This window comes from Flavobacterium sp. NLM, from assembly GCF_002210235.1.
Taxonomy (GTDB): domain Bacteria; phylum Bacteroidota; class Bacteroidia; order Flavobacteriales; family Flavobacteriaceae; genus Flavobacterium; species Flavobacterium panici.
In genome coordinates, this window is the sequence record NZ_LIAC01000006.1 from 1 (window position 1) to 57,671 (window position 57,671).

At 33.0% G+C, this 57,671-nt stretch carries 50 protein-coding genes (1 of these 50 running past the window's edge); 29 read left to right on the forward strand and 21 right to left on the reverse strand.

Features of this window, described 5'->3' with window-relative positions:
• Positions 1–130: 130 nt before the first annotated feature.
• The 8 genes from APR43_RS08695 to APR43_RS08730 all read right to left on the reverse strand — a co-directional run bounded on the left by APR43_RS08695 (position 131) and on the right by APR43_RS08730 (position 9,578).
• Positions 131–877, reverse strand: a complete 747-nt coding sequence (locus tag APR43_RS08695) for a tetratricopeptide repeat protein (RefSeq protein WP_053473375.1) — start codon at positions 875–877, stop codon at positions 131–133.
• 61 nt (positions 878–938) lie between these two features.
• Entirely contained in the window at positions 939–2,693 is a 1,755-nt protein-coding gene (locus APR43_RS08700) for a BatD family protein (RefSeq protein ID WP_053473374.1), read from the reverse strand.
• 123 nt (positions 2,694–2,816) lie between these two features.
• A complete protein-coding gene (locus APR43_RS08705) occupies positions 2,817–3,590 on the reverse strand; it encodes a tetratricopeptide repeat protein (RefSeq protein WP_053473373.1) in 774 nt (257 codons plus the stop codon).
• 95 nt (positions 3,591–3,685) lie between these two features.
• On the reverse strand, positions 3,686–4,714 hold the full coding sequence (locus APR43_RS08710) for a VWA domain-containing protein (protein ID WP_053473372.1): 1,029 nt from the start codon (positions 4,712–4,714) through the stop codon (positions 3,686–3,688).
• Positions 4,715–4,838: 124 nt separating this feature from the next.
• A complete protein-coding gene (locus tag APR43_RS08715) occupies positions 4,839–5,843 on the reverse strand; it encodes a vWA domain-containing protein (RefSeq protein WP_053473371.1) in 1,005 nt (334 codons plus the stop codon).
• On the reverse strand, positions 5,843–7,474 hold the full coding sequence (locus APR43_RS08720; RefSeq protein WP_053473370.1) for a hypothetical protein: 1,632 nt from the start codon (positions 7,472–7,474) through the stop codon (positions 5,843–5,845). Before APR43_RS08720 ends, APR43_RS08715 begins: the two co-directional genes overlap by 1 nt.
• Before the next feature lie 142 nt (positions 7,475–7,616).
• Complete coding sequence (locus APR43_RS08725) at positions 7,617–8,480, reverse strand: DUF58 domain-containing protein (RefSeq protein ID WP_053473369.1); 864 nt, start codon at positions 8,478–8,480, stop codon at positions 7,617–7,619.
• A 93-nt stretch (positions 8,481–8,573) separates the two neighbouring features.
• On the reverse strand, positions 8,574–9,578 hold the full coding sequence (locus tag APR43_RS08730; protein ID WP_053473368.1) for an AAA family ATPase: 1,005 nt from the start codon (positions 9,576–9,578) through the stop codon (positions 8,574–8,576).
• 212 nt (positions 9,579–9,790) lie between these two features.
• Between APR43_RS08730 and APR43_RS08735 the strand changes: the two genes are divergently transcribed.
• From APR43_RS08735 to APR43_RS08745, 3 genes are all read left to right on the forward strand, one after another.
• Entirely contained in the window at positions 9,791–10,663 is an 873-nt protein-coding gene (locus APR43_RS08735; RefSeq protein ID WP_053473367.1) for an aldo/keto reductase family oxidoreductase, read from the forward strand.
• A 96-nt stretch (positions 10,664–10,759) separates the two neighbouring features.
• Positions 10,760–11,515 (forward strand): SDR family NAD(P)-dependent oxidoreductase, encoded by a 756-nt coding sequence (locus APR43_RS08740; RefSeq protein WP_053473366.1) that lies wholly within the window; start codon positions 10,760–10,762, stop codon positions 11,513–11,515.
• A gap of 130 nt (positions 11,516–11,645) precedes the next feature.
• Positions 11,646–12,791 (forward strand): ATP-binding protein, encoded by a 1,146-nt coding sequence (locus APR43_RS08745; protein WP_053473365.1) that lies wholly within the window; start codon positions 11,646–11,648, stop codon positions 12,789–12,791.
• Positions 12,792–12,796: 5 nt separating this feature from the next.
• On the opposite strand, the gene APR43_RS08750 is transcribed toward APR43_RS08745, so the two are convergent.
• From APR43_RS08750 to APR43_RS08760, 3 genes are all read right to left on the reverse strand, one after another.
• Positions 12,797–13,105, reverse strand: coding sequence for a hypothetical protein (locus APR43_RS08750; RefSeq protein WP_053473364.1), 309 nt, complete (start codon positions 13,103–13,105; stop codon positions 12,797–12,799).
• Positions 13,106–13,116: 11 nt separating this feature from the next.
• A complete protein-coding gene (locus tag APR43_RS08755) occupies positions 13,117–13,593 on the reverse strand; it encodes a DUF6932 family protein (protein WP_053473363.1) in 477 nt (158 codons plus the stop codon).
• Positions 13,594–13,658: 65 nt separating this feature from the next.
• Positions 13,659–14,402: a DUF3298 and DUF4163 domain-containing protein gene (locus tag APR43_RS08760; RefSeq protein ID WP_053473362.1), complete on the reverse strand. Its 744-nt coding sequence runs from the start codon at positions 14,400–14,402 to the stop codon at positions 13,659–13,661.
• Positions 14,403–14,506: 104 nt separating this feature from the next.
• Between APR43_RS08760 and APR43_RS08765 the strand changes: the two genes are divergently transcribed.
• Positions 14,507–15,649: a cystathionine gamma-synthase gene (locus APR43_RS08765; RefSeq protein ID WP_053473361.1), complete on the forward strand. Its 1,143-nt coding sequence runs from the start codon at positions 14,507–14,509 to the stop codon at positions 15,647–15,649.
• Positions 15,650–15,732: 83 nt separating this feature from the next.
• Here the strand turns inward: APR43_RS08765 and APR43_RS08770 are convergent, their stop codons facing one another.
• Positions 15,733–16,527: a THC0290_0291 family protein gene (locus tag APR43_RS08770; protein ID WP_053473360.1), complete on the reverse strand. Its 795-nt coding sequence runs from the start codon at positions 16,525–16,527 to the stop codon at positions 15,733–15,735.
• Between the two features lie 323 nt (positions 16,528–16,850).
• Between APR43_RS08770 and gdhA the strand changes: the two genes are divergently transcribed.
• The 7 genes from gdhA to APR43_RS08805 all read left to right on the forward strand — a co-directional run bounded on the left by gdhA (position 16,851) and on the right by APR43_RS08805 (position 29,393).
• On the forward strand, positions 16,851–18,194 hold the full coding sequence (gene gdhA, locus APR43_RS08775) for an NADP-specific glutamate dehydrogenase (RefSeq protein ID WP_053473359.1): 1,344 nt from the start codon (positions 16,851–16,853) through the stop codon (positions 18,192–18,194).
• A gap of 133 nt (positions 18,195–18,327) precedes the next feature.
• Entirely contained in the window at positions 18,328–20,610 is a 2,283-nt protein-coding gene (locus APR43_RS08780; RefSeq protein ID WP_053473358.1) for a T9SS type A sorting domain-containing protein, read from the forward strand.
• A gap of 79 nt (positions 20,611–20,689) precedes the next feature.
• Positions 20,690–21,403, forward strand: a complete 714-nt coding sequence (gene recO, locus APR43_RS08785; protein WP_053473357.1) for a DNA repair protein RecO — start codon at positions 20,690–20,692, stop codon at positions 21,401–21,403.
• A gap of 129 nt (positions 21,404–21,532) precedes the next feature.
• The gene (locus APR43_RS08790) at positions 21,533–23,422 is read left to right on the forward strand and encodes a PQQ-binding-like beta-propeller repeat protein (protein WP_053473356.1); all 1,890 of its coding nucleotides are present in this window, start codon (positions 21,533–21,535) and stop codon (positions 23,420–23,422) included.
• Between the two features lie 56 nt (positions 23,423–23,478).
• Positions 23,479–25,398 (forward strand): hypothetical protein, encoded by a 1,920-nt coding sequence (locus tag APR43_RS08795; RefSeq protein ID WP_053473355.1) that lies wholly within the window; start codon positions 23,479–23,481, stop codon positions 25,396–25,398.
• 202 nt (positions 25,399–25,600) lie between these two features.
• Positions 25,601–29,002 (forward strand): isoleucine--tRNA ligase, encoded by a 3,402-nt coding sequence (gene ileS / locus APR43_RS08800; RefSeq protein WP_053473354.1) that lies wholly within the window; start codon positions 25,601–25,603, stop codon positions 29,000–29,002.
• A gap of 10 nt (positions 29,003–29,012) precedes the next feature.
• Positions 29,013–29,393: a TraR/DksA family transcriptional regulator gene (locus tag APR43_RS08805; RefSeq protein WP_017497677.1), complete on the forward strand. Its 381-nt coding sequence runs from the start codon at positions 29,013–29,015 to the stop codon at positions 29,391–29,393.
• A 239-nt stretch (positions 29,394–29,632) separates the two neighbouring features.
• Here APR43_RS08805 and APR43_RS08810 read toward each other — a convergent pair whose 3' ends face one another.
• Both APR43_RS08810 and APR43_RS08815 read right to left on the reverse strand, forming a co-directional pair.
• On the reverse strand, positions 29,633–30,013 hold the full coding sequence (locus tag APR43_RS08810) for a hypothetical protein (protein WP_053473353.1): 381 nt from the start codon (positions 30,011–30,013) through the stop codon (positions 29,633–29,635).
• A gap of 33 nt (positions 30,014–30,046) precedes the next feature.
• Complete coding sequence (locus APR43_RS08815; protein WP_053473352.1) at positions 30,047–30,403, reverse strand: roadblock/LC7 domain-containing protein; 357 nt, start codon at positions 30,401–30,403, stop codon at positions 30,047–30,049.
• A gap of 180 nt (positions 30,404–30,583) precedes the next feature.
• On the opposite strand from APR43_RS08815, the gene APR43_RS08820 reads away from it, so the two are divergent.
• The 6 genes from APR43_RS08820 (at position 30,584) to APR43_RS08845 (ending at position 40,518) form a co-directional block, all read left to right on the forward strand.
• Positions 30,584–30,790, forward strand: a complete 207-nt coding sequence (locus tag APR43_RS08820) for a hypothetical protein (RefSeq protein ID WP_053473351.1) — start codon at positions 30,584–30,586, stop codon at positions 30,788–30,790.
• Between the two features lie 121 nt (positions 30,791–30,911).
• Entirely contained in the window at positions 30,912–31,508 is a 597-nt protein-coding gene (locus tag APR43_RS08825; RefSeq protein WP_053473350.1) for a lipoprotein signal peptidase, read from the forward strand.
• A gap of 169 nt (positions 31,509–31,677) precedes the next feature.
• Positions 31,678–34,836 carry a UvrD-helicase domain-containing protein gene (locus tag APR43_RS08830; protein ID WP_053473349.1) on the forward strand — a complete coding sequence of 1,053 codons (3,159 nt, stop codon included), beginning with the start codon at positions 31,678–31,680 and terminating at the stop codon, positions 34,834–34,836.
• Positions 34,837–34,917: 81 nt separating this feature from the next.
• Positions 34,918–36,111, forward strand: a complete 1,194-nt coding sequence (kbl, locus tag APR43_RS08835) for a glycine C-acetyltransferase (protein WP_053473348.1) — start codon at positions 34,918–34,920, stop codon at positions 36,109–36,111.
• Positions 36,112–36,224: 113 nt separating this feature from the next.
• Positions 36,225–37,691, forward strand: a complete 1,467-nt coding sequence (locus tag APR43_RS08840; protein WP_053473347.1) for an OmpA family protein — start codon at positions 36,225–36,227, stop codon at positions 37,689–37,691.
• Positions 37,692–37,755: 64 nt separating this feature from the next.
• Complete coding sequence (locus tag APR43_RS08845) at positions 37,756–40,518, forward strand: PD-(D/E)XK nuclease family protein (RefSeq protein ID WP_053473450.1); 2,763 nt, start codon at positions 37,756–37,758, stop codon at positions 40,516–40,518.
• A 438-nt stretch (positions 40,519–40,956) separates the two neighbouring features.
• On the opposite strand, the gene APR43_RS24430 is transcribed toward APR43_RS08845, so the two are convergent.
• Complete coding sequence (locus tag APR43_RS24430) at positions 40,957–41,100, reverse strand: hypothetical protein (RefSeq protein ID WP_165590703.1); 144 nt, start codon at positions 41,098–41,100, stop codon at positions 40,957–40,959.
• Between the two features lie 281 nt (positions 41,101–41,381).
• On the opposite strand from APR43_RS24430, the gene APR43_RS08850 reads away from it, so the two are divergent.
• Both APR43_RS08850 and APR43_RS08855 read left to right on the forward strand, forming a co-directional pair.
• Positions 41,382–41,702 (forward strand): roadblock/LC7 domain-containing protein, encoded by a 321-nt coding sequence (locus APR43_RS08850; RefSeq protein ID WP_053473346.1) that lies wholly within the window; start codon positions 41,382–41,384, stop codon positions 41,700–41,702.
• A 22-nt stretch (positions 41,703–41,724) separates the two neighbouring features.
• A complete protein-coding gene (locus APR43_RS08855) occupies positions 41,725–42,099 on the forward strand; it encodes a hypothetical protein (protein ID WP_053473345.1) in 375 nt (124 codons plus the stop codon).
• Between the two features lie 75 nt (positions 42,100–42,174).
• On the opposite strand, the gene APR43_RS08860 is transcribed toward APR43_RS08855, so the two are convergent.
• Positions 42,175–42,951: an alpha/beta fold hydrolase gene (locus tag APR43_RS08860; protein WP_053473344.1), complete on the reverse strand. Its 777-nt coding sequence runs from the start codon at positions 42,949–42,951 to the stop codon at positions 42,175–42,177.
• Between the two features lie 342 nt (positions 42,952–43,293).
• On the opposite strand from APR43_RS08860, the gene APR43_RS08870 reads away from it, so the two are divergent.
• Positions 43,294–43,650, forward strand: coding sequence for a hypothetical protein (locus APR43_RS08870; RefSeq protein ID WP_035653111.1), 357 nt, complete (start codon positions 43,294–43,296; stop codon positions 43,648–43,650).
• Positions 43,651–43,740: 90 nt separating this feature from the next.
• Positions 43,741–44,259, forward strand: coding sequence for a ferritin (locus tag APR43_RS08875; protein ID WP_053473342.1), 519 nt, complete (start codon positions 43,741–43,743; stop codon positions 44,257–44,259).
• Positions 44,260–44,311: 52 nt separating this feature from the next.
• Here APR43_RS08875 and APR43_RS08880 read toward each other — a convergent pair whose 3' ends face one another.
• The 3 genes from APR43_RS08880 to APR43_RS08890 are packed head-to-tail and all read right to left on the reverse strand — an operon-like array spanning position 44,312 to position 46,511.
• Positions 44,312–44,800, reverse strand: coding sequence for an alpha/beta fold hydrolase (locus APR43_RS08880; protein ID WP_123924584.1), 489 nt, complete (start codon positions 44,798–44,800; stop codon positions 44,312–44,314).
• A gap of 10 nt (positions 44,801–44,810) precedes the next feature.
• On the reverse strand, positions 44,811–45,212 hold the full coding sequence (locus APR43_RS08885) for an alpha/beta fold hydrolase (protein WP_053473340.1): 402 nt from the start codon (positions 45,210–45,212) through the stop codon (positions 44,811–44,813).
• A 6-nt stretch (positions 45,213–45,218) separates the two neighbouring features.
• Positions 45,219–46,511 (reverse strand): aminopeptidase P family protein, encoded by a 1,293-nt coding sequence (locus APR43_RS08890; protein WP_053473339.1) that lies wholly within the window; start codon positions 46,509–46,511, stop codon positions 45,219–45,221.
• A gap of 670 nt (positions 46,512–47,181) precedes the next feature.
• Here APR43_RS08890 and APR43_RS08895 point away from each other — a divergent pair.
• Positions 47,182–48,123 (forward strand): DUF4238 domain-containing protein, encoded by a 942-nt coding sequence (locus tag APR43_RS08895; protein WP_165590702.1) that lies wholly within the window; start codon positions 47,182–47,184, stop codon positions 48,121–48,123.
• An 89-nt stretch (positions 48,124–48,212) separates the two neighbouring features.
• On the opposite strand, the gene APR43_RS08900 is transcribed toward APR43_RS08895, so the two are convergent.
• Positions 48,213–48,617 (reverse strand): helix-turn-helix domain-containing protein, encoded by a 405-nt coding sequence (locus APR43_RS08900; protein ID WP_053473337.1) that lies wholly within the window; start codon positions 48,615–48,617, stop codon positions 48,213–48,215.
• Between the two features lie 121 nt (positions 48,618–48,738).
• Between APR43_RS08900 and APR43_RS08905 the strand changes: the two genes are divergently transcribed.
• Genes APR43_RS08905 through APR43_RS08915 form a run of 3 tightly spaced genes read left to right on the forward strand, consistent with a single transcriptional unit; the run spans position 48,739 to position 51,197 of the window.
• Positions 48,739–50,136, forward strand: a complete 1,398-nt coding sequence (locus tag APR43_RS08905; RefSeq protein ID WP_240514942.1) for a polymer-forming cytoskeletal protein — start codon at positions 48,739–48,741, stop codon at positions 50,134–50,136.
• Positions 50,133–50,738: a hypothetical protein gene (locus APR43_RS08910; RefSeq protein ID WP_053473336.1), complete on the forward strand. Its 606-nt coding sequence runs from the start codon at positions 50,133–50,135 to the stop codon at positions 50,736–50,738. The genes APR43_RS08905 and APR43_RS08910 overlap by 4 nt, the downstream gene beginning before the upstream one ends.
• Positions 50,739–50,759: 21 nt before the next feature.
• The gene (locus tag APR43_RS08915; protein ID WP_053473335.1) at positions 50,760–51,197 is read left to right on the forward strand and encodes a GNAT family N-acetyltransferase; all 438 of its coding nucleotides are present in this window, start codon (positions 50,760–50,762) and stop codon (positions 51,195–51,197) included.
• Positions 51,198–51,590: 393 nt separating this feature from the next.
• Here APR43_RS08915 and APR43_RS08920 read toward each other — a convergent pair whose 3' ends face one another.
• Positions 51,591–52,952, reverse strand: a complete 1,362-nt coding sequence (locus APR43_RS08920; RefSeq protein WP_053473334.1) for a hydroxymethylglutaryl-CoA synthase family protein — start codon at positions 52,950–52,952, stop codon at positions 51,591–51,593.
• A gap of 356 nt (positions 52,953–53,308) precedes the next feature.
• Between APR43_RS08920 and APR43_RS08925 the strand changes: the two genes are divergently transcribed.
• From APR43_RS08925 to APR43_RS08940, 4 genes are all read left to right on the forward strand, one after another.
• Positions 53,309–53,974, forward strand: a complete 666-nt coding sequence (locus APR43_RS08925) for a succinate dehydrogenase cytochrome b subunit (protein ID WP_053473333.1) — start codon at positions 53,309–53,311, stop codon at positions 53,972–53,974.
• Between the two features lie 11 nt (positions 53,975–53,985).
• The gene (locus tag APR43_RS08930) at positions 53,986–55,986 is read left to right on the forward strand and encodes a fumarate reductase/succinate dehydrogenase flavoprotein subunit (RefSeq protein WP_053473332.1); all 2,001 of its coding nucleotides are present in this window, start codon (positions 53,986–53,988) and stop codon (positions 55,984–55,986) included.
• A gap of 94 nt (positions 55,987–56,080) precedes the next feature.
• Complete coding sequence (locus APR43_RS08935) at positions 56,081–56,827, forward strand: succinate dehydrogenase/fumarate reductase iron-sulfur subunit (RefSeq protein WP_053473331.1); 747 nt, start codon at positions 56,081–56,083, stop codon at positions 56,825–56,827.
• A gap of 102 nt (positions 56,828–56,929) precedes the next feature.
• Positions 56,930–57,671, forward strand: partial view of a hypothetical protein gene (locus APR43_RS08940; RefSeq protein ID WP_088636399.1) — the 5' portion only. Its footprint extends 275 nt past the window's final position; the window shows 742 of its 1,017 coding nt (coding positions 1–742); the start codon lies at positions 56,930–56,932; its stop codon lies off the right edge, out of view.

Below are 57,671 nucleotides of genomic sequence, written 5' to 3' on the forward strand. Positions count from 1 at the left end.
GTAGAGACGCACAGCAGTGCGTCTACCCAAAGTTTATCGACATAGATAAATCAAATTCCAAAAAAGTAAAAATCCCAAATTCCAACATAACATTGGAATTTGGGATTTTTTATTTGAAATTTTTGAAACCTTATTTTACTTCTTTAATTGTTGTGGCATCGATCCAGCCTTCAGTTCCGTCTGTTAATTCGATTTTTTTCCATTTTCCAACCGTTTCCATAACATAAACTTTTGCTCCTTCATGAAGCAGGATAATAGCAGAACCTGCTTTTTGAGGTTCGCTTCTAACTTCGCTTAATTCAGCAAAAACAATTGCCGGACGATCGTTGTCAAAATGGTCTTTTTCAGACATTCCAGCAAAAACACTTAAAATCAAAGCAACTAAAAGAATAAACATTCCAATGAAATAAATTCTTTTTGTAATGGTAAGCTGTGAAAAATAGTAACCAATAAAACTCAGCAAAAATACAAAACCAAAGGCAACAGAAATCTTTGCCCATTGATTATAATCGAAAATGCCCGTAAAGTTCTGGATTAGTTTAGCAAAACCAACTTTCGGAACTTCTTTGATTTCATCAATTGTTAGCTTTTTGGCAAATTTTAAGTTATTTAAAGTCTCAGGATCATTTGGTTTTAATACCAAAGCTTTTTCGTAATTGTAAATAGAAGGCGCAACTTTATTCAGTTTATAATAACTGTTTGCCAAATTAAAATACAACTCTGCCGACTGCTGTTTGTTTTCTTTAATAATATCTTCATAAACCTGAACAGCTTCCTGATATTCTCCCTTTTGGTACAAAGCATTTCCTTTTTCAAAGCTGCTTTGAGCAAAGAAAACCTGTGAGATTAGTAAAAAGAGATATAATATATTTTTCATTATTAATTTTTTAAACCCGACAGGTTTTTAAAACCTGACGGGTTTGAATTTAAGTTAAAAATTAAACGATTTGTTTTTCTAATTCTGAAATAATCAGAACAGCTTTATCATAATCCTGCTGAATCGAAGCACTTGATGCCGGAGCATAACGTGCAAATTCACAGTTTTCGGTCAGATTAATGAAATTCTGAACCGTTTCAGGATTTGAATTTCTTGATAAAAGCAGTTCCTGAATATTGTCTTTACTCATTTCTGAAGTCTCAATGTGCAGTTTTGCTTTTAAGAAATTGTGCATCGCTTTTTCCAGAGCAATATAAAACACCTCTTTATTATTAAGCTGTTTTTTAGCCTGCGATAAATATTTCTTCGCAAGTTTATTGTTCATTCTAATTCTGTTTCCGGTTACATCGCTGTCAATCGCTTCTTTTTTCTTTCTAACCAAAATTATAATTGGAATAATGGCAAAAGGGAAAAACAATAAAGCATAATACAAATCTGAACCGTAAAAATCATCTTTAGCAATTGATGCTAAAGTTGTTTTTGACTTAATATATTTAAATTGTTCTGTTTTAGTAATTACGTTTTTAGCTGCTGTCGAAGGATTCGCTTCCGCTAAAGTCGGACCGTCTAAAACATCCACCATAATTTCAGGAGAAGTTATCGTTTTATAAGAGCCTGTACTCAAATCAAAGTAAGAGAACGTCATTGGCTTGATCGCATATTTTCCTTTGTACTGCGGAATAATAGTGTATTTGTCGGATATTTTTCCAGACATTCCAGACAATGAAGTAGTTACTTTTTCATCGTGAACAGGATCATACATTTCTAATGCATTTGGTACAACAGGTTTTGGCAAAGTAAACAATTTCATGTTTCCTGTACCTGAAGCGCTCACAAGCAAATCTAAACCTTCACCGCTTTTTAGCGTTGTTCTGGACGGTGTAACTTTAAAACTAAAGTTACCAACTGCTCCGGTAAATCCTTCTGGTTTTCCTGATTCAGGAAGTGGTCTTACACTTATTGTTCTGGCTCCGGTAGTTACCACTTTATTATCTTCAGCAATAATCATCTGGCCAAACATATCACGGCGATTTGTTGGCAATTGCACGCCAATATCTAATGAAAATGGTGCAATTGTTAATCTGCCTGATTTTTGCGGATATAAAATAGCTTTCTTTAATATTACATAATGACATCTCTGGCCCTGGTAACTTCCTTCTTCCATTACCAATCGTGTGATGTCAATATTCTGATTCCAGAAATCATTGTATTTTGGTTTAGCAATTTCTCTAAATCCAGTAACACCAATTTCATTAAAATACAGTTTGTAAACAACTGTTATTGGTTCATTTACATAAGGAGTTGTTTTAGAAACCTCTGCAACTAATTGTAATAATTCGTTTCCAGAGCCTCCGCCTTGCTGTCTTGGATCATTCGGATCTCTTTCCTGCGCAACAGCATTGGTTACAGTAACTTTTATTGGAGCCGTTTTGTAAACCTGTCCGTTATATTCTATGGCAGCCTGTTTAATAATAACAGTCCCTTTTTTTTCAGGCTGAAGAATATAAGAATATATTTTTTGAAAAGAGCTTCGGCCGTTTACCCAAGACTGGCTTATTTGCTGGCTTGGTCCGGCTACAAGTTTAAATCCTTCAAATGCAGGCTGGTCAAAATTATCGCCATCGACATTCATAATGAAATCAATGCGGAGTCTTTCGTTAAGTCCAAGCGTGTTTTTGCTTACTCTGGCTTCAAATTGAACTTGAGCCATAAGCCCTTGAAAAGTGAGCAGTAATAGAATTAAATATCTTTTCATTAATTGTTAGTCAGTTTTTGTTTAACTGTTTAATTGTTAATTTGTTTAATCGTTTTTTTTACTGTTTTATTGTTACAGTTTTGCCGAATAACAGATTAAAAAATAAACGATTAACCTAAAATCCTACCAGTCTTTTTCTGGTTTTTTAGGATTTCCTTTTATTTTTTGAGCGTTTACTTTGTCTTGAATTTTCTTTTCTTCGTTGTTTACAGCATCTAATAAATTCTGAACACGTTCTTTTGAAATTCCTCCGGGCTGCGGTTTAGGTTCTCCTTTATTGTCAGACTTGTCATCTTTCTTCGGATCATTTTTACCGTCATTTTTATCTTTGTCCTTATCGCCTTTGTCGTCTTTTTTATCCTTGTTCTTATCCTGGTTTTTATCCTTGTTCTTGTCTTTATCTTTGTTTTTATCCTTGTCTTTGTCCTTATCCTTATTTTTGTCTTTGTTCTTATCGTTATTTTTAGGAGGATTTTCTTTTAGCTTTTGTTTCGCGTAAGCATAGTTGTAACGCGTTTCGTCATCGGTAGGATCATTTCGTAAAGCTTCTTTATATGCTTCAACAGCCTGCGTATAATCTTTCTCTTTCATAAAAACGTTACCAAGATTATGAAAAGCTTTGTGTTTTTCAGGTCTTGTTTTGGCAATCTTTATGGCATTCGCGTAAGCGTATTTTGCTTCAGAAGCCTGATTTTGTCTGTAAATAGAGTTTCCTAAATTATAAGAGCCAGCTGCACGTTTTGAAAATTTTGAAGCCGAAATCCTGTAATTAGCTTCAGCATCAGTAAATTTATTCTGCTTATATTCTTCATTGGCATCAGGCAATGTCTTGTCTTTTTCCTGAGCAGAAACTGCAAAAGGAAGCGTTAGTAAAATATAAAGAAGTAAATTTTTCATTCTAATTTTTTATGTTTTTTATTTTGCCACGAATTGCACGAATTATCACTAATTATTTTTTCGTGTAAATTCCTGTAATTAGTGGCTAAACATTATTATTTCTTTTCGTTGAATAAATTCAACTCTTTAATCCAGTTTGTTTTTCTTTCTAAAAGGAAAATGTCTACAAATAGCAGTAAGAGCCCAAAACCAATAAACCATTGAAACTGCGATTGAAAATCGGCCATTTGTGTCGATTCAAATTCCGTTTTCTGAATCTTGTTTAATTCGTTTTTGATGAATTCCAAAACCTCTTTCGTATTTCCGCCGTAAACATACTTTCCTTTGGTTGCAAGGGTTTTTAATCCTTCCTGATTTAGTTTTGTAATAACAGTTTGTCCGTTTTGATCTTTCTGGTAATTTTTAACGATACCATTTTCTCTTAACGGAATTGTTCCTCCTCTTTCTGTTCCAACACCAATCGTAATGATTTTGATTCCTAGTTTACTAGCTTCTTCTGCAGCCGCCGAAGCACCTTCAGAATGATCTTCACCATCAGAAATTAAAATTATAAGTTTGCTTGTTTTGCTTTTTTCGTCAAAATATTTAGCTGATAATCTAATTGCTTCATCAAGAGAAGTCCCTTGTGATGAAACCATATCAGGATTCATGCTTTGCAGGAACATTTTAGCAACACTATAATCAGATGTAATTGGCAAAACCGGGAATGCACTTCCTGCATAAGCCACGATACCAATTCTGTCACTTCCTAAAGAGTTTATAATCTGCGAAACCAATTGTTTACTTTTCTCTAAACGACTTGGTGCCACATCTTCGGCAAGCATACTTTTAGAAACGTCGACAGCAAAAACGATATCAATTCCCTCGCGTTTTACAGTTTCCATTTTTGTTCCAATCTTCGGATTTACTAAACCGATAATTAAACACGCTAATGCCAAAAGCAAAATCGATAATTTTAAAACAGGTTTGAAAACAGATCGGTCCGGACTCAGTTTTTTAACCATGTCTAAATCTCCAAATTCACGTTGTTTTTTTCTTTTCCAATACATATTGAAAAGGAAAATACACACCACAATTGGAAGTAATAGTAAGAGATATAAATATTTTTTTTCGTCTAATTCCATAAATTTTTTAAAATTCCAATCCCATTATTGCCGGGATAAATTCCAAATTCCAAACTTGTTTTAAATTCTAATTTTATAAATTCCAAATTCCAATTTGTTATTTGGAATTTTTTGATTTTTCAAATCAAATGAAGCTTCTGTAAACTGTATTTCTTAAACCAACTTCAAGTAGTAATAAAAATGCTGCGATTAAAACAAAAAATCTGTATTTTTCGTCGTAATCGTAAAATTTTAATTCCTGAATTTCAGTTGTTTCTAATTTGTTAATTGAACTGTATATTTCAGCTAATCTATCGTTGCTTGTTGCTCTAAAGTATGTTCCGTCTGTTTTGCGGGCGATATTTTTCATTAACTGCTCATCAATTTCAACTTTCTGCATTTTGAATAAAAAACCGCCGTTTGGTGCATAAGCGTATGGAGATTCTGCCATTCCGTTTGTACCCAGACCAATTGTATATACTTTTATTCCATATTGTTTTGCAATATCAGCGGCAGTTTCCGGCTCAATAAATCCGGCATTATTAACACCGTCTGTCATTAAAATAACAACCCTGCTTTTTGCTTTACTGTCTTTCAAACGATTTACTGCCGTTGCCAATCCCATTCCAATTCCGGTACCATCTTGTAAAACGGTATCATATTTAATTCCTTTTATAGCTTCAAGAATAATTGGTTTATCGCTTGTAACAGGAGTTTTTGTATAAGCTTCAGAAGCGTATAAAACTAAACCAACCCTGTCATTTGGTCTTTCTTCAACGAAATCAGCAGCAACTCTTTTTAAAGCTTCCATACGGTTTGGCTTTAAATCTTTTGCGAGCATACTTCCAGAAACGTCAATTGCTATTACAATATCAATTCCTTTTTTCGTTTTAGTCTGATTGCTGATGTCGACTGTTCTTGGTCTTGCTAAAGCAATAATCAGCGAACTTAAAGCAATAATCCTGAAAACATATAAACTAGGCTTTAATTTGGTCAACAACGATTCGCTGTTTTTAAAACCCGCCGTCGAACTCATTTTTAATGTAGCCGACTGCTGATTTCTTTTCCAAAAAAACCAGCCAATAGCGATTGGAATTAACAGAAACAACCAAAAGAATTCCGGATTTAAAAAAGTGATCTGATTATTCATTAGTTACTTGCTTTTTTAAGTTCAACAGAATTTAGAATTCGGGTTGTAATGTCGTTTGCATACGTATCGCCTTCTTCATGGAAAATGATTATTTGCTGTAATCCCTGATCTTGTTTAAAAAGCAGGATTTCATAATAACCTTTTATACTTGTTTTATTTGCCGGATTTAAAACAGTCATTGTTCCGTAACCTTTTATTCCCTGAATACCTTGATTAGTTTGAAAATCTTCTTGCTTAACGATGATATTTTGACCTCCTTGCAGCTCGATTACTTTTAAAGCGCCTTCTAAAGCCTTAGATAAATCAATATCAGTAGGAGTTTTAAATTTGGTAGTTGAAACTGCCACATAAAAATTATCAATCATACTTCCGTATGCAAAAAGCTGCATTTCCTTAATCAACGCCATTGTTTCTTTTGGAAGTGCTTTTTGTACATCCATTCGTTTTAAAACTTTTGGAGTTTCAATGATAACGCCCGGATTTCCGTATTCACTTTTCACCCATTCTCCTTCTAATAATTCTTTAGTAGGATGTCCGATAATATTGTCTTTTACATAAGTAAAACCTTTTGTTGCAATAAAGAAAGTTGTAGTTGCTAATAATAAAAACAAAACAGAACCTACTGTAATGGCAATTCGTTTGTTTCTTTGTTTTTTTAACTGCAGCTGAATTTGTTTTTGTCTTTGCGCTTCGTTTAGCAATTGATCTTCTTCTTCAGCCGGAACTTCTGTTGGGATTGCATTGTCAAGCGTTAAAATTACTTTCTGAATTTTATTTCTGTCATCCGTAATTTCAAATTCAAGCGGTTTTGATTTCGCAAATTTTACTAAATCGGCCTGACGTAAAACACGTTCCAGATTCTCCACCGTTTCTGGCGTTAAAGTCATTTTCTTTTTAGTAGAAGCTGTTCTAATGGCCTCAATTAATTCAGAAGTCGTACTTTCCATTGCTGGAATGTGAATCGCTTCTTCAATATAGTTACGCGCAATATCCGTTAGTTCACTATAATATTCTTTAATTTCTCCTTTTTGAACAAGTTCTTTTGACTCTAAATTGTTTAATAAGCTTGTCGCTTTTTCAATAGGAGTTTTATAAACTTCTTCTTCGATTTTTTTCTTCTGATGTTTTTTAACGTACCAATAAATTCCGGCTCCAATTGCTAAAATAATAACCAGTGCCAAAACGTATTTCCACCAATCGCCAATTCCGCCATCTGCAGCGGTAATGTCTTTGATATCATACATTTTTTGCTGTAATGTATCGACTTTTACATTAGCAACTTCAACTCGAATAGAATCTGAGAAATAAGGTTTTTTATCAATTAAAATTTGAACACTCGGAATCACGTATCTTCCTGAATCAAATTGAGTTAATCCATATTTTTTGATTAATTCGTAAGTATCGTTTTTCTTTACAGTATCAACCGGATAAGATTGAATAACCTCTAAAGGACCAAATCTTTTTAGTTTAGGGAAAACAACTTTCGAATTAGCATTTACAACCGTTTTCAGCGTTAGCTTAAATTCAGCGCCAATTTTATTTTTGGTGGTATCAATGCTGGTTTCGACTTGTTTTTGAGCAAAAACAGCCGTAGAAAGCAAAAATAAAAATATGTAAAACTTTAATTTCATTTGATTTGTGATTTCAGATTTTAGTCTAAAATGAATGCTTAAAATTGGAACACGAATGACACAGATTTAAGCGGATTTTTTATTTGAATAATTAGAGCAGATAAAAATTCTAAAATTTAAAATCTACAATCTAAAATTATATTTATCGTGACTTGAAATAGCCTAACAGCTTAGTAACATAATTTTCATCAACTCTTGTGTTTACTACACCAGCGCCAGATTTACTGAAAATATCTTTGAAATAATTTACGCGTTCCTGATAATGTTTTTCGTAATTCATTCTCACTGTTTTTGAGCCTGTATTTACCAATTGAATTTTTCCCGTTTCGGCGTCAAGCATGGTTACCATTCCTAAATTTGGGATTTTTTCTTCACGCATATCATATACGCGAACACCTGTAATATCGTGTTTCTTAGAAGCAATTTTTAAAGTCTGTTCGTAATTCTCAGACATGAAATCAGAAATCACGAAAACAATCGCTTTCTTTTTCTGAGTTCCCGATAAAAATTTCAAGGCTTGTGAAATATCTGTTTTGTGGCTTTTTGGTTCAAATTCGATTAATTCACGAATGATTCTCAAAACGTGTGAACGGCCTTTTTTTGGCGGAATGTATAATTCGACATTATCAGAAAATAAGATCAATCCAATCTTATCATTATTTTGTGTAGCCGAAAAAGCCATCGTTGCAGCAATTTCTGTTACGATGTCTTTTTTAAACTGACTTTTTGAACCAAAACCTTCAGAACCCGAAATATCAACCATTAAAACCATGGTTAATTCTCTTTCTTCTTCAAAAACTTTTACGTGGGCTTCGTTGTAGCGTGCGGTTACATTCCAATCGATGTTACGAATATCATCGCCATATTGGTATTGGCGCACCTCGCTGAAAGTCATCCCGCGCCCTTTAAATGAAGAATGGTATTCACCCGAAAAGATATGATTACTCAGTCTTTTGGTTTTGATCTCTATTTTCCGTACTTTTTTTAAAAGCTCTTTTGTATCCATTTTTCGGATTGCAGATTTTAGATATTAGATTTTAGATTATTTTTAGATTGCAGATTTAAATCTAAATTCTGCAATCTAAAATCTAAAATTTTTTTAAGGTACTTCAATCTCGTTTACGATTTTGTTGATAATGTCTACAGAAGTAATGTTTTCAGCTTCAGCCTCATATGTGATTCCAACTCTGTGACGTAATACATCATGCACAACAGCACGAACATCTTCTGGAATTACATAACCACGACGTTTGATGAAAGCGTAACATTTAGCAGCATTTGCTAAGTTGATACTTCCACGTGGAGATGCTCCAAAACTGATAAGTGGTTTTAAGTCGGCTAATTTATATTTCTCTGGGTAACGAGTAGCAAAAATGATATCCAGAATATATTTTTCAATTTTTTCATCCATATAAACTTCACGAACTGCTTCTTGCGCACGTAAAATTTGTTCTACAGAAACTACGGCATTTACTTTTTCGTAGCTTCCTTTTAAGTTTTGACGAATTACAAAACGTTCTTCATCAATTTTTGGATAATCAATTACGGTTTTCAACATGAAACGGTCAACCTGTGCTTCAGGAAGCTGGTATGTTCCTTCTTGTTCAACCGGGTTTTGAGTTGCTAAAACTAAAAAAGGACGATCTAGTTTGAAAGTGGTATCACCAATTGTAACTTGTTTTTCCTGCATCGCCTCTAAAAGCGCAGACTGAACCTTTGCCGGAGCACGGTTTATCTCATCGGCAAGTACGAAGTTGGCAAAAATTGGCCCTTTTTTAATAGAGAATTCGTTTGCTTTAATGTTGTAAATCATGGTTCCGATAACATCGGCAGGAAGTAAATCCGGCGTAAACTGGATACGGCTGAAAGAACCCTGAACCGCTTGTGACAAAGTGTTAATGGCCAAAGTTTTTGCTAAACCAGGAACTCCTTCAAGTAAAATATGTCCCTGACCCAAAAGACCAATTAACAGGCGCTCGACCATATGTTTCTGGCCCACAATAACTTTGTTCATTTCCATTGTAAGAAGGTCTATAAAAGCACTTTCTCTCTCAATTTTTTCATTTATCGCTCTAATGTCTAAAGTCGTTGTATTTTCTTCCATATAAATATTTTTAAAACCTTGATTTTTACGCCTAATTTTTGAGAGTGCAAATTGAATATTTTTTAAGAAGTAAGATGTTAAAGAATGGTTAAAACTTCGACCAATCACCTAATTTTAAGGACGAATTGTGAATCTATTTTTATATTTTTAAGAACTTTGGTGATTATGTTTTATAAAAGCATATTTATTAGCAAAAATAACTCAATATAACCATGAGCAAAACAGCATTATCGCCTATAATTTCGGGCACTATGAATTGGGGTGTTTGGGATAAAAACCTTTCACCAAAAGAAATGGAAAACATGATACAGATTTGTATCGAAAACAAAATCACAACTTTTGATCACGCCGATATTTACGGAGATTATACCACCGAAGCCGATTTTGGAAAAGCATTCAAAGCTAGTAAAATTTCGCGCGAAAAATTACAATTAATTACAAAGTGCGGAATTCAGCTTGTAACAGAAAGCCGTAATAACAAAATCAAACATTACGATTATTCTAAAGAGTATATCATTTGGTCTGTTGAAGAATCTTTAAAGAAACTGAAAACAGATTACGTTGATGTATTTTTACTGCACAGGCCAAGTCCATTAATGCAGGCAGATGAAATTGCAGAAGCAATTGAAAAATTAAAATCGGAAGGGAAAATTTTAGATTTCGGACTTTCGAATTTTACAAGCTCACAAACCGAGCTAATTCGCCAGAAAACAGAAGTAAGCTATAATCAGGTACAATTTTCTGCAACTCATTTTGAACCAATGGTTGACGGAAGTCTGGATTATATGCAGACACACGGAATTCGTCCATTGTCATGGAATCCGCTTGGAACTGTTTTTAGAGAAGACACCAAAAAAACACGTCGTTTGAAAAAGTTATTTTCAACGTTGCTTGAAAAATACCACCTTGGTGCAGATACGCTTTTATTGGCGTGGATTTTAAAACATCCAGCTGCAGTTATTCCAATTGCTGGAACAGTTAACGTTGCCAGAATTCAATCTTTAGCAAAAGCGGTTGAATTAGAAATGGATAAAGAAGACTGGTTTGCGATCTGGACTGAAAGTATGGGTGACGATGTAGCTTAAATAAAAATATTAGCCCACGGATTTTACAGATTTAAAAAATTACAGTGTAAATCTGTTTGATCTGTAAAATCCGTGGGCAAAAAACAAACACTTAGAATGAAAAAAACAGTTTTAATTACTGGCGCTACAAGCGGAATAGGAAAAGCTACGGCTCAGATTCTAGCTAAAAATAACTATAAAATTATTCTTTGCGGAAGACGTAAAGATCGTTTAGAAGAATTGGAAAAAGAACTTTCTGTTTTTACAGAAGTTCATTCGCTTTCTTTTGATGTTCGTGATAAAAATGATGTTTTGGAAAAAATTAGTGCTTTGCCAGATGCATTTTCAGATATTGATGTTTTAATCAATAATGCCGGAAATGCGCATGGTTTAGATCCAATTCAAACAGGAGATTTAGACGATTGGGACGCGATGATTGATATTAACGTAAAAGGACTTTTATATGTTTCAAAAGCGGTGATTCCGAAAATGACAGCTAAAAATTCCGGACATATTATTAATATTGGTTCAACTGCGGCTAAAGAAGTTTATCCAAACGGGAATGTTTACTGCGGAACCAAACATGCTGTTGATGCCATTACAGCCGGAATGCGAATCGATTTAAATCCATTCGGAATTAGAGTTGGAGCAATTCATCCCGGAATGGTAGCAACAGAATTCAGTGAAGTACGTTTTAAAGGAGATACAGAAAGAGCTTCAAATGTATATAAAGGATTTGATCCGCTGCAGGCAGAAGATATTGCAGATATTATTCATTTTGTGGTTTCAAGACCGTATCACGTTAATATTGCCGATTTAGTTGTGATGAGCACGGCGCAGGCATCTTCGACAATTGTCAAGAAAAATATTTGATAAAATTTTATTGTAAAGACGCACGGCAGTGCGTCTTTTTTACGTTTTAAAGTAATAGAATTGAAAGTAAAGTGATTACAAGTTTTAATTAGTGTAAATTAGTGCAATTAGTGGCAAAAAAACTTAGACTATGATTAATAAACGCCTTTTAATAAAGAATTTACTTGCTCACAATGACGAGAGCAGTTTTTATGACAAAAAAAGGCAGTTGAATCTACATTCGCGAGAAGGAAAAGGAAAGTTTTTAAAACACATTTGCGCACTTTCCAATTCAAATCCGGCGAATAACTCTTATATCGTTGTTGGAGTAGAAGATCAGGATAACGAAATTGTAGGCGACGATTTCTTCGATGACAGCCGAATTCAGAATCTCGTAAACGCATTTCTGGAAAATCCTCCAAAAATTCAATACGAAAACGTGCCATTTCCAAATCTTCCAAAAGATAAAGTAATTGGTTTGGTTACGATAAAGCCAAAAAGTAAAATTTCCTATTTTAAAAAAGGAATTCATACCATTCTTGCCAATAGTGTTTTTATAAGACGCGGCAGTAATTCCATTCCTGTGGAAGAACATGAAGAAGTCGAAAAAAATAATCAGAATACAGAAACCGTAATTGGGATCGAAAATAGTTCCCGAAACAGTATTCAATATACGCTGGACGGCGTAATCGATTTTATGAATTTCAGGCATAAAGATATGTCGCCAAAATACAATGTTTTTAAAGAATTGTTTGTGATTTGCTGGGCGGGAGTTCCAAAAAAATCCAGAGATAAAACCTTTTTATCCCGCGTAGATATTGAGTTAATTAATGAGCAGGTTAAACTTTTTTATTCGGCGCAGGATGTGGTTACAATTTTCTTTGATGATGATACTTTTACAATTACAGAATATGTTCCGCTTGGATTAAATGATAAAACAAGTTATTACCCGCTTGAAGAACAAACGATTCACTTTTTTGATAACGGTTATTATAAAATTGACCGTAAAATGCTTTTTCAGCCACCTGAATTCAATAAACGAATGTTATTTCATATTTACAATGCAAATATTGCATTGCTCCAAAAATTGCAAAGAGGGATTTCTTTATCTGGTCGTGAATTAATAGATCTTGAAAATCTTCCTTCAACTTTTATGATCTGCTATTTGAATGGTTTTGATGATGCCAAGCAAAAACTAATTGACGCAAAATTACTTTTAAAGCCTTTTGGGCAGGCTTATTTATCTTTTAAAGAAGCTTTACGAGTTTTGAGAAAGATGAAGTATGATGTTCAGTAGATTTCTTAAGCGTAATTTTCAATAAAAACGTTCTCAATTTTTTTTAAGTTGTCATTTTCCTCAAAATGTAAATGACTTATTTCATTATTGTAGAATTTTTCTATAAAAAGTTTGATAATATACATAACTTCAGTCCTGTTATCACTATTGGTTAAAAGTTCTTTAACCAAATAATTACTTAGTTTTAGCTTTTGATTTTTATACTGGTCTGACATCAAAGTAGAATCTGAATCTTTATGTAAAATAAGCATTTTATTGACTTTGTTTATTTCTTCTATTAGATCTAGAATATGATATAATTTGTTGTCTTTCATTTTGCTGCAGATTAAAATTTTATTTCCAAGAAACCTTTTGATAACCTGTTTCCTCTAATTCTTCTTGTTTTTGTAAATCGGTCGAGCCAATATGCTTTGTCGCTTATATATCTAAAATTATTAATATGATTTTCGGGATAAACTTCAATAATATAGGCATCAACACCATAAATAATTTCTGAATTAGGGTATTTGAATGCATCAAGTTTTGAGCCTAATTGAGAAACGATCTTGTAATCTAAAAATGTTACTAAATCAATATCTCCGGGATTATGTTTTTTTGTTACATATGATCCGTTAAGCCATTGATGCAGTTCGTCTAAATTACATACTTTTTTGAAATCTTCATTATATTTAACATAAGCTTCAAAAATTTCTTTTCTTTTTATAGAAGGAATTTTTAATACAAACTCATTTTCTAACTCTTGTACTGTAGAAGTGATTTTATTATCTGGTACTAATAAACCAGAATGATTGAAAGTTAACATGAAAATAAATTTAAACAACCACAAAAGTAAGAAAAAGATTTCTTTTTGATGTTTGATTGTTTTTCTTATTGAAATTTCAAATATTTACTCACTTTATCATACGGAAATACAATTTCTTTTGGGCCATCGGCATAAGATGCAGCTTCGTATGAATTGTAATAAAGAAGCAAACCTGCAGAAGTATAGAAAATATTCTGAGGCAATTGAAATTTGTCATTTTCGAACATTAAACCTGTTGCGTTTATGTTGGCATTTTCGGGAATTTGATATTTAAGTCTGAATTCTTTTTCGGCGAAAGCCTTAAACTCTTTTTCGTTTTTAAACAATTGTTCGTTAAAAATGACTTTTCCGGTTTTTTGGTTAAATAATAAAGACCTGAAACCTTGGTAACCATGTGCGCCGCCGGTAAAAGTATAATGATCTATTTTGATGTTTAAAATCTGCTCAGATTCAAATTCGACATTTCCCGTTATTTTTCCTTCCCAGCCAAAAGTATCGTGTGGGAATTTTTTATGCATTTCTTCGTAAGATTCAATAAAAGATTTTGACAATGATTTATAATCGTTGACCTTTGTTGAGTCTTCGCCGAAATAGATGATTTCTTTTATTACATTGAAAACTTTTTTATTAATACTGTCAGCGATGATCTTTTTATTTTTAGCAATTGGGACTTCTATTGTGATTTTCGGGCAATCATTTTTGCACGGAATAGTAGATTTTTCTTCAAACGTTTCATTTTCAAATGAAAGCTCTTTGTTGCAACTCGTAAAAATCAAACACAAAAAGATTATAAATATGTAATTTTTCATATCAAAAAGTGTTAATTATCTACAAAGGTAAGAAGTTGTATCAGGATAAAATAAATTAAGCGGTAAATTTGTGCGACAATTATGGATTTAAAATTTATAACTATATGAAATTCAATACAAAAGTAATACATGGTGGTCAGCATCATGATCCAAGTACAGGAGCGGTAATGCCGCCGGTGTATCAAACGTCAACTTTTATTCAGACAAGTCCGGGAAAACCTCTGGCAGATTATGAATACAGCCGCGCATCAAACCCAACTCGTACAGCTCTTGAAGAGGCTTTAGCAAGTATTGAAAATGGTACACGCGGACTGGCTTTTTCTTCTGGTCTTGCCGCTACAGATTGTATTTTAAGATCATTTAAAGCAGGTGACGAAGTTATTGCAATGGATGATTTATACGGCGGAACTTACCGTATGTTTTCAAGAATTTATAAAGATTCAGGAATAAAATTCCATTTTGTTGATATGACGGATATTGCAAAATTGAAATCATTAATCAATGAAAATACAAAATTGGTTTGGGTAGAAACGCCAACAAATCCGTTAATGAAATTAGCTGATATTGCAGAAGTGGCAAAAATCACTAAAGAACATAAAATCTGGTTTGCTGTAGACAATACTTTTGCAACGCCATATTTACAAAAACCTCTTGATTTAGGTGCAGATATCGTTATGCATTCGGCTACAAAATATTTAGGCGGACATTCTGATGTTATTGCCGGAGCTTTAATTGTAAAAGATGCAGCTTTAGGAGAACAATTACATTTTCAGCAATTTGCTACTGGAGCAACTTTAGGGCCAATGGACAGCTTTTTAGTTTTAAGAGGAATTAAAACTTTGGCATTAAGAGTGCAAAGACATTGTGAAAATGGAGAAAAAGTAGTGGAGTACTTAACTAAACATCCAAAAATAAATACAGTTTATTATCCTGGATTAGAAAGTCATCCATTTCATGAAATTGCAAAAAAGCAAATGAAAGCTTTTGGCGGAATGGTTTCTTTTACATTCAAATCAGGTAAAAAAGAAGATTCTATTGCGTTTTTAGAAAAATTGAAAGTATTTACTCTGGCTGAATCTTTAGGAGGAGTAGAATCATTAGCAAATCATCCGGCTTTAATGACACACGCTTCAATTCCTGCTGATAAAAGAGCAGAAGTTGGTATTACTGATGACTTAGTAAGATTAAGTGTTGGAATTGAAGATGCTGAAGATTTAATTGCAGATCTAGAGCAAGCTTTAGCATAAATTAAATCCCAAATAAAAAATCCCAAATTCCAATTTTAATATTTTGGAATTTGGGATTTTTTTATTTTGATATTTCCTCAGAATTAGAATTCTAAGTAATAGATGTATCCAACATTAAACCAAACCTGCCAGTCATTAGCCTTGTTTTCTTCATAAAGATCTTTGTTCGGGTTTAAACCATCAATCCAGTCTGAGCTAAAAGCTTGAAAACGAGTTTCAAACATTACATCGCTCATTTGAGTTAATTTAAGGTGGAATCCAACACCGGCAGTTGCTGCTAAAGCTACTCCGCTTTCACTTGCAAAACCATATTGATGACCATCTGAAGGAGTTAAATATTTAGGAAAAGTTGTTGACGGAAGTCCTAATTCACCCATTGTTGAGCTTACTTTCGAAGTATAATAAGTTGCCAGGAACCCGACACTAAAATACGGGCTAAAACCGCCTGCTGTATTTTCGAAATCGTGAATTTTCATAAATGGAGAAAATTCTAACTGAGCTCCAAGATTTAATAAAGTAGATTTACCACTCATTGCTTTTAATTGCGCAACAGCCAATTTGTTTTTTGCAGTTTCAATATAACCGCCAAAATGGTTAAGAGTTGTGGTATTAAAAGATAATTCGGATCTAACTTTAAAATGTTCTGTGAAGAAACTTTCTCTGTTGTTATTTGCAGAAAAGTTAATAAAGTGAACAATTCCTACACCAAAACCGGTGTTTCCCACATTGGTATCGAAATTATGTCTTTCTCCAAAATCGGACTGAAATGCTACAGGGCCGAAAATAATTCCTACTTCTTGTGCCAGATTAGACTGAGCATTGGCAATAGTGGTAATGCCAAATAGGGCGAAAATTGTGAAATATAGGTGTTTAAACATCTCTTGGGGCTTTCAAAATATTGGCAAATATAAAAAAAACATAGTCGAATCAAAATAATATATACTTCTATTAAAAATTTAATAACAAAACACTTAATTTTCTGACTTTAAAGGCGGTAAATTGCTGTAAAATCGCAGGTGTAAAATTGTATTTTTAAGATTGTTTAAAAAATACACAATTCTTCTCTAAAAACAAAAAAAAATAACAAATCATGTTGATTTTGCTATATCTTTGTATGTTATAACGAAATCGTTTTCTTAAAACGTATTTTCTTATGTAATTGATTAAGTTTAAAACTATTATTTGAATAATTTATTATAAAATGGAACAAAAAATAAATGAATTTATGGCTCTTGTGGAGTCAAAAAATCCAAACGAGCCAGAATTTCTTCAAGCCGTTAGGGAATTTGCAGAAACGGTAATTCCATTTATCGCAGAAAGAAAAAAATACGACGGTAAAAATTTACTTCTTAGAATTGCTGAACCAGAAAGATCTATAATTTTCAGAGTTCCGTGGGTTGACGACAAAGGAGAAATAATCGTAAACAGAGGTTTTAGAATTCAAATGAACTCTGCGATTGGACCATATAAAGGCGGAATCAGATTTCATCACACTGTAAACCTATCAGTTTTAAAATTTTTGGCTTTCGAGCAGGTTTTCAAAAATAGTTTAACAACACTTCCAATGGGTGGAGGTAAAGGAGGATCTGATTTTGATCCTGAAGGAAAATCAGATGCAGAAATAATGCGTTTCTGTCAATCATTTATGACTGAATTATGCCGTCATATTGGTCCTGACTTAGACGTTCCTGCAGGAGATATTGGAGTTGGTGCCAGAGAAATTGGTTATTTATTTGGTCAATATAAAAGAATTAGAAATGAATTTACCGGAGTTTTAACTGGAAAAGGACTTGCTTACGGTGGTTCATTAATCAGACCTGAAGCTACAGGATATGGAGTAGTTTACTTTACAGATCAAATGCTTCGTACAATTGGTCACGAAATTAAAGGTAAAAGAGTTGCTATTTCAGGATTCGGAAACGTTGCCTGGGGTGTAGCTTTAAAAGTGAATGAATTAGGAGGAAAAGTTGTTACGATTTCGGGACCTGATGGTTATATTTTGGATGAAGAAGGTATTTCTGGAGAAAAAATAGATTATATGGTTGAAATGAGAGCAACTGGCGATAACAGAGCAGAGAGATATTTAGAAAGATATCCAAATGCAATTTTCCATAAAGGGAAAAGCCCTTGGGAAGTTAAAGTTGATATCGCTATTCCATGTGCTACTCAAAACGAGCTGAACGGAGACGATGCCAAAAAATTAATTGATAACGGTGTTTTATGTGTGACAGAAGCGGCTAACATGCCTTCTACTTTAGATGCAATAAAACTATTTTTAGATAATAAAGTACTTTTTGCGCCAGGAAAAGCAGCAAATGCTGGTGGAGTTGCAGCATCTGGATTAGAGATGACACAAAACTCTATTCGTTTAAACTGGACAAGCGAAGAAGTAGATTTAAGATTAAAAGATATCATGGTTGGAATTCACAACCAATGTAAAAAATACGGTGCAGAAGAAAATGGTTATGTAAACTACGTAAAAGGAGCTAACATTGCCGGATTTGTTAAAGTTGCCGATGCTATGCTTGCTCAGGGTGTAGTATAAGATTAATTACAATTGAAGAATGCTCTCATTTGTCTTGTTAAGGATAAATAGGGAGCATTTTTTTATTTCGTTAAAGAACAAAAATCAAATACTTTCGTTTGTAGTATATTTGTCTATCCGATATTTGTAAACAATGACAAGAAAGTTTCTTTACGTTTTATTTTTAGTACTATCTCAATTTGGCTTTGCACAAGGCCAATTATCATGGGAAGGCTATTTTTCGTTTAATGAAATAAAAGATATTTCAGAATCTTCTACAACGGTTTTTACTGCTTCAGAAAATGCCTTGTTTTCTAAAAATGCTGCTTCAAATACTGTAAAAACAATAACAACTGTCGACGGACTTTCGGGACAGACAATTTCTGCAGTATATCATAGCGAAAGTTTCAAAAAAACAATCGTTGGTTATGAAAATGGTTTGATGATCATAATTAATGAAACAGACGGAAGCATCATAAAAAAAGTAGATATCATTAATAAACAATTATCGGCAAGTCTTAAAAAGATCAACCATTTAATGGAACATAACGGATTATTATATGTTTCCTGCGATTTCGGGATTGTGCAGTTTAATTTAACGACATCACAATTTGGAGATACTTATTTTATTGGAGATAATGGTGCCGAAATCAGCGTAAAACAAACTACTTTTTTTAATGGATTTATTTTTGCAGCAACTTCCAGCGGAATTAGAAGAGCCGATATTACAAATCCAAATTTAATCGATTTTAGCCAGTGGACTGTAGTAAACACAGGAAATTGGGCAAGTGTTGCAACACTGGATTCAGAACTTATTGCAATTAATTCAACGGGAAATATTCATCGATATAACTCCAATATTTTTGTTGCTTTCTTGCAACTTCCGCAGCCTTCTGTTGATATGCGAGCGGTAAATAACAACTTGTTTGTGACAACATCAACTTCGGTTTACGTGTACAACAGTCAAATGGTTTTAACGCGTTCGATAGTCAATACACAACTTCCGGATATCAATCTGACGTTTTCTTGTGCATCGGCAGTTGGCGATATAATTTACATCGGAACAAAAGAAAAAGGATTATTTTCTGGCGCACTTTCGGGAATTGGAACTTTCGAAAACAATACTCCGGCAGGTCCTTCACGAAATAATATTTTTTCACTAGATGTGACACCAAATGTTCTTTGGGCAGTATACGGAGATTATGATATTTATTACAATCCTTATGACTTAGATAGTTATGGTATAAGTAAATTTAATAACTCAAAATGGTTAAATATCCCATATTCAGAAGTTTATGATGCAAAGTCAATTACTCGTGTTATTGTAAACCCAAGTAACGAAAAACAAGTTTATGCAAGCTCTTTTTTCTCTGGATTATTGCGAATTGAAGATGATGTTCCGAATTTTTTATTCAATGAAAAAAATAGCGGATTAGAAACTTTGACTTATGAAGGGCCAAATTATATTGACGTTCGTATTAACGGAACTGCATTTGACAGAACAGGAAATTTATGGGTAACAAACAGCCGAATTAAAAACGGATTGAAAGTTTTAAAAACCGATGGTCAATGGCAGAGTTATTCTACAAGTACAATTTTAAGTAATGCCGAAAGTACAAGTTATGCGAATATTGTTATTGATAAAAATAATGTCAAATGGATTTCTACAAGCAATGATGGTGTAATTGCATTTAACGAAAGCACGAATACTTTCAAAAAAATGACTTTTGGTACCGATGCAGGAAATTTACCAATTGCAGATGTAAGATCAGTTGCAATCGATACCAAAAACCAGCTTTGGATAGGAACTACAAAAGGATTAAGAGTTTTGTCGAATGTTGGAAATTTCCAGACCGAAGCGCAGCTAAAAGCAAATCCAATAATTATTCTGGAAGATAATTTGGCTCAGGAATTAATGTACGAACAGTTTATTACTTCAATTGTGGTTGACGGCGCGAACAATAAATGGATTGGTACAGCAGATTCTGGTATTTTTATGGTTTCGCCAAATGGTCAGGAAACCAAATATCATTTTACAATTAATAATTCACCTTTGCCAAGTAACACGATAAACGATATTAAAATCAACAGCGCAACCGGAGAAGTTTTTATAGCAACCAATAAAGGAATGATTTCTTTTAAAGGAATTGCAACCGGAGCAAACGAAGATTTAAATAACGTTTATGTATACCCAAATCCGGTTCGACCAAGTTATTCCGGAACAGTGAAAGTGGCCGGTTTGATTGATAAAGCAAATATCAAAATCACCGATATCGAAGGAAATTTAGTTTACGAAACAACTTCTGAAGGCGGAACTATAGAATGGGACACAACAGCCTTTGGTAAATATAAAGTAGCCTCCGGCGTATATATGGTTTTTATTTCTGCACAAGACGGCGGCGAAACAAAGGTCAAGAAAGTTATGATTATTCGATAGTATTCAGTCGCAGTCACAGTTTTCAGTTTTAATTTAGATTTCTTCAATCTAAAATCAACAATCTAAAATCTAAAATTCGTTGCAAGTCAAAACCAAAGCAATAGTAATCTCATCTTTAAAATTTCAGGAAAAAAGCTTGATTGTAAAATGTTTTACACTTTCAAGCGGACTGAAATCTTATTTTGTGCGCGATGCTTTTTCGAGCAGAAAAGCAAATCAAAAAATTGCTTATTTCCAGCCATTGTCTATTTTAGAAATCGAAGCCGTTCATAAAAACAAAGGCACTCTTGAAAATTTTAAAGAAATAAAAAACGGAATCCCTTTCCAGACCATTCATACTGATATTGTAAAAAGTACAATGGTCATGTTTCTTTCAGAAATACTTCATTATTCTATTCAGGAAGAAGAAAAAAACGAATCCCTTTTTTTGTTTTTAGAAACCGCTTTAACTTGGCTTGATAATCATGATGAAATTTCTAATTTTCATTTGATTTTACTTTTAGAAATCACAAAATACTTAGGTTTTTACCCAGATGTTTCAGAAATTGATCTGCCTCATTTTGAAATGAATGATGGTGTTTTTACGCTTTTAAATAAAGGAAATGTACTTTCTGAACACGAAACTGGCTTACTTAAAAAGCTAATCGATTTAAAGTTTGATAATACCGAAAAAATCTTTCACGTAGTCGAAAGACAAATTTTATTGAAGGTTTTAATTGATTACTACAGCTTTCATTTAGAAGGATTCAAGAAGCCAAAATCACTAGAAGTTTTGAAAGAAATATTTTCTTAAAACTGATTCCTATTTTTATATATTTGTGCAGCGAATTTTTATTAAAAAAATCTTAATTTTTCTTTTAATAAGTTAATTCGCGAACGATAAGCCTCAAACAAATATTAATTTTTTAACGAATCAATCACTATGAAGAAAATTACTTTTTCGATTATTTTGCTTTTATTAGTCAGCGTTTCGGCCATTTCTCAAAGGAAATACGACGAAATTGTTAACACAGAGAATGCCGTACAAGATTTGGTACAAAACGGAATTACAGGAATCGTTGTTTTTAAAGAAGGCGGAACTGTAAAAGGTTTAGATCCTGAAACTAAAAAAGTGGTTTGGACTTTGACCAAAGAGGATTTTGGAGGTAAATCTGCAGTGGATATCATAGCCGACACAGATCTTACAAAACTTTTTGATGATAAAAGTACTTTAACAAACGTTGCCGGAAGTCCTTATGTTGAAGCTTACATCAATAGTAAATACCTTATCATTAATACTGATACTGGAAAAGTGGTTTACAATTCATCAAAAGAATCTTTTTGGGTAACACAATCAGATTTTATTCCTGAAACAAATGAGTATTTGCTTACTTTGAAAAAAGATGGCGACATGGCAATTGCATTATTGGATATGACGACTGGCGAATTAAAATGGACTACTACTGTAGACAAAGCAAAATCATTATTTAGCTTTTCTTTAAAAGAATCTGTAAACACAAACGTTGCTACAGTACACGGATCAGTAATTTACTATTTACTGTACGGAAAATTATATTCTTTTGACAGAGCGACAGGAAAGTTAAACTGGAAAGGAGAAGAAGATTATTCAAAATTCTTTTTAACTCAAAATGATAAAAACATTGTTGTAGTGAACAACACCGGAACTTTTTCGAATAAACAATATTTGAACGTTTTGAATACAGAAACAGGAAAAAGTATCTGGAAAGAATCTATCAAAACAAAAAGAGTTGTTTATCTGGAAGATTGGGGAACAAAAATATTGGTGGCACATTATAGCGGATTTAACTTTTTTGACCTAAAAACAGGAGAAAAAATCTGGAAAAAAGATGCTCGTGGAGACGGATTGAAAAGAGTAATTCCAATTGATCAGGATTTCTTATACGTTGCAGAAAACGAAATGATGTTGATCAACAAAGACGGAGAAAAACTTTGGAAAAAATTCATCGAAATCTCTGATGATAAAGAAGACCCAATTTATTACTTAGGAAAAGTAGGAGAAAAAGTAATGTATCTTACAGGAACTTACGGAAACATGGTAGATTATAAAACAGGAGTTAAACTTTGGAAACGTAATATCTCGTTTGACAAAGATCGTCCGGTTTTGCCTACTTATGACGAAGCTACAAATTCGTACTTAGTATATAATGACGAGAAATTGTACAAATTTGATCCAAGCATTAGCGACAAACCAGAGCCATTTGCTAAAGTAAACATCAAAAAAGAAAAAGAATTAAACAGTATCGAATTATTCCCTTGGGGAGTTGTGCTTTCAGGACCACTTGAAGTTATGGGGGTTAATATGGATGGTACAGTTAAATATCACCTTACTTATTCACAGCCTGGAGAAGGAACAAGACGTCTTATTAAAAGTGCTGCTATTGTTGGAAGCATTGGTTTAGGTGTTGGTTCTGGAGTAAGTTCAGTTAAAGGTGCTGATTTGACTATGACATATCGTGATACTGACGGTAACATGAGAACAGTAGTTGCAAAAGGAGATCAGACAAATAAGGATCAGGCAAAAACTTATGCAGCTGGATCAGCGGCTTTAGGTATAGTAGCGGCTAAATTTAACTCTCGTTTTAATGCTATGAAACAAAACAGAGACTACTCTTATATTTTTGCAAAAGCAGAAACTGGAGAAAAAATCCTTGTAAAAGTGAGTAAAGTTGACGGTCTTGAAGTTGATAAAATTATTTTCAACAATAACAAACCAATTTATGAAGTAGATCCTGCAACACAAAACATTTTTTATGTTTCGGATAAATCTATTCAGATCTTTAATAAAAAATAAGAAAAATAAAAACCCAAAGCCATCAGGATTTATTTCTGGTGGCTTTTTTTTTGCCTATGAAAAAAATATTACTCTTAATTACTTTGCTTGTAATTGGTTCAATTCAGGCACAAGAAAAAATAAGCTCAAAAAAGAAGAAATTTTATATACCCGTAATTAAGTATTCAGAATTTCCTGTTCTGGATAATGTGTTAACACAGACCACTTTTTATCAAATGGATAAGCAGCTGATACAAGAAGAGCCTATATTGAAGAAAAAGTTCTTTAATATAGAAGGCTTTATAAAAGATCCTGCAAACGGAAAACTAAAAATTTATTTAACCGTTGAACTGCCACAATATAAAGCAACAAAAATTGACAGTATATTTGATAAAGAGAAGAATGGCTGGGTATTTCAGGCTTTTTCTAATTATAGTGTAAAAATAAAAGTTGAAGCGAAGTGTGCCGATAAACTTTTATTAACTCAGGATTTTAATACTGTAGAATCTTATTTACTTGCCTTTGGATCTAAAAAAGACAATTTGAAAGGTGCAGTTGATATGAACAATAAAAAGCTTGCAGAAGCAGAGAAAGATGACAATTATACAGTTGCAGAATTAGGATTAGACCGGGTAATTTATAGTTCTGTTGAAGCAATACAAAGATATCTTAACTACACATTAAGGTACAAAACAGGCGAAGATAAAGTCAAGTTTGAATTTGTAACATCAAAAGGACATTCAGAATACAATCAGATGCTGGCATTTGAAAACGAAATTACAACTCAAATGGCAAAAGTAACTTTGGAAAAAGGCTTAGACGAAAAACCGTTATTGCCGCATTTGCAATATCTGGAAAGTTTATTAGTAAAATATCCGCCTTCGCCTGCAAACGAAAACATCCGATTTATAGTAACAAACAATTTAGCCGAAACGTATTTTTTACTTGAAAATAAAGAAAAAGCATTATTGTACGCTAATTTACTTATTGAGAATGACAAACAGGATTCCAGAGGAACTGCTATCGTAAAAAGTGTAAATAGAGGTTTTTTTGTCGATAAAAAAATAAGAAGCCACACCACACGTTTTGCCGATCTTCAAAAATTAGGGCTTAAAATTGCAGAAGAAAAAGAAGAAAAAAGATTAGCCTTTTTCGAAAAAATTCAGCAGCAAGATGCCGAATGGGAAAGTGAAAAAGCACGACGCGAAGCCTATTTAGAAAAAGCAAAAACCCAAAGATTTAATCTTTTGGATTCTATTCCATATCAGTCAAATGCAAATTTACTAGCAAAAGTAGTAGATAATTTAGGCGGAAGCCAGGCTTTGAAAAAAGTAGAAAAAGCACATTATTTTTCTAAACTTTCTATAGAAGGAAATAACATACCTCAAACAGAAGAAAAATGGGCGACAAGCACGAATTATCTTTTGAAGAAAAAAATGCCCGAAACCTATTATGAAATTGTAAATGGAGCCGAAGCCTGGAGTCATGACGATCGTGAAAGCGGTTTAAATGCCAAATGGGCAAAATCAACCACTTACGATTACAATAATTTATCTAAAAATGTTGATTTAATTAATTTCCTTACAGATTTAAGACTGGATTTGTGGAATAATTTTGAAGTTCTGCAAGATGAAATGTACGAAGGAAGATTATGTTATCATTTAAATTATTTTGAAAAAACCTTAAGCACAGGAAACAGAACAATTCCTAAAACAGATTATCACGTTTTTATTGATAAAGAAAATTACAATATCGTTTCGACAGAAAAAACAGAATTTGACAACGGAAATAAAAGCTTTTTTGAAAAAAGACTTTATGGAGATTATCGTCCAATCGCAGCATTAAATTCAGGAAAAATCCCGTATAAAATAAATTACGAAATTGAAGATTTTAACGGAGAAACCATTTATCAGGAAGTGCGTGAAAAAGTAGAAATAAATCCTGTTTTTGGAAATAGAATTTTTATGAAAGAAGTGTATTTCGGAGGATTTAAATAAGATTTTATTCTTCTGAAGAAAATAATTAGAATTGGTTAGTTTTTGGAATGTGGACTCAAAATTTTGAGATTACTGCCAAAAATTGACCAATTCTTTTGTTTTTGTACCCATTATCTCAACAAAAGTTTGTGAAATTTAAAGAAATTGATGGACAATAATTCAAAATTCCTTACTTTCGCACCTCGTTTAAGAAAAGGATAAAATGAGTACAAAATTTACTGAGTACAAAGGACTTGACTTGCCAACTGTAGCGTCGGAAGTTCTTGATTTTTGGAAGAAAGAAAATATATTTGAAAAGAGTGTAACTACTCGCGAAGGTGCAGAGCCTTACGTATTTTTTGAAGGTCCGCCTTCAGCAAACGGATTACCAGGAATTCACCACGTGATGGCGCGTGCTATTAAAGATATTTTTTGCAGATATAAAACTCAAAAAGGCTTTCAGGTTAAAAGAAAAGCAGGCTGGGATACTCACGGTTTACCTGTAGAATTAGGAACCGAAAAAGAATTAGGAATTACAAAAGAAGATATTGGTAAAACAATTTCTATCGAAGAATATAACGAAGCGTGTAAAAAAACCGTAATGCGTTATACGGACGTATGGAATGATTTGACCGAAAAAATGGGTTATTGGGTAGATATGGAAGATCCATATGTAACGTATAAACCAAAATACATGGAATCTGTTTGGTGGCTTTTAAAACAAATCTACGATAAAGGCTTGTTGTACAAAGGATACACAATTCAGCCATACTCTCCAAAAGCAGGAACAGGATTATCTTCTCACGAAGTAAATCAGCCCGGAGCTTACAGAGATGTTACAGATACTACAATTGTAGCGCAATTCAAAACTTTGCCAGAAACGCTTCCAGGCTTTTTACAAGGTTTTGGAGATATTCACATTTTGGCTTGGACGACAACTCCATGGACATTACCATCAAATACAGCTTTAACAGTTGGGCCAAAAATCGATTATGTTTTAGTAAAAACATTCAATCAATATACTTTTGAGCCAATCAATGTTGTTTTAGCTAAAAACTTAGTTGGAAAACAATTTGGAAAAGGATTTTTCTTAAGTGAAGACGATGCTGATTTTGATAATGTTAAAAACGGCGACAAAAAACTTCCGTATAAAATCTTAACCGAAGCAAAGGGAGCTGATTTATTAGAAATTCGTTACGAACAATTATTGCCTTATGTGTTGCCATATGAAAATGCTGAAAACGCATTTAGAGTAATTGCCGGAGACTTCGTAACTACAGAAGACGGAACAGGAGTTGTGCATACAGCGCCTACTTTTGGTGCAGATGATGCTAAAGTAGCAAAAGAAGCAAAACCAGAAGTTCCGCCAATGTTAGTTTTGGATGAAGAAGGAAATCCAGTTCCTTTAGTTGATTTACAAGGGAAATTCACTTCTCATTTAGGTGATTTAGCAGGTAAATATGTTAAAAACGAATATTACGATGCAGGACAAGCTCCTGAGAAATCAGTAGATGTTGAAATCGCAATTCGATTAAAAGAAGAAAATAAAGCCTTTAAGGTTGAAAAATACGTACATAGTTATCCACACAGTTGGAGAACTGATGAGCCGTTGTTATATTATCCACTAGATTCTTGGTTCATAAAAGTAACCGATGTAAAAGATAGAATGTTCGACCTGAACGAAACTATCAACTGGAAACCTAAATCTACTGGTGAAGGACGTTTTGGAAATTGGTTGAAAAATGCCAACGACTGGAACTTATCTCGTTCTAGATATTGGGGTATTCCATTGCCAATCTGGAGAACGGAAGACAAAAAAGAAGAAGTTCTGATTGGTTCTGTTGAAGAATTATACAATGCGATCGAAAAATCGATCGAAGCTGGTTTTCAAAAAGAAAACCCATTTAAAGGTTTCGAAATCGGAAACATGTCTGAATCAAATTATGATTTAATTGATTTGCACAAAAATGTAGTTGATCAAATTACTCTGGTTTCGGCTTCAGGTAAGCCAATGAAACGCGAAAGTGATTTAATTGACGTTTGGTTTGATTCTGGAGCAATGCCTTATGCACAATGGCATTATCCTTTTGAAAACAAAGATAAAATTGACGAGAACAAAGATTTCCCTGCAAATTTCATTGCAGAAGGAGTAGATCAAACTCGCGGATGGTTTTATACCTTACACGCAATCGGAACTTTGGTTTTTGATAAAGTAGCGTATAAAAACGTAGTTTCAAATGGTTTGGTTCTTGACAAAAATGGACAAAAAATGTCTAAACGTCTGGGGAATGCAACAGATCCTTTTGAAACAATTGCAGAATACGGCCCGGATGCCACACGTTGGTACATGATTTCAAATGCAAATCCTTGGGATAACTTAAAGTTTGACATTGAAGGAATTGCTGAGGTTCGCCGTAAATTCTTCGGAACATTATACAACACGTATTCATTCTTCTCGTTATATGCTAATATCGATGGTTTTAAATACGCTGAAGCAGAAATTCCGTTAAACGAAAGACCGGAAATCGATCAATGGATCATTTCTGAATTACATTCATTAATCAAATTTGTAGATGAATGTTATGAAGATTACGAACCAACAAAAGCAACAAGAGCAATTTCTGACTTTGTTCAGGAAAACTTAAGTAACTGGTACGTTCGTTTATGTCGTCGTCGTTTCTGGAAAGGTGAATATGCTCATGATAAAATTGCAGCTTACCAAACGCTTTATACTTGCTTGTTAACAATCAGCAAATTAAGCGCTCCTGTAGCTCCTTTTTTCATGGATAAATTGTACAGAGATTTGACAGCTTCGACAGGAACTGAGGATTTTGCCAGTGTTCACTTGGCTCAATTTCCAAAATTTGTCGAAAACTTTGTTAATAAAACGTTGGAAAGCAAAATGCAGAAGGCGCAAACGATCTCATCTTTGGTTTTATCATTACGTAAAAAAGAGATGATAAAAGTACGCCAGCCTCTGCAAAAGGTAATGATTCCGGTACTTGACGAGAATCAGAGAGCTGAAATCGAAGCGATTTCTGACTTGGTAAAAGCCGAAGTAAACGTGAAAGAAATTGCACTTTTAGACGATGATTCGGGTATTTTAGTAAAGCAGATTAAGCCTAATTTTAAGGCTCTTGGACCACGTTTTGGAAAAGATATGGGGTTGATTTCTAAGGAAATACAAGCTTTTTCTGCAGATCAGATCAACCAATTGGACAAGCAGGGAACGTTAGATATTGTTATTGCTGGAAATAATGTAACTTTATCACTAGAAGACGTCGAAATAACATCGCAGGATATCGAAGGATGGCTGGTTGCAAATTCAAACGGAATTACAGTTGCACTAGACATTACAATATCTGAAGAATTGAAAAACGAAGGTATAGCGAGAGAATTAGTAAACAGAATTCAGAATATCCGTAAAGATTCAGGATTTGAAGTTACTGATAAGATCAAAGTACAAATAAAAAGAAACGGTCCATTAGAGGAAGCAGTTTCTAAAAATGAAGACTATATTAAGTCTGAGACACTAACAGATAATTTGGTTTTTGTTGACGCTTTAGAAAACGGCACAGAAATTGAGTTTGATGATATTAAAACATTGATATTAATTTCAAAATAAGTATAATACCATGATAGATGAAATTACAAGATACTCTGACGCTGATTTGGCAGAGTTCAAAGAAATAATCCAAAGCAAAATACAAAAAGCGCAAGCAGATCTTGATTTAATTAAGAGTGCTTACATGAATGATTTGAATAACGGAACTGACGATACTTCTCCAACTTTTAAAGCTTTTGAAGAAGGAAGTGAGACAATGTCAAAAGAAGCAAACTCTCAGTTGGCTATTAGACAAGAGAAGTTTATTCGCGATTTAAAAAACGCGCTTTTCCGTGTTGAAAACAAAACATACGGTATTTGCAAAGTAACAGGTAAATTAATCAGCAAAGAAAGGCTTAAAATCGTTCCTCATGCAACAATGAGTATCGAAGCTAAGAATTTGCAGAGATAATCAAAAATACATAATACAATAAGCGCTCCTTTTAGGGGCGTTTTTTGTTTAATGTTTTGACTTGTTTGATTTTGCTGATAAAACAACGTAATGAAAGAAATTATTTATAATTAGTCAAAATAAATTGATTTAAAAATAAATTTATTTTGTAAGAATGTGACAAGTATAATTACCTAAGAAATTTTACAATAGTCACAAAAAAAACCGTCTTTATCGATGACGGTTTTTAAAAGTAAAATTTACGCTAGATTTTTTTCTAAATCTGCTTTGTGTTTTCTTAAAACCGCTCTGGTCATCCCAAGATTTGCTTTTGTTGCATCTGCAGCAAGATAAATCATGAATTTTTTGTTTGGCGAAATGTCAATAATGTGAATTTGGTTTGAAAGAGTAATCAAAATATCTTCAATATCCTGATTTAAACCTAAGGCTTTTACCGCATTCAGTTTTGCTTTTACAACTTCGAGATTATAAGCAGCGGCCAGTTCGGGATCAAAAGCTGAATCTACTGTTATGTTACCAAAGCTTAATCCTGTCTCAATTTCTGTTACAGCTACAGCAATAAAGCCGTTTACGTTAGTTTTCATTTCATTCAAAAAAACGTTTAAAAAGTCGTTACTCATAGTTCTTGGGGTTTGTGGTTAATAGATGTATGTTTATTTTAATAGAGAATTTTTGCTGAGTTCTACAGATAATTCATCAGTAGAGTGCATTAAAATACCAAGGTTGCTTCCTTCACGTGAAAATGCAATCACAAAGTTAGAACCGCTGATTTTATTTCCGACGACAACCCCATCGGAACTTTTTAAGTAAAGTTGTTTTAAAGAGCCTTTTTCCAGGTCAATTAGGAATTTTTCGCTCATAGATAAAATTCCTGCACTCATTGCAGCAATACTGTCACTGTAATCCAGATTAAGAGAAGTGATTAGTTTTCCTTTTCCGTTTAAGATTAAAGCTGCACTGGCTTTTGTTTCGACCAAAAAGTTGTTTAGAATAGTAGTTATTTCATTCATAGTTTTGTAAGATTTGAGGAAAGAGTTAAAATTAATTCGTTTTTGGTATATATTATCAAATGTAGTTGTGAATCTTCCTAAACAATTGTTAATTCTTTTTAACAAATATAAATTAAATTATGTATTATTGTAAAACCAAATCGTTAAATATTTTATTTTTTTACTTAAAAAACTTACACTATGGCTAAAGTATTGAAATTCAAAGATGTAAATTCCGATGTTGAGCACAGAATGAAGGAATTTGAAAAATTACGCGTTAAATTTAAGGCAGAAGTTAAAAAAGCAGAAGCCAAGAGAGCTGCCGCTGGAAAACCCAGTAAAGGAATTTTTAAATCTATCTCAGAATTCTTTTCAGATAGTCCGGCAAATGCTGTTGCAAAAAGATAGATCAAAAACTAATAATAGAAGCAAATTATTTTGTTTAAGTTTTATTACAAAACAATTAACGTTCCCAAGGGAGCGTTTTTTTTGATTTAATTGTTATTTTTGCGCATCAAAAAATCATAAAATGTCATTAAGAAAAGCGTATTTCCTTATATTTTTAATTCTAATTGTCGATCAGCTCTCTAAAATCTATGTAAAAACAAACTTCGTTCTAGGTGAAGAAGTGGTGCTTTTTGACTGGTTTAGAATTCATTTTATTGAAAATGAAGGAATGGCTTGGGGAACAAAAATTCCGGGAGAATACGGAAAATTGATTTTGACTGTTTTCAGAATCTTTGCCGTATTCGGAATTGGGTACTGGCTTGCTGATGCTGTTAAGAAACGTCACTCCACTTATTTGATTGTTTCAATAGCTTTAATTTTTGCCGGAGCCGCGGGAAATATTATTGATTCTGTTTTTTACGGAGTTATTTTTGATGACAGTACACATAATCTGGCAACACTTTTCTCGCCGCATCCATATGGAACATGGTTTCATGGTTTAGTGGTAGATATGTTTTACTTTCCTATTTGGGAAGGGGATCTTCCATCGTGGCTTCCAATCTTTGGTGGAAAACATTTTATGTTCTTCAATGCTATTTTTAATGTTGCCGATATGGCAATTTCTACAGGTGTTGGAATCTTGTTAGTTTTCAATAAAAGAGCATTTCCAAAACACTAATAAATTTTTTAAAAAATTCTAAAAAACAAAAATTCCAAATTCCAATGTTTGAGTGTTCATTGCACGCAGATATTGGAATTTGGAATTTTTATTTTTTGGAATTTGAAAACTTTACATTATTGAGGTTTGATATTATTGTGCTATTTTTACAATACAAAAAACCAAACCTATGCAAAGTCCGTCTTTTTCCATTTATGATGCTTCTGCAGGATCAGGAAAGACGTATACTTTAGTTAAAGAATATTTAAAAATTATTCTTTCATCAAAAACTCCCGATGCTTACCGTAATATATTAGCCATAACTTTTACAAATAAGGCAGTTCATGAAATGAAAAGTCGTATTGTGGGAAGTTTGTCTGAATTTGCAAAAGACGAACCTTCTGCAAAAGCAGTCGATTTAATGGAAGATTTATCCCGAGATATCGGACTTTCACTTATTCAGATTAAAGTAAAAGCGCAAAGTATTATCAAGCATTTAATTCATAATTATGCTGCTTTTGATATTTCTACCATTGATAAATTTACGCATAAAGTAATTCGGGCTTTTGCACACGATTTAAATCTTCCCATGACTTTTGAAGTCACTCTGGATACCGAAAATTTATTGGTTGAAGCGGTTGATGCCATTATAGCCCAGGCAGGTCAGGATGAAACACTGACTAAATTGCTGATCGATTTTACAATGGAAAAAACCGACGATGATAAAAGTTGGGATATTTCCAGAGAAATTCTTGAAACCGGGCGCTTGGTTTTGAATGAAAATAATCGAAATGAAATTCTTCATTTTAACGATAAAACAATCGAAGAGTTTATTGAGATTAAAAAGAAAATGCTCGCGTTGTGCAAAGAACTGGAATCAGAAAACGAACAATTTGCAATAGAAGCACTTTTATTAATTGATAAAAACGGAATTGATTTAAAATCATTTTCAAGAGGAACATTTCCAAATCACTTAGAAAACATTCGAGATGGAAAATTTAATCCACGAAATAAAACTTTTCACGAATTTGATGATATTGCCATTAATAAAACAGCAAAAGACAAATCATTAATTGAAAATATAATTCCGGAATTACTTCAAATTTTGGTTAAGGTTTACAAGAATTTTGAAAAACGAGATTTTTATAAAGCCTTTCTAAAAAACATTACACCGCTTTCTTTGCTAAATACAGTCAGTAATGAATTGGCAAAAATTCAATCAGAACAAAATGTTTTATCCATTTCAGAATTCAACGCGATCATTCATCGTGAAATTCAGAATCAGCCGGCGCCGTTTATTTATGAGCGTTTAGGGGAGCGATATCGTCATTTTTTTATTGATGAATTTCAGGATACTTCAGAAATGCAATGGCAGAACTTAATTCCGTTAATCCATAATTCACTTTCCGGTGAAGATGATTATGGTAATAAAGGAACGTTAATGATTGTGGGCGATCCTAAACAATCTATTTACAGATGGAGAGGAGGAAAAGCCGAGCAGTTTATTGAACTAGGGAAAGAAGAAGTTTCTTTTTTTAGTCATGAAAAAGTGCTGAAACATTTAGATACAAACTACAGAAGTTATAGCGAGGTTATTAATTTTAATAACGCCTTTTTTAAATTGATTTCTTCTGAATTTATAAATGAGGATTATAAAGATTTATATGAAAATCATAGTTTTCAAAATACAAATTCAAAAAAAGGAGGTTATGTAAATATTTCTTTTCTTCCAATAATCGAAAAAAATGATTTTGCAGATGAAGAAGAAGTTGTTGAAAAATCAGATTTGTATGTTTTAGCGACTTTAAATACAATTCAAAAAGTACTTCAGGAAGGTTTTAAATATAAAGATATTGTTGTTTTAACTCGAAAAAGAGATCAGGGAATTGCAATTGCAAATTACCTGACAGAGCAAAATATTCCGCTTTTATCATCAGAAACATTAATGATTCAAAATGCGACAGAAGTTCGTTTGATAATTAATCTTCTGAGATATTTAAACAACAATGCAGATTTAGAATCAAAAGCTTATTTTCTTCATTTTTTAGCTGAAAATAAAGAAATCGAAATGCCAATTCATGATTTTATTGCTCAGGGAATGGCGCAGAAATTTGAAGAAGATTTCGAAAAATGGCTTTTGACATTTGATGTTTCGCTGTCTTTTGAAAATGTTCGGAAAAAATCACTTTATGAAGCTATAGAAATAATCATTTCAAAATTTATACCTCCTTCAGAAGGAAATGCCTACGTGCAGTTTTTTCTGGATATTGTTTTAGAAAGAGATATTAGAAACCAAGCCGGAATTGCTGATTTTTTGAATTACTGGGATAAAAATGCTGAGAAATTTAGCATTCCGTCTCCGGAAGGAAATAATGCAGTTCGAATTATGACGATCCATAAATCAAAAGGTTTAGAATTTCCGGTTGTAATTATGCCTTTTGCAGAAGAAGATTATAACAGAAAACCAAAAGATAAATTATGGCTCGATACCGAAGAATCTGATTTAGGCGTGCCAAAAGCCTTAATTGATAATAGTAGTGCAGTTGAAGGTTTTGGTGAAAGTGCTTCGGTAGTTTTTAATTTGAAAAAACAGGAAGAATTGCTAGATAATATTAATGTTCTATACGTTGCTTTAACACGCGCCGAAGAACAATTATACATTATTTCCCAATCTTTAAAAGAAAGAAAAGACGGTGAGTTTCCAAATAATATGGCATCGTATTTCATTAAATTTTTGATGCACGAAGGAGTTTTTGATTCTGAAAAGCTGGAATATGAATTTGGAAATAAAACAAAACTTTCTAAATCTGAAGAATCTGTTGATACTCTAAAGATAATTCCAATAGTAAAAGAAGTCTTAAATCCTAAAAACATAAAAATAGCACAGCGTGAAGCCTTAATGTGGGGAACACATCAACAGGAAGCGATTTCATACGGAAATATTGTACACGAAATTTTGGCTTTTATAAAAGATAAGTCAGATGTAGATCTTGCAGTTGTAAAAGCACTTGAAAATGGATTAATTACCCTTGATCAATCTGAAATGGTTTTAAGGACACTAAATGAGATTGTAAATCATAACGAATTAAGTATTTGTTTTGATGGTAATTATAAAGTTTTAAATGAGCAGACCATAGTTCAAAAAGAGGGAAAGATTTTAAAACCGGATCGTGTTGTATTAACTAATAATAAGGAAGCTTATTTGCTGGATTATAAAACTGGTGCAATTAACTCAAAATATCAACAACAAATTCAAGAATATCAAGATGCTATTGAAGATTTAGGATACAAAGTGTTAAAAAAGGTTTTGGTATATATAGGATCGGAAATTGAAGTGGTAAATTTGTGAAAATATTAATCAGATGTTAAAGAAATAACTTCTCTCTTTACGGGTTAAGTTGTTAATATTTAACGTTTTAAATAGATAAAAATGTACGGTAAAATTAAAGAGCATCTGCAAAGTGAGCTGCAGACAATCGAAGAAAATGGAATTTTTAAAAAAGAGCGAATTATAACTTCTGCTCAAGGTGCGGAGATTACAATTTCGACAGGAGAGACAGTTTTAAATTTTTGTGCCAATAATTATTTAGGTCTTTCATCACATCCGGAAGTAGTTCAGGCAGCAAAAGACGCAATGGATACACATGGTTTCGGAATGTCGTCTGTACGTTTCATTTGCGGAACTCAGGATATTCATAAAACACTAGAAAAAAAGATTGCAGATTTTTATGGTACAGAAGATACCATATTATATGCTGCAGCTTTTGATGCAAACGGCGGCGTTTTTGAGCCTTTATTAGGGGAAAACGATGCGATTATTTCAGACAGTTTAAATCATGCTTCAATTATAGATGGAGTTCGTTTGTGTAAAGCAGCTCGTTATCGCTATGAAAACAGCAACATGGAAGATCTGGAACAGCAATTAATAAAAGCAGCTGAAGCTGGAACTCGTTTTAAACTAATTGTAACCGATGGTGTTTTCTCTATGGATGGTTTAGTTGCTCCGCTAGATAAGATTTGCGACCTGGCAGATAAATACGATGCATTAGTTATGGTAGATGAATGCCACGCTGCCGGATTTATTGGTGCAACCGGAAAAGGTACGCTTGAAGCAAAAGGAGTAATGGGACGTGTTGATATTATAACTGGTACATTAGGAAAAGCATTAGGCGGAGCAATGGGTGGATATACCACTGCAAAAAAAGAAATAATAGAAATTTTACGTCAGCGTTCCAGACCTTATTTATTTTCTAATTCATTAGCGCCAGCAATTGTAGGAGCTTCCATAAAAGTTTTTGAATTATTAGAAAAAGATACAACGCTTAGAGATAAATTAGAATGGAATACTAATTACTTTAAAAAAGGCATGAAAGAAGCAGGATTTGATATAATAGATGGTGATTCTGCAATAGTGCCTGTAATGTTATACGATGCGAAATTATCACAGACTATGGCTAATGAGCTTTTAAAACAAGGTATATATGTTATAGGATTTTTCTTTCCTGTAGTTCCTAAAGATAAAGCAAGAATAAGAGTCCAGCTTTCAGCTGCTCATACTAAAGAGCACTTGGACAAGGCAATAGAAGCATTTAAATTAACAGGTAAAATGTTAAAAGTTATATAATTACCACATTAGTGTAATTTTTGTAGGTTTTTTTTAACATTTGATTTTGTATTTAAAAAATTTGGTGTTACTTTTGCTTGTAATTAACTAAATTGTAATTAAAAAAATTAAGTATGAAACATCTTAACAAACTTTTAGTTGCTGTAATGATGGTGATGGGTTTAAGTTCTCACGCACAAGACAGTAACAATCCATGGGCTATCTCTTTCGGGGTGAATGCTGTGGATACAAGGACTAGTGCAAGTCCAGAACATGTTGACTTTTTCCCTGCGCACTTTTCTCAGCCATTCGCAGTAAAAGACAATTGGAATATTCTTCCTTCTTTATCTTACATTGGTGTGTCTAGATACGTTGGTAGTGGTTTCTCAGTTGGTTTACAAGGATCTGTAAACAAAATTGATAAATATGTTGTTTTTGCTCCAGATGCTCCTGGACATGACGGAAGAGGTATGATTGTAACTAATCCTGGTGATTTGATGTACTACGGAATTGATGCTACTATCAAATACAGTTTCCAAGAATTAATCAAATCTAAAGTGATTGATCCTTCGTTATCTGTTGGTGGAGGTTATACTTTCTTCGGAGATAGCAGCTACGGAACTGTAAATCCAGGTGCTGGAATTACTTTCTGGTTTACTGATGCTATTGGTCTTGAGTTAGCTACTAAATACAAATGGTCTGTAAGCGGAGATAGAGAAGATGCAGCTGGTGTTCCAGATGCTCCATCTCACTTCCAACACACTGCTGGTCTTGTATTCAAATTTGGTGGTAAAGACACAGACGGTGACGGTATCTACGATAAAGATGATGCTTGTCCAGATGTTGCTGGTTTAAAACAATTCAACGGATGTCCTGATACTGACGGAGACGGAATCGTTGATGCTTCTGATGCTTGTCCAAACGAATTTGGTTTAGCTGCATTAAACGGATGTCCTGATAGAGACGGAGACGGTGTTGCTGACAAAGATGACGCTTGTCCAGATACTGCTGGTTTAGCTGCATTAAAAGGTTGTCCTGATACTGACGGAGACGGAATTGCTGATAAAGACGATAAATGTCCTACAGTTGCAGGTCCTAAAGAAAATGGTGGTTGTCCTTTCTTAGACGCTGATAAAGATGGTGTTTTAGATAAAGATGACGATTGTCCTACAGTTGCTGGTCCAGCTAGTAACAGAGGATGTCCTGAAGTATCTTCTCAAGCTTTAGAAGATCTTAAAGTTCAAGCTAGAGCAATCTACTTTAACTCAGGAAAAGCTACTTTCAAAACTGGTGACAAAGAAACTCCAGCTAGATTAGACGCTATTAAAGAAATCCTTAAAAACTATCCAAACGCGAAATTCTCTATTGAAGGACACACAGATAGTACAGGTTCTGCTAAAATCAACGACAAATTATCTCAAGATAGAGCTGATGCTGTGAAAAATGCATTAATCGAAAGAGGTGTTAACGCTGAAAACTTAGAGTCTAAAGGATTTGGATCTTCTCAACCAGTTGCAAGTAACAAAACTGCTGCAGGTAAAGCACAAAACAGAAGAACTGAAATTAAACACATAGGTTCTAAATACCAAGGTAAACTATAATTTACTTTTGTAAATAAATACTAAAAGCCATTCTTAATTGAATGGCTTTTTTTATTTTTATACAATGATAAATACATCTTTCTTAGAGAAAATTGCAGCTGTCGTAATTCAGGATTATTCAGATAAACTTGCAGAAACTACTATTGTTTTGCCTAACAAAAGGGCTAAGGTTTTTTTAATTGAAGCGCTTAAAAAAGAAACTTCTAAAACAATACTTTCTCCTGAAATTATAAGCATTGAAGATTTTGTGCAGGATGTTGCTTCAATTCGATCTGTAGATTCAATTGAACTGTTATTTGAGTTTTATGAAGTTTATTTATCAGTTACTGAAAAGCAGCATCAGCAATCTTTTGAGTTGTTTGCGAATTGGGCAAAAACACTTTTGCAGGACTTTAATGAAATTGATCGTTATCTTTTGGAACCGAATCATGTTCTGTCTTATTTAAAAGATATTGAAGACATTAAGAAATGGGGAATAGAGGTTGAAAATAAAACTAAGCTTTTAGAAAACTATATTGACTTTTGGAAACTGCTGCCTCTTTATTATGATTCATTATACAATCATCTTTTAAATAAATCAATTGGTTATCAAGGTTTGATTTATAGAGAAGCCGTAAATAATCTGAATCATTTTTCAAATACTATTTCAAATCGTAATTTTATTTTTGCCGGATTCAATGCCTTAAATGCAGCAGAAGAAAAAATTGTGCAGCATCTTTTAGCGCTTGATCAGGCCAAAATTTACTGGGATGTAGATCAGGCTTTTTTAAATGATCCTTTTCATGATGCAGGACTTTTTGTTCGTCGTTTTAAAGAAAGTTGGAAACATTATAAATTTCATCCTTTTGAATGGATTGTAGACGATTTTTCTCAAACCAAAAACATTCAGGTTATTGGTACACCAAAAACAATTGGACAGGCTAAACTGGCCGGAAGTATTATTGAGAATTTAATTAATGAAAATCCAGCTGCTTCTCTTGATAAGGTTGCAATAGTGCTGGGAGAAGAAAATCTTTTAATTCCAGTTCTGTATTCGCTGCCTTCATCGGTTGGGGCTTTAAATATTACAATGGGATATTCAGGGAAGAATAACCCTTCGCAGATATTGGTAGCTAAATTTTTCAAAATGCATACCAATGCGCTTTCACGTGCTGGCGGCAGTTATGTTTTTTATTATAAAGATGTTCTGGATATTTTGACGCATCCTTTAGTTGAACCGTATGCCAAGACAAATCATATTGTTAGAATAATCAAAGAGAATAATTATACTTTTATTACGCTGAATAAGATTTTAGAGCTTAATCAAAATCCATCTGAATTGTTTTCTTTATTGTTTCAGAAATGGGAAAACGGATCTGTAGCGGTTCTTGAAAATATTTCGGCAATATTACTTTTGATAAAACAGAATTTTAGCAATGATAATGAAGAAGAGAAAATTGCTAAAACTTTTGTGTATGCTGTTTTTAAAGTGATTAATAAACTCATAAATTATTATTCGCAGCATAAACACATTGATAATATTGATACACTTCATGCTATTTATAAGCAGATTATTGATGTAGCTGAAGTTTCTTTTGAAGGGGAACCTTTGCGTGGATTGCAGATCATGGGAGTTCTTGAAAGCCGTGTTCTTGATTTTGAAACCGTAATTGTCACTTCGATGAATGAAGGTAAATTTCCAGCGGGAAAATCTCAGAATTCATTCATTCCTTATGACGTGAAGAAAGAATTAGGTCTGCCTACTTTTAAAGAAAAAGATGCTATTTATACCTATCACTTTTATCATTTATTACAGCGCGCAAAAAATATCTATCTAATTTATAATACCGAAAACGACGGATTAGATGCCGGAGAACGCAGCCGTTTTATAACCCAGCTTGAAGTCGAAAAAAAATCAAAGCATAATTTGACTTTTGATATCTATAATCCGGTATTACCAGCTACGGCATATCAGCCAATGGTGATTCCAAAATCAGAAGCGGTTATGGAGCGTTTAAGAGAAATTGCAACTGCTGGTTTTTCTCCTTCGGCATTGACAAGTTATATCCGTAATCCAATTGAATTTTATTTTCAAAAAATCCTACGAATTCGGGAAGTCGAAGAAGTAGAGGAGAACATCGCCTTAAATACACTCGGAACAATTATTCACGAAACATTAAAAGCGCTTTACGAACCTTTTATTGGAAAATTTATTTCAGAATCTGATTTATTAAACTGTTTTAAACTGTTAGATGATGAAGTGCTGAAACAATTTAAATTGGTGTATAAAGAGGGTGAAATTAAAAAAGGACGAAATCTTTTAGCTTTTGAAGTTGCAAAGCGAAATGTATCTAATTTTTTGAAAATGGAATTGGAATCGATCAAAAATGGAGATGCCGTTAAGATTATTGCTTTGGAAGAAACTTTTCAACGAAATCTTACTCATCCCGGTTTGTCATTTCCGGTATTAATTAAAGGAAATGTTGATAGGATTGAACTTCGTAACGGAAAAATAAGAATCATTGATTATAAGACCGGAAAAGTCGAAAAAACAAACGTTATACTTAAATCGTGGAACGGATTAACACAAGAGCTTAAAAATGATAAAATTATTCAGGTTTTAGCTTATGCATTTATGTTTGAAGAAAGTGCAGGAGATATTCCAATTGAAGTTGGGATTATTTCTTTTAAAAATTTGAAGTCAGGATTTTTGCCTTTTGGATTTAAAGAAGAAAAAGATCTGGATATAACAGTAAGCAAGACAATTTTGAATAGTTATATAGAAGAAATAGTTGTATTGCTAAATGAAATATTTGACAGCAATATTCCTTTTGAAGAAAAAGTGTGACTAGTTACTTACAATGTTTTTAGCCTCAAAATTAATTTATTCTCGATAACTTGATCATTGAGAAAATCTCAAATTATCTATCGCTAAACAAAATTACTCTGTTTTTAACATTTGCCGGTTTGTTGGGATAATTTGAAATCAAAAGCGAAAATAAGATTTCAGAATAAAAAACCTTTATCTCAAATTTAAAATGAGTTTTTAGATCATTTTAAATTTACTTCTTAAAAGGATTTCTCAAGTAAATTGTTTGAAGTTTAAAGATTAAATTTAAGAATCCAAAAATTAAAAAGAAAAGAATAAGTCTTGTTTAGGACAATTTTGAAAATGTAATCCTGATCAAAAAGGATTGTTTTTTGCAAACAAATGTAAGCTTCACAGCATAAAGGAAAAAGCCGCAATTATTATTAAATAATAATTGCGGCTTTTTGTAAGTAGTTTTTAACTAAATATTTTTTTGAAGAAACCTTTCTTTTCAGATTCTTTTGAATTCGGAGTATTTACTGGTCCGTTTTCAAAGCGAAATCTTCTAAACTTCATCAGTTTTACATTTAAATCAAAGCGTAATTCGTCAACTGTTTTCATTGGAATAATTTTTAGCAAATTTAAGAAAAACTTCTATTAAACTGATTATCTGTACTTATCAAACCTATGTTTTGAATTTTTTGAACTAAAATGTTTCAAATTTGAGTAAATCTCTTTTTTCTGTTAAATATTTTTGAAGATTTTCTTTTAAAGATAGAGTTAAGTTATACTATAAATAAAAGTGAGTCAGATAGTTGGGTGTTCTGTTTTTTTTAACAAGTGTTCATCAAACAATTTTATTTATTAAAAATAACTTTGACATTCTTAAACATTTTAACATTATGATTGATTTAAATACATTGGTTGAAGAAACAGGCGCAGAGTCTGGAATTACCTTTAATATAGACGGAATTTTATTAGAATCTGTTAACCTTGAATATGACGGAAATGTTGCCGCAATGATTGGAATGATTTTAAAAATGTGTTTAGAAATGTCTGAAGATGTTAACAATGGTGACTTAAAACAAGTCATGATTAAAAACAATGACGGGATCGTGGTTGCAAATAAAGATCAGGATGATAATTGTGTTGCCTTGCTGTCTAAAGATATCAGTAAAATGGGCCTGCTGCTTAGAAAAATGGATACCGTTTTCAATAATTAATTTAAACCAATATATATAAAACATGTCAGATTTTTTACAGAATTTTCAAAATGATTTAAGAGAGAATGTTAGCGGATTTATTGCAGTTTCAGTAACTGAGGTTGAGACAGGAATGTCTTATTGCTCACTTTCTATAAATCCAGATTTCGATCCGGAATTAGCCTCTGCTTATAATCTAGAAGTTGTAAAAGCAAAATTAAACGCCATTAAAGCTCTAGGATTAGATCAAAAAATAAACGATATTTTAATTACATTAACTGATCAGATACATATTATAGATGTTTCTGAAGATGGACAGTATTTTATTTACTTAGCTGTTGATGCAAAAAAAGCCAATCTTGGATTAACAAGAGCGACTTTAGGGAAATTCAAAAAAGACATCATTTCAAAATTATAAGTTTTGATGCCAAAATATAGAAAAGGCCATTTCGAAATTTCGAATGGCCTTTTTTTGCTTTTAATACCTTTTATTTTAGTTAAAGAAATTCAACAAGATTGGTTTTAGTTCTTCTTTATTTTCAATATGGCTCATGTGTCCGTCTTCAAACGAAATTAATTCTGCCGTTGTGTCTTCAATTTGAGTAAGACTTTCCTCGTAGTTTAAAACAGGATCTTTTTTACCTAAAATCAATAAAACGGGAAATCTGTTTTCGTGTAAAAGCCATTCGCGGTCTTTTCGAATTTTCATTCCTTCAAGCGAAGCTACAATTCCCTGTAAAGGTGTTTTAAGAGCCTGTTCTTTTACTTTTTCAATTTCGACAGCTAAACGAGTTCTGTTATTTTCGCTGAATAAATTCGCAATCGCTAAGCTTACAAAGTTTACATAGTTTTGTTTTACGGCTTTAATGGCGCGCGTTCTGTTTAGTTTTTTTTCGACACTGTCTTCTTTAGAAGTTGAATTTAGTAAAACTAATTTTTTAATGTTTTCCGGGAATAATTCGGCGAAAGCCAAAGCAACATAACCGCCCATAGAATGCCCCAGAATTGTTGCTTTTTCAATTTTTAAAGATTGTAAAACTTCATAAATAACACTTGCGTTGTCTTCCATTTCATGAACGTAACCCAAACAGTCAGATTCTCCGTGACCTAATAAATCGATTGTAATAACACGATGTTTTTCTGAAAATAATTTGACGTATTCTGTCCACATTTTTTTGTTTTCCAAAAAGCCATGAAGCAGTACAATTGCATTTCCTTCTCCAGAGTCAGTAAAAGATATTTTGGTGTTTTTATATAAAATGTTTTTCAAAACGATATTTTTTGTTGTGATACGCAAAGTTAAGAAAGCTGAAGTAAAATATTGTGATGTCTTGATTTAATTGGGAAATCTTTAGAATAATTATAGATTTATTTATAACAGAACGATATTTCTTCTCTAAAATTTGATAACCTATTTCATCTGCCTGCATAATTTCTAAATTTTTTATTTTTAAAATTAAATAATAATAATACTGTAGAATACTACGGTCTTTGAGTGTATTTGAGCTGTTTTTAAGAACATTAAGTAATTTTGTTATTTTAAATTAGTCTTAATTATGTGTTTAATTACTTTAAATTCTATATTTTTGCACCGTTATTATATTTTATCAGAATGGCATTAGTTAGTGATTTGACCACCAAAGTATTATTTGAAACCGAAAAAGGATACAGTTATCAATGTGATTTGACCAATAGTATAATTATCAATTTTGTTGATACTGTTTCAAGTTATAAAATTCATGATTTTTTGATTTTTCAAAGAAAGGTTAATAGCGTTGACATTCTTAATATGCTTTATGACTTATCTGATCAGTCAGACGCGCAGCTGATTGAAACTACCAAAAGAAATTTTTCCAGAAATCTTACTATCTGTGAAATAGTGCAGTTAAGAGATTTATTAAACGGAACAAAATTTACCCTCAACTTACACTCTTTGCTTTGTAATACGGTCAACGTCGAGCTTATTTAGATTCTTACTTAGATTAAATCCAAATTTTCAGGCGTTTAGAGCTGTCTTCTTTAATTTTTGTAATTTTACATATATAAAAAATTAAAGGTTATGAAAGATTTACTAAGAACCAGTACTTCATTAGTTGAAGGAATAGAAAATATATTGAACTTACAGGCAAAAATTGAAAGCGACGCTTCTAATAAATATTTAGCTATGGCTGCATGGCTGGATAGAAACGGTTATGCACATACAGCATCGTATTTGTATAAGCAGGCTGAAGAAGAGAGAGAACATTTTCTAAAAATTTTTAAATTCATTACAGACATGGGAGGGATTGCAGTTACGCCATCTGTTCCAGACGTGCAGCAAGAATTTGCTTCTTTTAGAGAAGTGTTTGAAATTGCTTTGCAAAACGAAATTGCAGTTACTCAGGCAATCAATAGAGTAATTGCAAAATGTAGAGCCGAAAATGATTATGCTACAGAAGATTTTATGATGTGGTATGTGGCTGAGCAAAGAGAAGAAGAGAAAAACGCAAGAAGAGCTTTAGAGCTTTTTGAATTAATCAACGGAAACGAAGCTGACGGTAAATTTCAATTAGATCTTCAGATTTCAAAAATCGGATAATAAACGTTTATAAAACAAAAAAGCCCTTAATAACATTAAGGGCTTTTTTGTTTTATGATTTTAAAAATGAATTAATATCCGAGAAGTATTTTTCTCTCGCATCAAGCCATCCGTAATGTTTAGAATGTTCTAATAAAATGAGCTTAGAATTTGGAAAAGTTTGATGTGCCAATTCTCCAATTTCATTACTGATAATATCTTCTTTTCCCTGAATAATTAAAACCGGATTTTTGAAGGTTTTTAGCTTGTCTTTGCAGTCAAAATTCATTTTCTGCATATCAGACCATAACAAACCATTTATTGTCGAATTTCCCTGCGTTAACCTTTCGGCAATTATAGGGATAAATTTACGATCGTAAACATAAGCCGGAGCCATTGCTCTTCCGCGTCCCAGTCTTGCTTTGTGAGACGTGTCGCCTTTTTCAATTTTATCATTCCAGTAATCCAGAGAATCTTTTTCAACTTTGCTTAAACCCGCTTCAATTAAATTTGGACTTTTTAATAAAGTCAAATCTACGCCGCCAGATGATGATAAAATCAATTTGTCAATACTATTTAGGATAAACTGTTGCATAATACGAACCTAACATCCCGCCAAAAGAATGCCCAAGAATATTCCATTTTTTAATTTTAAGATGTTTTCGTAACGATTCGATATCATCGGCCATTAACTTCATCGAAATGGTCTTAGCGTCTAATTTTGAAAGTTTTGATTTTCCGGTTCCTCTTTGATCATAAATAATAGTCTGCTGATTTTCGCCCAGCGTTTTTGCCATATCTTCAAAACCATTGCTGTTCATTCCCGGACCGCCGTTTATAATTAAAAGCGGTTCGCCTTTTCCAAAAGTTTTGTAATAAGTTTTACTTCCGTCAGTATTAACGGCATAACCTTCTGTCTGGGCAAAAATGTTTCCCAAAAACAATAAAAATCCAAGTAGAAAAATCTTTTTCATCGTGAACTAAGAATTCATCAAAGTTTCGATTTCATCAACTTCAACAGGAATATTGCGCATTAAGTTAAAAGGTTCTCCTTTTTCCTGAACCACTACATTATCCTCCAAGCGAATTCCGAATTTCTCGTCCGGAATATAAATTCCTGGTTCAACCGTAAAAACCATATTCGCTTTCATTGGCTCGTGAAGCAATCCGTAATCATGCGTGTCAAGTCCTAAATGGTGAGAAGTTCCGTGCATGAAATATTTTTTGTAAGCCGGCCATTCTGGATTTTCGTTCTGAACATCGGCTTTAGAAATTAAACCTAAACCAATTAATTCCGAAGTCATAATTTTACCCACTTCAACATGATATTGTTTCCAAAGTGTTCCCGGAGTCAGCATTTTTGTAGCTTCATTTTTAACTCTTAAAACAGCATTGTAAACCGCTTTTTGACGATCAGAAAAACGTCCCGAAACCGGAATCGTTCTCGTCATATCGCTGGAATAATTCGCATATTCTGCCGCAACGTCTAATAAAATTAAATCTCCGGCTTTGCATTGCTGATTGTTTTCGATATAATGTAAAACATTGGCATTGTTTCCAGAAGCAATAATTGGCGTATAAGCAAAACCTTTAGAGCGGTTACGGATAAATTCATGAGCTAGTTCAGCTTCGATTTCATATTCTGTAACATTTGGTTTCACAAACGAAAGTAATCTGCGGAAACCTTTCTCCGTAATATCACAAGCCTGCTGAATCAAATCAATTTCTTCGCTTTCTTTTACAGAACGAATACGCTGTAAAATTGGGTTACTTTTCGCCACATTATGTGCAGGGTAACGTTCTTTCCACCATTTTACAAAACGCGCTTCGCGAGTTTCTACTTCAACAGTTGCGCGATAATGTTCATTTGTATTGATGTACATCGTATCAGCATACGTCATCATTTCGTTCAAAACTTTATGAAAATCCTGTAACCAATAAACCGTTCTAATTCCCGAAACCTGAAAAGCACGTTCTTTAGTCAGTTTTTCACCTTCCCAAACTGCTATATGATCATTAGTTTCTCTTAAAAAAAGAATTTCTCTTTGGTTTTCATAAGGTGCATCCGGAAACAAAAGCAAAACACTTTCTTCCTGATCTACACCACTTAGATAAAAAATATCTCTGTGCTGCGCAAACGGCAAAGTACTGTCGGCACTAATTGGGTAAATGTCATTTGAGTTGAAAACGGCAACCGAATTAGGTTTCATTTCTGCCGTGAATTTTTTGCGGTTTTTTACAAAAAGAGCGCTGTTTATTTGATGATATTTCATAATAACTTAGTTTTTGAACTTCGAATTTCAAAATTAGTGATTTTTGAATAAGTGGCGTATAATTGGTTTATTAAAGTTTTCTTATTTGTTTTTTGGGTTTGCCACGAAGGCGCTAAGGCACAAAGTTTTTTCTTCAAACTGTAATGAAATAATCTCGAAAGTCGCAAAGGCGCAAAATTTATGACTTTTTTGTCTTCCTGAGCGAAGTCGAAGGATTAGCGCAAAGTTTTACACAATCTTGTCATCTCGACGAAGGAGAGATCTCCGCAAGTAGCTCGACAAAGATTGATAAACACAAAGTCTTGTCATTTCGGGGAACGAAAAATCTCTACAAGTAACTCGACAAAGATTGATAAACGCAAAGTCTTGTCATTTCGAGGAACGAGAAATCGCACTAGAAACTCGACAAAGATTGGCGATTCTCTTTATAGATTCCCGAGTGCGATTTCTCCTCCGTCGAAATGACAATATTGAGAAATCTCAGAATCTTAATATGGGCGTGCCCCTCCGGGTCGGGCTTTCGGCTATATCTTTTATTCCGCTCCGCTGCATAAAAGGATACCGCCTCTATCCCTCACGCAAGCACAGTTTTTGAGAAATGAAATTTATGAAATAATAAATATCTTTGATAAAAGTAAACATCTTAATGTTATATAATGCAAACAATATAATGGAGAAAAAAAAACATCATTACGTTTGGCGTGATTATTTACGTTCTTGGAGTTCAGGTGAATATGTTTTTACATATTCAAAAAATCAAAATAAAATATTTACTTCTAATTTAATGGGAGTTGCAATGGAAAAATATTTTTATGCCCTTGATGAATTTACTCTTGAAGAAGAAATAAATTTAAAGGAAGTAGTAAAATCTTGTAGCAATGAAACTGTAGTTGAACTTAATTTAGAATTATATGAATCCTTTATTATTTACTCTAAAATTCTTAGGTTTAAAAAAGAGAATGCATTTGTAATTGATTCAGAAACTAAGCAAGAAAAACTTGATAAAATAACAAAATTAATTAAGTCAAATCTATTTGAAGAATTTCATACTATAATTGAAAACTATGGTAGTAGAATAATTAAAATTAAAAAGTTTGAAGAGATTAGGATGTTTGATGATGAAGATAACCTGTTTTTTTTAATGATTTTTTTATGTTCTCAATTTTTAAGAACAAAAAAAATGAAGAAAAAATTGGAGTTAATGTGTGAAAAAAATGAATTAATAATCCCCAAATTTATAAACATAATTTCTTTAGTTTTTGCAAATTCACTCGCGGTTTCTCTTGCAGACAATAAAGATGTGAGATATGTTTTTTATGAAAACAAAACAGATCTTAATTTTATAACTTCTGATCAACCACTAATGAACTTAAAGTTTAATGATAAAGATGAGAGTGGAAAGGTTATAGAATTTGAATTTTATTATCCTATTAATACTAGAATTGCTATTCTTATACATTTAAAAAATCAAGAAAATAAATATGATCATATTTTTATTGACAAAAAAAACGTGAAAGAATTAAATGATCATATATATCATTACGCTGATGATCATGTTTTTGCAAAAACTAAAAATCAATTAGAAGAATATATGAGTAAAGAAAAATCATAATTTTTCAGTTTAATCAATCAGTCTAATAAAAAAACCGAAGCCAATCCAGCTTCGGTTTTTCATTACTTAGAGTTAAATCTTTTTGGTAATTATTTTTCTTTAAGTAATTTTTCTAAATAAGTTATTTTATCTTTTTCTGCTTGAAGTAATCTTTCATAAAGTTGTTCATTTTTATCAATAGTTTCAAGAAGTTTATCTAATGGATTAAAAGTGCATCCAAAACTGACAACAGAAGAGCTATTTTCGGCAGTATTTCCCATAATGTTAAAAACAGCTTCTTCAGAAAAATTTCTGATTACTTCAGCGGGAACACCTAAAGCTTCTGCAATTTTTTTTAGTTTTTCATCATCAACACTTTCACTTCCTTCAATAATAGATATAGATTGCTGTGTTGTACCAATAGCAAAAGCAAGCGCTTCCTGCTTCATGTCTCTCAGTTCTCTAATACGGCTGATATTTCGACCGATATGTTTTGGTTTTATTTCTGTGCTCATAGTTCAAAGATATTTAAAATTCTGTTACCTTATTTGGTTTATGTAGAAAACAAGGTTTTTCTTGTGAGATACAAATTGTAAATCTTTTCGCGGGTAAAAATACAACTTTTCTGACTATCGTTTGATTTTCAATTTAGAATTACGTAATCTTGATATTCAAAAAAATACTTCGAACAATACCAATAAAATGCAGACTTTCAATTTCAAATTAACAACAATAGCCGAAATCAAAACCAAATATCCTTTTTTAACTGAGGATGAAAAGTTTGATTATTTTGATGAATGGGAAGACGGGGATTTTTTTCTAACGGCAGAAGAAAATGTCAATTTTGAAGAAAATTTTTATTTAGATCTTTATGAAGATAAAGAGAAAAAATGGCTGGCCAAATTGCTAAATCTTCCCGTCAAAAAAATGGACGAAATAAGAATTGAAGGCATTTTTATAAACGGAGATTTTTCTGTTAATGGTTCAATTATAAATGCCGAAGGCGATTATGGGCCGTATGTTTTTATTAATGGAAATGTAAACTGCCAAAGTCTTTTACTTGGCGGTGCCAATGTTGAAATAAAAGAAAACGTTACAGCAAAAGAAGTTGTGATGACGTATTACAATCATGGAAATTTCAATTGTTTAGGTTCGATAAATTCTCCGGTTTTTATCGTTACAGATCACAATACAGCATTTGCCGAAAGAAAAAATGATTTGTTTTATTATAATGACAGAGATGAAATTGACCCAAAAAACGAATGCGAATATGATGATGAAACCGACGAAGAAATTATCTCAAACGAACTTCGAAAATTACTCGATAATCCGTTAATTGAAACTTTTGAAGAATTGGAAAGAGATTTGGCAAGAGGTGAATTGGTTTTAAAACAAAACAATCCACCCGCTAAAACTTATCAATATTGGCATGATCGTGTTTTGGCAAATTACAGAGATCTTAAACTGGTTCCAAAAGAATTTAAAACCGAAGAACTTTGTAATCTGGCATTGAATATTACATTTCATGCTTTGCCGTTTGTCGATCAGGATTTAATAACTTCTGAACTCTGCGAAAAATTAGTAAGCAAAGATGGTTTTGCGATTCAGGTAATTCCTGATGAATTTATAACAAAAGAACTTTCTTTTAAAGCGGCTGAAAATGGCACAATGCTGAGATTAATTCCAGAGGAATATTATTCGGAAGAACTGATACTATTAGTTTTTAAAAATGGAAAACATGAACCTGACATAAACGATGTTCCTTCTTCATTTATAACAGAAAATTTTTTGGTAGAATATGTAAAAATAGGAAAAGGACTTTGGCTCGATAAAGTCTGCAAAGAAAATGGAATAGATAAATTGCAGGTTTTAAAACAAGTAATCGATTCAGGAATTCAATATTTGGATAATATTTTTGGGAATCATTTCAGCAAAGAAACCGTTGATTATGCTTTTTCGATTTATAAAAACGACGAAGATTGGAATAAATATGTTCAAAAATACAAACAGAAATTTGAACGACTTGAGAAATGAAAGAGCTATTAATAGAAAGTAAAGGAATAAGAACCAAGGAGTATTTCATACCGCCTTTTGAGTTAAGAGAAGGGGAGTTGGTTATTTTGTATTTGTATGGAGGGGCTCATTTTCAAGGCATCAAAACGGAATTAGTGAATGTTTTTACTGGAAGAATAAAAAATGAAAATGTGATTGTCACGAAGTCGTTGACTTATGTAGATTATTTTAGAGAATCAAAATTTAGAAGTTTGTTTTTCCCACTAAGAGTTGGCAAATATTTAAAGAAAAGTGGAAATTTAGAAAGCAAATTTATCCAGAAAATTTATGAAATTCCCTGGATTAATAAAAAGACGAAAATAAACGAACTTCACTGGAATTCTAAAAGACTACTTTCATTATACACAACATTTTCAAAAACAAAACATATTGTTTTTGAATTAGCAGGACTAGGGCCTGATGATGCAAAAGAAAACTATGATATAGTTAGAAATGAAATTAGAAAAGGAGGTTCTGCGATACTTATTGATTGGGCTTCCGACATGAAAGATGATTGCGATAAATTTATAACTTTAGAATGGCTGATCGATTTTGAAGAAAATAAAACAGTGTTTAAAATCTAAATGGGTTAGATCGAATTAATTATGAAGCCAAAAATTAAAATCAGAAAAATCAAAAAACAAGATCTAGACTTTGTCTATAAAGCAATCTGTGAACTCGAAAATGAAGTTTTAGATTTTAAAGTTTTCGAAATGATATTCAATGAAAATATTTCAAACTCAAAAAATCTGTATCTAATTGCCGAAAATGAAAATGAAGGTTTAGGATTTATTAGTTTTCACACCCAAAATCTTCTCCATCATTGCGGATTGGTTGGCGAAATTCAGGAGTTTTTTATTTACCAAAATTATCGTGGTCAAGGTGTTGGGCGCTTATTAATAGATGAAATCAAGAATTTTGCAGATCAAAATAATTTGAAAAGCATCGAAGTTACGACAAACAAAAAACGAGTAGAAAATGTTGCGATTTATGAAAATCTTGGTTTTACTTTGAGTCATAATAAGTTTACGATTTATAAATAATTATTCTCAAAGATTTCAATAGCCCCCAGTTTCAACTGGGGGTAATATTGGGACAAAAGACAAGGCTTTAGCCAAAAAGGAGTATTTAGGCTAAAGCCATTTATATTAAACTTTCTAAACCTCCAGCTAAAGCTGGAGGCAATTTAATTTATGTGTGACGACCTTTGTAAAAGTTTAAAACTTTGACAAAGGTTTTTTTGGCGCAAAGCTTGTCATCCTGAGCGAAGTCGAAGGACACGCAAGGAGCTCCGCTTGCAAAATCGACAATCTTTGTAGAGCTGCTAACTTGTCCTTCGACTTCGCTCAGGATGACAAACTTTGTGTTATAAAAACAAAAAACCGAAGCAATAGCTTCGGTTTTTTATTGGAATTTGGGATTTCAAAAATTGAATTTTAATCCACCCATTTATAATATCTCGCTCCAATCAAAACTGGAATCTCTTTTTCAATTCTATCTAAAACCCATTCATTTTTTGGAGTTCTTACGCTTTGTTTTTGTTCTTTTTTATGAAGACTTTCATAAGTGTTGAAATCAATTTCTATGCTTTCGGCTAAATTTTCAAAAAGCTTGACATCTGCCAAAGCCGATTTCCATTCGGGTTGAATTGTTCCTTCAAAAACTTTAGATTTTGATCCGCTTCCGTAAGCCAGGAATCCGAATTTAGTTCCCGAAACGTCTTTGTTTGTATCATAAAAATGAGCCAAAGTCGATAACAATCCCATGAAAATAGAACCTGTGTAAAGATTTCCAATTAAGGAAGAAGCTAATTCTGCTGGTTGTAATTTCTCGGTTACAAAACTTCTGTAATCATCAGATTTTGCAACTTCTTTAATTTTTGTCTGATAATCTGCAGGTGCAATATCATCGGCAATAATTTTTTCGGCGCTGTCTAAAGCATAGATTTCAGATAACATTCTGCGTCCTTGAAACGAGTATGGTAAATGCATTACGATACTGTGCCAAGTATTATATAATGTTTCGGTAGTATTTTTTAATTTTTTAAATAAAAAGTAAGCATTTCGCGTACGATCCATATAACATTGGTTCGAATATTGACCGTCAAAAACCGGCTGATCTTTGTGAATTTCGATTTCGGCTTCTAAATTGTCAAACCAGGAATCGTTGTTCGTGTTTTTTGTAATTTCCTCTTTTGAGATAGTTCTGTATGGTTTAAAGAAATCAAAAACACCCTTTGTGCTTGTTGCCCAATTATCATCAAAAGCAATAATTTTTGGATCTGCCGTAATCAACATCGCCACAGCTCCGGCACCTTGCGTATATTCCCCGCCAGAGTTTAAATCGTATTTTGCAAAATCGGTCGTAACTACAATTGCTTTTTTGGCCGGATTTAATTTTACAAAATCAAGACAGTTTTGCAAAGCGTCAACTCCGCCAATACAGGCAAAAGTAAAATCTACAACATCGCATTCTGCCAAAGAATCTTCGCCAAATTTTTGCTCCATCAAATTAATTAAATAAGAAGCAATTGGTTTTGAACTGTCGATTCCGCTTTCGGTACCAACATAAATTCGGCTTATTTCGTTTAGGTTGATTTTATTATCAGTAATAAGTTTGGTTAAAGCATTTGCCCCAAAAACAACCGCATCCTGATGAACATCCGGAAAAGTCATTTTAAGTAATCCAAGACCTTTTTCTAATTTTTCTGGTTCAATATTTCTGGCAATGGCCAAAGTTTTTATGGGTAAGTGTATGTTTGCAACATCAAAAGAGATGGCATCAATTCCTGTTTTCATTCTTATTTTTTTGAGCTGCTAAAGGTAAAACTATGTTATGGAATGACAATTTTTTGCTTACATAAAATTATGTACAGCTGATACTTTTGAAGAAAACAAATCAAAACTTTGAATAAAATATCAATATCATAATTTTTAGGAAACTCATAAGTATTGAAATTAGGCTGAAATCACTCTAAAGCAGTTTTTTATGCTTTTTTATACTAAATTATTTATTATTAAAAATTAATTTATACGTAAAAATACGTATACGTAGTCTATTTTAAAATGATTATAAATAACAACGAAATGGTTGTAGTTCTTTGGTAATTGAGTTATTTTTGTCTAATTTTTTAAAACAAACTACTTAAACACTTATGGCACAATCTGCACAGTTGAATGCTTCCATCTTAAAGAAAGTGGCTATGGCCCTTTCGGGAATATTCTTAATCACGTTTTTAGCGCTGCATGTTACCTTAAATTTTATTTCTATTTTGAGTGAAAGCGTTTTCAACGAAGTCTCTCATTTTATGGGTTACAATCCGTTGATACAATATGTAATGCAGCCAGTTTTGGCATTCGGAGTAATTTTGCACTTCGTAATGGGATTCATTCTTACTGCTCAAAACAGCGCAGCAAGACCAATTGCATATGCGAAATACAACGGAGCTGCAAATGCTTCTTGGAGTTCTAGAAATATGATTATTTCTGGATTGGTTATTTTGGCTTTCTTAGGATTGCATTTTTATGATTTCTGGTTTCCTGAACTAGGCTATAAATATATAGCAGGAACAGCTCCAGATGCTACAAGGTATTACGGAGAGTTAGTTCATAAATTTCATAGTCCGGTACGTACAGGATTGTACTGTGTGTCTTTTATCCTTTTAGGATTTCACTTATGGCACGGATTTGCATCTTCTCTACAATCAATGGGAATGCACAACAAATATTCTCGATTTTTAAGCAAAGTTGGTTTATGGTTTGCAGTTGTGGTGCCAGCCGCTTTCGTAATTATCGCATTATTTCATCATTTCAATAATTAATATCAATTATAATGGCATTAGATTCAAAAATTCCAAATGGTCCTATAGCGGACAAATGGACAAATTATAAAGATCATATTAATTTAGTAAACCCTGCTAACAAACGTAATTTAGATATTATCGTAGTTGGTACAGGTTTAGCCGGAGGTTCTGCTGCGGCTACTTTGGCTGAGTTAGGGTATAACGTAAAAGCATTTTGTTTTCAGGATTCACCTCGTCGTGCGCACTCTATTGCGGCACAAGGAGGTATTAATGCTGCAAAAAATTATAAAGGTGACGGTGACTCAGTTTACAGATTGTTCTACGATACTGTAAAAGGTGGTGACTACCGTGCACGTGAAGCAAACGTTCACCGTTTGGCTGAAGTTTCTGCAAATATTATTGACCAGTGTGTGGCTCAAGGGGTGCCATTGGCTCGTGAATATGGCGGACTTCTTGATAACCGTTCTTTTGGAGGAACTTTGGTTTCTCGTACATTTTATGCACAAGGTCAAACAGGACAACAATTATTGTTAGGAGCTTATTCTGCAATGAACCGTCAAATTGGTCGTGGAAAAATTAAAATGTATAATCGTCACGAAATGCTTGACATTGTAATCGTTGACGGAAAAGCGAGAGGTATTATCGCTCGTAACTTAATCACCGGAGAAATAGAAAGACATTCTGCTCACGCGGTAGTAATTGGTTCTGGAGGATACGGAAACGTATTTTTCCTTTCAACAAATGCTATGGGAAGTAACGCAACAGCAGCTTGGAAAATTCATAAAAAAGGAGCGTTTTTCGCAAATCCTTGTTACACACAAATTCACCCAACATGTATTCCGGTTTCAGGAGATCACCAGTCAAAACTGACTTTGATGTCTGAGTCGTTACGTAATGACGGTCGTATTTGGGTTCCTGCAAAATTAGAAGATGCTCAGGCAATTCGTGAAGGAAAGAAAAAAGCGACTGATTTATCTGAAGAAGAAAGAGATTATTTCTTAGAAAGAAGATATCCTGCGTTTGGTAACTTAGTTCCTCGTGACGTTGCGTCTCGTGCAGCTAAAGAAAGATGTGATGCTGGTTTTGGAGTTAATAAAACAGGTGAAGCAGTTTACTTGGATTTCGCGGCAGCAATTAAACGTTACGGAACTGAAGATGCTTATGTAAAAGGTTTAGATGATAAAGATGCAGCTTTAGTAACTAAATTGGGAGCTGCAATCGTGAAAAGTAAATACGGAAACTTATTCCAGATGTATTACAAAATCGTTGATGAAGATCCTTATACAACGCCAATGATGATTTACCCAGCGGTTCACTACACAATGGGTGGAACTTGGGTTGATTATAACTTAATGACTACAATTCCGGGATGTTTCTCAATTGGAGAATCTAACTTCTCTGACCACGGAGCAAACAGACTTGGAGCTTCTGCTTTAATGCAAGGTTTAGCTGATGGATATTTCGTACTTCCTTATACTATTGGAGATTATTTAGCTCCGGATATTAAAATGGGAGAAATTTCTACAGACTTACCAGAATTCGTTGAAGCTGAAAAAGCGGTTGTTGATCAAATCAATAAATTTATCAATAATAACGGAACTCATTCTGTAGATTATTTCCACAAAAAATTAGGAAAAATCATGTGGAATAAAGTAGGTATGGCTCGTAATGCTAAAGGTTTAACTGAGGCTATCGAAGAAATTGCTGCTCTACGTGAAGAGTTTTATAAAGATGTAAAAGTTCCTGGAAGCGCTTACGAATTTAATCAGGAATTAGAAAAAGCAACTCGTGTTGCCGATTTCTTAGAATTAGGAGAATTGTTCGCGAAAGATGCTTTACACCGTAATGAATCTTGTGGTGGTCACTTCCGTGAGGAGTACCAAACAGAAGAAGGAGAAGCACTTCGTGATGATGATAACTTTGCATACGTTGCAGCTTGGGAATATAAAGGAAAACCAAGTGATGCGGTATTACACAAAGAACCTCTTAATTACGAAAACATTAAATTAGTTCAAAGAAGTTATAAATAAGAATTTGGTCGAAAGCCAAAGTCTTAAAGTCAAAAGGCAAAATGTGCCAAGCGACTTTCGACTTTCGACTTTATGACTTTCAAACGAAAAAGGTATGAAACTTACATTAAAAATATGGCGTCAAAAAAACGCCCAAGATAAAGGAGGGATTGTAGAATATCCTATTGATGGAATTGAACCAGACATGTCTTTCCTTGAAATGCTTGATGTTCTTAACGAACAATTAATCAATAGAGGAGAAGAGCCTGTAGCATTTGACCACGATTGTCGTGAGGGAATTTGCGGAATGTGTTCTTTATTCATCAACGGTGAAGCACACGGACCAGACAGAGGTGTTACAACTTGCCAGTTACACATGCGTATGTTTAAAGATGGTGATACGATTTTTATCGAGCCGTTTAGAGCAAAAGCTTTCCCTGTAATTAAAGATTTAGTTGTTGACAGAAGTTCTTTTGACAGAATTCAACATGCTGGGGGATTTATTTCTGTAAATACTTCAGGAAATACAATTGATGCAAATACAATTCCAATTAACAAACACGATGCAGATAAATCATTTGATGCTGCAGCTTGTATTGGTTGTGGAGCTTGTGTTGCAACTTGTAAAAACTCATCGGCAATGTTATTCGTTTCTGCAAAAGTTTCTCAATATGCATTATTGCCGCAAGGTAAAGTTGAGGCAGTTGACCGTGTATTAAACATGGTTCACCAAATGGATTTAGAAGGTTTTGGTAACTGTACAAATACAGGAGCTTGTGAAATCGAATGTCCAAAAGGAATTTCGCTTGAAAATATAGCACGTATGAACCGTGAGTATTTAGCAGCAAGCTTGAAAGGATAATACAACAATTTAGTATATTTAAAAAACGCATTCATTAATTTGAATGCGTTTTTTTTGTACTACATTTATTCCGTAAATAATAACCAAAAACAAAATCATTTAATGAAAAGAATTTTACTATTTGTAATGCTGGTTTTCAGTATTAAAAGCTATTCTCAGGTTTCGGTTTCTCCGTCTGATAGAGGAGCAAACGAAAAATTTGAAAAAGGAGAGTTAGAAAAATTTAAGGCTACAACTACAATTTTTGTACTGCCTCAAATAAATCAAAAAGAAGATTACGAAAAAATTTTAAAAGAAGTCTGGACTGTAACTCCTTACAAATTGGTTGAGTTTAAAGATTTTAATATAACAGGTTATGCTGACGATGCCTATTCATTTGCAGAGCTTTTTGGAGATATAAGAGTAACAGGAAAAGGTACTGTTTATGTTCATACTAATTTTGGAATACAGCTTTTAGATCAGGAAAAATTTGAGAAAGGTTTTGCAAAGCTAAAATCTGATGATAAAAAGTATAGCAGAAAACTGAAAAGTCTTTTTAATGAAAATTTATCTTTTGTTGCAAGAGCCCCGCTTTCTGTTAATTCTAAATTTTTGGCAGATGCAATGGTAGCAAGATCAGATGAAAAAGCAGGTCTTCTTTATGATAGAATGTATACCGAAAAATCGTTTACAAATACCAATTTAGGAATGCTGAAAAACTATTTTCAGCTAATAAATAAAATGCTTACTAAAGGAGAAAACATCGGACTTTATGACGATTTTGTTACTCCCGAAATTAAAAATCTAAAAGATAATACACTGTATATTCCGGAAGCTTATAAACTGGAGTTTAGCCCTTGGAGAA

What these genes read in the sequence shown, in the direction of transcription:
- APR43_RS08695 (WP_053473375.1), bottom strand. Translation starts at nt 877, where the DNA reads ATGAAAAATATATTATATCTCTTTTTACTAATCTCACAGGTTTTCTTT.
- APR43_RS08700 (WP_053473374.1), bottom strand. Translation starts at nt 2,693, where the DNA reads ATGAAAAGATATTTAATTCTATTACTGCTCACTTTTCAAGGGCTTATG.
- APR43_RS08705 (WP_053473373.1), bottom strand. Translation starts at nt 3,590, where the DNA reads ATGAAAAATTTACTTCTTTATATTTTACTAACGCTTCCTTTTGCAGTT.
- APR43_RS08710 (WP_053473372.1), bottom strand. Translation starts at nt 4,714, where the DNA reads ATGGAATTAGACGAAAAAAAATATTTATATCTCTTACTATTACTTCCA.
- APR43_RS08715 (WP_053473371.1), bottom strand. Translation starts at nt 5,843, where the DNA reads ATGAATAATCAGATCACTTTTTTAAATCCGGAATTCTTTTGGTTGTTT.
- APR43_RS08720 (WP_053473370.1), bottom strand. Translation starts at nt 7,474, where the DNA reads ATGAAATTAAAGTTTTACATATTTTTATTTTTGCTTTCTACGGCTGTT.
- APR43_RS08725 (WP_053473369.1), bottom strand. Translation starts at nt 8,480, where the DNA reads ATGGATACAAAAGAGCTTTTAAAAAAAGTACGGAAAATAGAGATCAAA.
- APR43_RS08730 (WP_053473368.1), bottom strand. Translation starts at nt 9,578, where the DNA reads ATGGAAGAAAATACAACGACTTTAGACATTAGAGCGATAAATGAAAAA.
- APR43_RS08735 (WP_053473367.1), top strand. Translation starts at nt 9,791, where the DNA reads ATGAGCAAAACAGCATTATCGCCTATAATTTCGGGCACTATGAATTGG.
- APR43_RS08740 (WP_053473366.1), top strand. Translation starts at nt 10,760, where the DNA reads ATGAAAAAAACAGTTTTAATTACTGGCGCTACAAGCGGAATAGGAAAA.
- APR43_RS08745 (WP_053473365.1), top strand. Translation starts at nt 11,646, where the DNA reads ATGATTAATAAACGCCTTTTAATAAAGAATTTACTTGCTCACAATGAC.
- APR43_RS08750 (WP_053473364.1), bottom strand. Translation starts at nt 13,105, where the DNA reads ATGAAAGACAACAAATTATATCATATTCTAGATCTAATAGAAGAAATA.
- APR43_RS08755 (WP_053473363.1), bottom strand. Translation starts at nt 13,593, where the DNA reads ATGTTAACTTTCAATCATTCTGGTTTATTAGTACCAGATAATAAAATC.
- APR43_RS08760 (WP_053473362.1), bottom strand. Translation starts at nt 14,402, where the DNA reads ATGAAAAATTACATATTTATAATCTTTTTGTGTTTGATTTTTACGAGT.
- APR43_RS08765 (WP_053473361.1), top strand. Translation starts at nt 14,507, where the DNA reads ATGAAATTCAATACAAAAGTAATACATGGTGGTCAGCATCATGATCCA.
- APR43_RS08770 (WP_053473360.1), bottom strand. Translation starts at nt 16,527, where the DNA reads ATGTTTAAACACCTATATTTCACAATTTTCGCCCTATTTGGCATTACC.
- gdhA (WP_053473359.1), top strand. Translation starts at nt 16,851, where the DNA reads ATGGAACAAAAAATAAATGAATTTATGGCTCTTGTGGAGTCAAAAAAT.
- APR43_RS08780 (WP_053473358.1), top strand. Translation starts at nt 18,328, where the DNA reads ATGACAAGAAAGTTTCTTTACGTTTTATTTTTAGTACTATCTCAATTT.
- APR43_RS08790 (WP_053473356.1), top strand. Translation starts at nt 21,533, where the DNA reads ATGAAGAAAATTACTTTTTCGATTATTTTGCTTTTATTAGTCAGCGTT.
- APR43_RS08795 (WP_053473355.1), top strand. Translation starts at nt 23,479, where the DNA reads ATGAAAAAAATATTACTCTTAATTACTTTGCTTGTAATTGGTTCAATT.
- ileS (WP_053473354.1), top strand. Translation starts at nt 25,601, where the DNA reads ATGAGTACAAAATTTACTGAGTACAAAGGACTTGACTTGCCAACTGTA.
- APR43_RS08805 (WP_017497677.1), top strand. Translation starts at nt 29,013, where the DNA reads ATGATAGATGAAATTACAAGATACTCTGACGCTGATTTGGCAGAGTTC.
- APR43_RS08810 (WP_053473353.1), bottom strand. Translation starts at nt 30,013, where the DNA reads ATGAGTAACGACTTTTTAAACGTTTTTTTGAATGAAATGAAAACTAAC.
- APR43_RS08815 (WP_053473352.1), bottom strand. Translation starts at nt 30,403, where the DNA reads ATGAATGAAATAACTACTATTCTAAACAACTTTTTGGTCGAAACAAAA.
- APR43_RS08820 (WP_053473351.1), top strand. Translation starts at nt 30,584, where the DNA reads ATGGCTAAAGTATTGAAATTCAAAGATGTAAATTCCGATGTTGAGCAC.
- APR43_RS08825 (WP_053473350.1), top strand. Translation starts at nt 30,912, where the DNA reads ATGTCATTAAGAAAAGCGTATTTCCTTATATTTTTAATTCTAATTGTC.
- APR43_RS08830 (WP_053473349.1), top strand. Translation starts at nt 31,678, where the DNA reads ATGCAAAGTCCGTCTTTTTCCATTTATGATGCTTCTGCAGGATCAGGA.
- kbl (WP_053473348.1), top strand. Translation starts at nt 34,918, where the DNA reads ATGTACGGTAAAATTAAAGAGCATCTGCAAAGTGAGCTGCAGACAATC.
- APR43_RS08840 (WP_053473347.1), top strand. Translation starts at nt 36,225, where the DNA reads ATGAAACATCTTAACAAACTTTTAGTTGCTGTAATGATGGTGATGGGT.
- APR43_RS08845 (WP_053473450.1), top strand. Translation starts at nt 37,756, where the DNA reads ATGATAAATACATCTTTCTTAGAGAAAATTGCAGCTGTCGTAATTCAG.
- APR43_RS24430 (WP_165590703.1), bottom strand. Translation starts at nt 41,100, where the DNA reads ATGAAAACAGTTGACGAATTACGCTTTGATTTAAATGTAAAACTGATG.
- APR43_RS08850 (WP_053473346.1), top strand. Translation starts at nt 41,382, where the DNA reads ATGATTGATTTAAATACATTGGTTGAAGAAACAGGCGCAGAGTCTGGA.
- APR43_RS08855 (WP_053473345.1), top strand. Translation starts at nt 41,725, where the DNA reads ATGTCAGATTTTTTACAGAATTTTCAAAATGATTTAAGAGAGAATGTT.
- APR43_RS08870 (WP_035653111.1), top strand. Translation starts at nt 43,294, where the DNA reads ATGGCATTAGTTAGTGATTTGACCACCAAAGTATTATTTGAAACCGAA.
- APR43_RS08875 (WP_053473342.1), top strand. Translation starts at nt 43,741, where the DNA reads ATGAAAGATTTACTAAGAACCAGTACTTCATTAGTTGAAGGAATAGAA.
- APR43_RS08885 (WP_053473340.1), bottom strand. Translation starts at nt 45,212, where the DNA reads ATGAAAAAGATTTTTCTACTTGGATTTTTATTGTTTTTGGGAAACATT.
- APR43_RS08890 (WP_053473339.1), bottom strand. Translation starts at nt 46,511, where the DNA reads ATGAAATATCATCAAATAAACAGCGCTCTTTTTGTAAAAAACCGCAAA.
- APR43_RS08895 (WP_165590702.1), top strand. Translation starts at nt 47,182, where the DNA reads ATGGAGAAAAAAAAACATCATTACGTTTGGCGTGATTATTTACGTTCT.
- APR43_RS08900 (WP_053473337.1), bottom strand. Translation starts at nt 48,617, where the DNA reads ATGAGCACAGAAATAAAACCAAAACATATCGGTCGAAATATCAGCCGT.
- APR43_RS08910 (WP_053473336.1), top strand. Translation starts at nt 50,133, where the DNA reads ATGAAAGAGCTATTAATAGAAAGTAAAGGAATAAGAACCAAGGAGTAT.
- APR43_RS08915 (WP_053473335.1), top strand. Translation starts at nt 50,760, where the DNA reads ATGAAGCCAAAAATTAAAATCAGAAAAATCAAAAAACAAGATCTAGAC.
- APR43_RS08920 (WP_053473334.1), bottom strand. Translation starts at nt 52,952, where the DNA reads ATGAAAACAGGAATTGATGCCATCTCTTTTGATGTTGCAAACATACAC.
- APR43_RS08925 (WP_053473333.1), top strand. Translation starts at nt 53,309, where the DNA reads ATGGCACAATCTGCACAGTTGAATGCTTCCATCTTAAAGAAAGTGGCT.
- APR43_RS08930 (WP_053473332.1), top strand. Translation starts at nt 53,986, where the DNA reads ATGGCATTAGATTCAAAAATTCCAAATGGTCCTATAGCGGACAAATGG.
- APR43_RS08935 (WP_053473331.1), top strand. Translation starts at nt 56,081, where the DNA reads ATGAAACTTACATTAAAAATATGGCGTCAAAAAAACGCCCAAGATAAA.